Below are 57,671 nucleotides of genomic sequence, written 5' to 3'. Positions count from 1 at the left end.
GCCGCCGTCGCGCACATCCGCCGCTGGTCCTCCGGGCACACCGAGGCCATCGTCACCACCTCGCAGGCCGCCGCCCGCCGCTTCACCCAGCTCGTCGACTCCACGACGGTCACGGTGAACGCGTCCACCCGCTTCACCGACGGCGGACAGTTCGGCTTCGGCGCCGAAATCGGCATCTCCACACAGAAGTTGCACGCGCGGGGGCCGATGGGGCTGCCCGAGCTGACGTCCACGAAGTACATCGTGACGGGTGACGGCCACATCCGCTGACCCGCTCCTCGTTTCCTTCTTCCGCCCCTCGGCCGCTCCTCCGCAGCCTCTGTCGGCCCTTCCCGCTCTGCCCGTTCTCTGCCCAAAACGACCGACCGGGTCTACGCTGAACGGGTGCCGGACGACGTGGAGGGCAAGCCGTTCTCGGATGGCTGGGAGCCCGACGACGACCGCGGGGGCGCGGACGAGGACTTCGCCTCCGTGGTTTTCGACGAGGCCTTCGTCAAAGCCGCCGAAATTCATGAACCGAGCGCGGTGGAGCGGCTGTTGGCGGCCGCCGAAGCGCGCGCCGACGCTGATGCCGCAGCCCGTACCCGGGCGGGCCAGCGCCCCGACGACGACCCTTGGGACCCGTCCGACGGACGCGATCCGTACGCGCCGTACGGTGACGGCGGCCACGACGACGGCGACGCCCGCGACGTTTACGCGAACGGGGTTTTCGTAGGGCCGTACGGACCCTACGGGCGGCACGGCGGCGCCCTGCGCCCGTACCGCAACTCCTCGCGCTGGCACCGCCCCGTCGCCTGGCTCCTCGCCCTGCTGATGGGCATCGGCATGGTCGCGTTCGCCTTCGCCGCCGTGTACCGGGGTGCGTCCGGCAGCCGCGACGGACAGGCTCCCTCGCCCGCGGCCACCGAGGTCGACGTTCCGGCGCCCGGCACGGCCGCTACAACGGGCACAGCCGGAGGCGGTCCGTCCGCCTCGGCGGAATACACGGCCCCGGCCGCCTCTTCCCAACCCCGTACTCCCTGAATGCTCCGGCCGAATCTTCCGGAATGGCCGAATCTCTCACCGAAACCTTCAACGCGGCGGAATCCGGCGGGAGTTCTCCTGAAGTTCTGCTGTTCCGGGGCGTTTACCTTCGCTTCCCGCGACCTACTCTGAAAGGGAGACTCTCTCCCCACCGCAGGGCCCAGTGCTCAGGGAGAAGCGATGGCAGGTCGATCGGACCCGCCCGAGGGCACCCCGCCCGAGGGCTTCCCCAACAGTGGTGACGACGACTACCGGTCCGTCGTATTCGACGAATCGTTTGTCAGAGCTGCCCGGCTCCAGGAATTCTCAGCGTCCGAACGGGCCGGGGACCACGCACCCGCGGTCCGCCCCCTGTCCCCGGCCGCCGCACCCCCGGCAACGGGCAACGGTCGCAAACAGGTGTTCCTGATGATGCTTCTCGTGGTGCTGGCCTTCAGCACAGCGGTCTACATGGGCATACGCACTCCCGTGTCGCCCGTCTTCGAACGTCACCCGGAGGCACTGCGCGCGACCGTCATACCGCTGGTCCCGGTGGGAAGGGTGCCCGGCGGTGAACCCGCGGAGCTCTTCCTGCACAGCCCGGCGGCACAGTTCCGTACCGGCGCGGAAGGCATCCAGCTTCCGGTCGCCCGGAGCACACCGCACTTCTCGGAGAGCCAGGTCCTGGCCGCCCTGACCATTGCCAAGGACTACCTGGTCCAGTCGTCCGTCGACCCGGCCGTCCTGACCGGCGGATCGGTCCGGCCGGTGCGGCTGCTGCTCGACCCGGACCAGCAGGAACAGTTCGACGCGAGTTTCGCCCCGGGCAGGGCGGGCGGAAGCTTCGCCGCGGGCACGGGCACGGGCACGGGTACAGGGGCAGGGGCAGGTATGGCGGGCGGACCGGGACCCGGGGCCGGAAGCGGTTCCGGCACGGGGGCGGCCGCCGGCGGCTGGATGGTCCGCTTCGACCCCGACAAGGTCGACCTGGCCGGGGCGGCCCGGGCGAACGGCACGCTGCGGGCCACCGAGGTCGGCCCCGACATCCTCGACGTGTCCACCGACCACACCTTCGTCTACCCGCTGCGCCCGGCGGCCCGCCCCGGCAGCAACTCCGAACGGGCCGACGCCGCCTCCCTGTTCACCGTGCGCCGCGAACTGCATTTCCGTTACGACGCGGAGGACCTGCGGCGGCACCGGGCGGAACTGCTCGGCTCGTACGCGGTCGGCGGCCCGCAGGTGTGCGGCACCAGCGCGTCACCACAGTTCTGGCAGCCCCTGCTGGCAGGGCGGAAGGCTCCCGCGACAGCCCCTGGCGCAGGGGCGCCCTCCGGGGCGCCTGCGGGCACCGATCCGTATGCCACGGGGGCGCCGACGGGATCGCTCTGCGGCATCCTGGCCCCGGCGTCGGTGCCGACCCCGCAGTCGGGCTGACCAGTGAGGATCCGGCCTCTCGGAGGCGAGAGAGCGGGGGGCCAGGGCTCGGCCCCGGCCCCCCGCTCTCCGTACAGAACAGCCGTCTCAGGACCCGTTGCCGGAGCCGGAGCCGGAATCGGACCCTGACCCGGTGGAACCGGAACCGTTCCCCCCGCCGAACTTCCCCCTCAGCTTTCCGCCCAGGTCGCCCGCACCGCCCGCGATGTCGCCGACAAGCTTCATCAACGGGTCCTTGCTGGTGCGGACCGTGTCCGCGTAGTGCGCCGCGGACTCCTTGAAGGAGTCCGTCACCGAGGTCTCCTTGTCCTCGTCCCGCCGCGGGTAGTGGCCGTCCATGATCCGCTGGTAATCGCGGCTCTCGGACCACTTCTTCAGCTCCGCCGCCCGCACCGTCGTGAAGGGGTGCGAGCGCGGCAGCACGTTCATGATCTTCAGGACGGAGTCGCGCAGGTCACCGCCCGCCTCGTACTCCTCCGCCTGCTTCAGGAACGCGTCCACGTTCATCTCGTGCAGGTGGTTGCCGCCCGCGATCTTCATCAGCCCGCGCATCGACGCCTGGAGATCCTGGCCCACCAGCAGCCCCGCGCGGTCCGCCGACAGCTCCGACTTGCGGAACCACTCGCGCAGCGCCGTGACGATCGCCATGATCGCGATGTTGCCCAGCGGAATCCACGCCACCTTCAGCGCCAGATTCGTCAGGAACAGCAGGATCGTCCGGTACACCGAGTGCCCGGACAGCGCGTGGCCGACCTCGTGCCCGACGACCGCCCGCATCTCCTCCTCGTCGAGGAGCTCCACCAGTCCCGTCGTCACCACGATGATCGGCTCGTCGAGGCCGATGCACATCGCGTTGGGCTTCGGGTCCTGCGTGACGTACATCGCCGGAACCTTCTCCAGGTCCAGGATGTAACAGGCGTCCCGCAGCATGGAGTTGAGGTGGGCGAACTGCTCGTCACTCACCCGCACCGAGTCGGACAGGAACAGGAGCCGCAGGCTCCGCTCCGGCAGCAGCCCGCTCAGTGCCTTGAAGACCGTGTCGAATCCGCTCAGCTTGCGCAGTGCCACGAGGGCGGACCGGTCCGCCGGGTGCTCGTACGCCCGGGAGGAGATTCCCGGGAAGCGCCTGCGCTGCCGTCCGGGCAGGTTCTCCTGCCCGGCCCCCTCCGCGTCGTCCCGACCCTGCTCGTGATTGCCGTCTGTCATGAAAGACCCCTGCTCTCGTACGAGACATGTCCCGTCCCCCGGACGGCCCCAGCCTAAAGGGGGCGTTCCGGGGCCTCCCCAATGCTGACGCCACCCCACCCGGGCCGGTTGCCCGGAGGGCCGATATCGCCTCAACGACTGAGTCGGCGTGAGCGTGCCCGCGACCGCCGCATACGATGATGCCGAAGTCTCCCCTCCGTCTCCCGATAGGTCCGCCGAAGATGAGCCTCCACAGCACCGCGTCCCACCTCGTCACCCTCGCCTCCGGCGAAGCCGGCAAGCACGTCGACGAGCACGCCTCCCTCAGCCCTCTCGTCACGGGCGGCGGCGCTTTCGTCGCGCTCATGCTGCTGCTCTGGATCACCACCCGCTTCAACCGGGACCGCTGAGCCGGACCGGGGGACCGGGCCGGACACACGGGCCAGTAGGGTCTGCACGCATGGGAGAGCAGGTAATGCCTACCGGCCCGGCCGGTACGGACACGGGCACACTGCGCGGTACGGCCGCGACGATCAGCGCCGACGGCACGGGCAAGCGCCGGATCGGTGTCATGGGCGGCACGTTCGACCCGATCCACCACGGGCACCTGGTGGCCGCCAGCGAGGTGGCCGCACTGTTCCACCTCGACGAGGTGGTCTTCGTGCCGACCGGACAGCCGTGGCAGAAGAGCCACAAGCTGGTCACGCCCGCGGAGGACCGCTATCTGATGACGGTCATCGCGACCGCGTCCAACCCGCAGTTCTCGGTCAGCCGTATCGACATCGACCGCGGCGGCCCGACGTACACGATCGACACCCTGCGGGACCTGCGCGCACTCAACGCCGACGCGGACCTGTTCTTCATCACCGGTGCCGACGCTCTCTCCCAGATCCTCACCTGGCGCGACGCCGAAGAACTCTTCGCCCTCGCACACTTCATCGGTGTCACCCGCCCCGGCCACGACCTCACGTCCGACGGACTGCCCGAGGGCGGAGTCTCCCTCGTGGAAGTTCCCGCTCTCGCGATCTCCTCCACGGACTGCCGCGCGCGCGTGCGCGCGGGCGACCCGGTCTGGTACCTGGTGCCCGACGGCGTGGTGCGCTACATCGACAAGCGCGAGTTGTACCGGGACTGACGGCGAGCGGCACGGAGCAGCAGGAACAGCACGGAAATGGGGCACCGGTGAACGACGGCCAGAACCCGTACGACCCTTACGCGCAGGACCCGTACGCCCAGCCGCAGCCGGAAATCATCGGCTACGACGCGTACGGACAGCCGGTGTACCAGCAGGTGGCGCAGCAGCAGACGCAGCAGACGCCGCAGCAGTACGACCCCTACGCACAGCAGCAACAACAGGCGCCCCCGCAGCAGCAGGCGTACGGCTACGACCCCTATGCCCAACAGCCGCAACAGCACACACAGTTCGACCCGTACGCCCAGCAACATCAACAGCAGGCGCCGCAGCCTCAAGAGGCGTACGGCTACGACACCGCCCAGCAACAGCAGCAGTGGATCCCGCAGCAGACCCCCGCTCCGGAACCGCAACAGGCACGGCAGCCGTCCCGGCCGGCACCTGCCGAGCCGCCGCGCGAGGCACCTCAAGAGGCGCCCACCGGAGAGCGTCGGACCGACGCCCCCGAGTACGGCACCGAACAATTCTCCTTCGTCGAGGAACCGGACGAGAACTCCGAAGACGTCATCGACTGGCTGAAGTTCACCGAGAGCCGCACCGAACGCCGCGAGGAGGCCAAGCGCCGGGGCCGTTCCCGTGTCGTAGCCCTCGCCGTGGTCCTCGCGCTCGTCGTCGTGGGAGGTGTGGGCTACCTCTGGTACGCCGACAAGCTGCCCGGCCTGTCCTCCGGCAAGGACGACAAGCCCGTCGCCACAGGCGCCCAGAAGCGTGACGTGATCGCCCTGCACCTGCACAACACCAAGCAGCCCGGCATGACGTCGACCGTGCTGCTCGTCGACAACGCCAGCACCGGGCAGGGCACCACCGTGCTGCTCCCCAACACCCTCACCCTCGCCGACGACAACGGCGTCGCCACCACCCTGGCCAAATCCGTCCACGACGACGGCGGAACCGGTACGCGCGAATCCATCGGCACCGCCCTGGGCACCCGGGTCGGCGGCACCTGGCGCCTCGACACCCCGTACCTGGAGAACCTCGTCGAGCAGGTCGGCAACATCGAGATCGACACCGACACCGCCGTCCCCGACACCAAGAAGGGCGCGGCACCCTTGGTGAACAAGGGCGCCCAGCAGACCCTCAGCGGCCGGATGGCCGTCGCGTACTCCACCTACCGCGCACCGGGCGAGCCCGAGAGCAAGCAGCTGGCCCGCTTCGGGGCAGTGATGCAGGGCGTCCTGAAGAAGATCTCGGACGACCCGCAGACCGCCGCCGTCACCGTCCGCAACCTCGCCCAGATCCTCGACCCGTCACTGCCGGAGAAGTCCCTCGCCGCCTCCCTGGCCAAGCTTGCCGGGCACGCCAAGAAGGGCGCCTACAAGACGGTGCTGCTGCCGGTGGGCGCAGACGGCCGGGTCAGCGGCTCCGACACGGTGGTCAAGACCGTCCTCGGCGGTGTCGCCACCGCACCCGAGCAGGGCGCGGCCGTACGGGTGGGGGTGCGCAACGGCAGTGGAAAGCCGACGGCGACAGAGGCAGCCCGGGTCACCCTGGTCAACGGCGGCTACACGTTCTCCGACGGAGGGAACGCGGCCACCGCGGCGACCTCGAAGGTCACCTACGGCGACGCCGCCCAGAAGCCGAAGGCCGAGGAGGTCGCCAAGACCCTGGGGCTGCCGGCCACCGCCGTGACGAAGGGCACCGCCGCTCCGAACGCGGAGGTCTCCGTCGTGCTGGGCCAGGACTACAAGCTGCCCTCGCGGGGATAGTCCGCCCGCAGCCCGATGCCCCGCCGGAAAACTCCGGCGGGGCATGTCAGCAGTACGTGAGACCCTTGTGGTAATCACCGACCGCCGACGAAAGCCTGCTTGTGACCGCCACTGACCGTTCCATCGAGCTCATCAACGCCGCCGCACAGGCGGCCGCCGACCGGCTCGCGCACGACATCATCGCGTACGACGTCAGCGACGTGCTGTCCATCACGGACGCCTTCCTGCTCGCCTCCGCACCCAACGACCGCCAGGTCAAGTCGATCGTCGACGAGATCGAGGAGAAGCTCAGCAAGGAGCTCGGCGTCAAGCCGGTGCGCCGCGAGGGTGACCGCGAGGCCCGCTGGATCCTCCTCGACTACGTCGACATCGTGGTGCACGTCCAGCACAGCGAGGAGCGCGTCTACTACGCGCTGGAGCGCCTGTGGAAGGACTGCCCCGAGATCGCTCTGCCCGAGGACGCGGTGAAGACCCGCGGCAAGGCCGAGGAGCACGCCAAGCTGAACCCCGCGGGTGAGCTGGACGGAGACCTGGACGGAGACGGGTTCTGAACAGCACGGGGCTGAACAGCACGGGTCCGAACACCACGGGCGGCGGCACGGCGAGCGGGAACCGGGGCCGCCGCATCGTTCTGTGGCGGCACGGCCAGACCTCCTGGAACCTGGAGCGCCGCTTCCAGGGCAGCACGGACATCGCGCTGACCGGGACCGGAGTGTCCCAGGCGCGCCGGGCCGCACGACTGCTCGCCTCGCTGAAGCCGGACGCGATCGTCGCGTCCGACCTCCAGAGGGCCGCGTCCACGGCCGCTGAACTGGCCGCCCTGACCGGGCTTGAGGTCACGCACGACGCCGGCCTGCGCGAGACGTACGCGGGCGCCTGGCAGGGTCTCACGCACGACGAGATCGTCACCCAGTACGGCGAGCAGTACGCGGCGTGGAAGCGCGGCGAGCCGATCCGGCGCGGCGGTGGCGAACTGGAGACGGAGGTTGCCGACCGGGCCGCCCCCGTCGTCCTGGCGCATGCCGACAAACTCGCCGACGGCGGCACCCTCGTCGTCGTCAGCCACGGCGGTACCATCCGCACCACCATCGGCCGCCTCCTCGGCTTGGAGTCGCACCACTGGGAGGGCCTGGGCGGTCTTTCCAACTGCTGCTGGTCCGTCCTCGGCGAGGGCGCCCGAGGCTGGCGGCTCTTGGAGCACAACGCCGGGACGCTTCCGGAACCCGTGCTCGGGGACGACGACTGAACCGTTCCCGGACCGTCCCGGGCCGCCCCAGGGACGGCGGCCGACCCGGATTTCACTTTCCGGCAGGTCGCAGGCTAGAGTTCTTCTTGTTCGCAGCGCAGAGCGGGAAACACCCCGCACAGCACCAAGAACACGCGGGGCTATAGCTCAGTTGGTAGAGCGCCTGCATGGCATGCAGGAGGTCAGGAGTTCAATTCTCCTTAGCTCCACAATCAAGATCCCGTCCCCGGCAGGGGGCGGGATCTTTTGCTGTCCCCCTTGCGGAGCCGTGACAGAATCGAGCGCCGGAGGGGCGGTCGCCGAAGGGGAGGGGACGATGGGCGCACACAGGCGGAAATGTGACTGGTGCGGCAGCGGTACGCCGATCGTCCGCGACATGGAACCAGTCAACTCCGAGTACCAGTACTGGTGCGAGGAGTGCGCGCGGGCGCTGATCATAAAGGGCGACCCGATCGAGACCTACCGCGAGTTGGAGGGCGAGCCCATCTACGGCCGCCTGCTCGACGAACACTGCACCCTCAAACGCTTCTACTCCTTCGCCAGGGCCTGATCCGGCGCCCGAGCCTCCGAAGCCTTTGTCAGGACAAAATGTGTCAGGACAAATGCCAGGCCGACTGCCGGGTAGATCGCCGACAGTGTGAACTCCCCGAAGTTCTGGCGCAGCTCGGGACGCCCCTGCCTGCCGTGCGGCACGGCCCACAGCGCGTACGAGAAGAAGACCGCCCCTGCCGCCCACGCCCCCGCACGTCGCGCGCCCCCGTGCCGTACCGACTCCGCGCCGAGGAACAGGACCAGGGGCACGCACCACACCCAGTGGTGCGACCACGAGATCGGGCTGATCAGCAACGCCGTCACCGCGCAGGTCAGTGCGGCCCGGGCCCGTTCGCCCCGCAGCGCGGCTGCCACCGCCGCACAAAGCCCGAGAGATGCGACGAGCGCGGCGGCGGCGACCCACCACAGGCCGGGTTCACCGGTGTGCAGAAGGCGGGCGAGGAGGCCGCCGAGGGACTGGTTGGCGGTGTCCTCGGTGTTGCCGACCCGAGTGGACTCGAAGATTCTCCGGGTCCAGAAGGAGCGGGAATCCTGGGGCAGGAGGGTTGCCGAGGCGAGGGTGGCGGCAGAAAATGCGGCGACGGCGACGGCTGCCCGCCGCAACCAGGGGTTGTCGCGGTACGTACCGGTGCGCCGGGCCCAGGCCAGGCCGGTGAGCAGCAGGAAGACGACGAACAGTCCCGGTGTCAGTTTCACCGCCGTGGCGAGGCCGATTCCCGCACCCGCCCACCTGTGCCGGTCGTGACGGGTGAGGTCCCACAGCACGGCGACCGCGACGGCGAGGTTGATCTGCCCGTACCGCAGCGTCGTCCAGACGGGCTCGCACCAGACCGCGGCGGCCGCCACCCACAGAGTGGCCGCGGGGCTGTCGCGGCCGATCAGTTTGAGGGAGAGATGCACCAGGGCGACCAGGAGGGCGAGGTTGCCCGCTGTCGCGAGGGTGCGCATCGAGCCGTCGTCCAGCAGGGGCAGCGGGGTGAACAGCAGGGCGGCGAAGGGCGGGTACGTCGTCGGGAGGTTCGCGGCGGTGGCACGCATCTCATAGAGGTCGCCGCCGGCGAGGACCGTCGCCCCCTCCGCCCGGTAGACGGTCAGGTCGATCATCGACACCTGTGCCAGACGCTGGGCGGCCCAGAACGCGGCGAAGGAGAGAAGGCAGACCGCCCCTGCCAGGAGCACGGAACGAGGGGTGCGGTGGCTGCGGGTGGCAAGGGCCCGCCCAGTCCTGATGACAGTCACGTGGGGTGACAGTATCGTCACGGAGGGAGTGGGGTCGGGGCGAGAGGAGACCGCCCAGAGGGGGTGCGGAAAGGGATTTGGTGATGCGGCGATTCTCCGTCTAAAGTTGGCGATGTCGCCGGGGGAAACCACGGGGAACGACACGAAGTGCACAGCACGGGGCTATAGCTCAGTTGGTAGAGCGCCTGCATGGCATGCAGGAGGTCAGGAGTTCAATTCTCCTTAGCTCCACAGAAACAAGAAGCGGACCATCCGATCGGATGGTCCGCTTCTTTGTGTTGCCGTGCTTCCTCAACGGCGGTGCTTCCTCAACTGCGGCGCCGGTCAAGGTCCTTGCCCGCAACCGGCGAGGACGGCACGGCCGGGGGCTGCTCGATGCGCAGGGCGAGGGCAGGGCAGCGGCGTACCGCGCGCTGGGCGCGCGGCCTCAGATGGAGCGGCACGGATGCGTCCGCGAGCGCCGGGTAGCCGTCGTGGCCGAGCCGGATCAGCTCGGGGACGACGTCCGCACACAGGCCGTGACCCTGGCACAGGGTCCAGTCGACGGCGAGCTTCTCGCCGCTGGGGGCGCCGCGTCCGTCGCGGGCGGAGCCGTGCTGGGCGGGGCCGGGGAGGGGCAGCACGCCGGTCGTGGGGCGTCCGCAGCCGCCGCCCAGGACATGGGCGGCCAGGTCGTCCGTAAAGGCGCTCAGGGTGGACAGCAGGAAGCGGACCGAACCGTCGGGGTGCTTGCAGGCACCCCTGCCCTTTGCCGCCTGCGCCACTTCGCGGAGGGCCTCCAGGGCTGCCTGGCCGCCGCCGTTCAGTACGTCGGACAGGCCGCCCGCGGCGGCGGGCAGCCCCAGTTTGCAGGGGCCGCACTGACCGGCGGTCTCGGCGGCCAGCCAGTTCGCGATGCGCAGCGACTCGCCCAGGGGGCAGGTGTCCGGGCCGATCGGGAGCAGTGCGCCCGCGCCGAGCGCACCTCCGAAGGACGCCAGGGACGCGTGGGAGACGGCGGCGTCGTGCGCGGCGTACGCATCGATCCAGCTGCCGTGGTAGCCGCCGGTCAGCACGCCCTGGGGAAGCGGCGGGGCACCGGCCAGCTGGAGGACGTAACCGAGCGGGACGCCGGAGGGCACCTCGACGACGAGTGGGCGGGCGACGGCGCCGGAGAGGGTCAGCAGGACGGTACCGGGCTCGTCCGGGACGCCGGTACGGGCGTAGCGGCGCGGGCCCAGGCGTGCGGCGACGGCGAGTTGGGCGTACGTCTCGGCGTTGGAGAGCAGCGTGGGGGCGCCACCGACACCGGACTCGGCGGCACGTTCGCGGCGGCCGGGGGGCAGGGCGGGGCCACCGTTCGCCGCGCGGATCACGGCGGAGGCCTCGCCGGAGACCATGCGCTCGGGGGTGCGGACGATCCGGGCGCGGATGCCGCGGTTGCGGATGCGCCGGTCGGTCAGGCCGCGTTCGGCGAACGCGTCGGTGAAGGATGCTTCGGTGGAGTCGCGGGTGACGGCGACGAGCAGGGTGCGTGCGCCGAGGGCTTCGGCGGCGAGCAGAGCGCCGTCCAGGACGAGGTGCGGGGCGCGGTTGATCAGCACGGTGTCCTTGCGGCACGCGGGCTCGCCCTCGCTCGCGTTGACGACGACCACAGGAGGGACGCCGCGGTGACCGGCGGCCTTGGCCACCGCTCGTAACTTGCGGGCGAAAGGGAAACCGGCGCCGCCCTTCCCGAGCAGGGAGACCTCTTCGGCGAGGGTGGCCAGGTGTTCGCCCGTGACAGGGGCCAGAGGGCCGTGGACCTTCAGGTGGGTGCCGAGGTCGAGACGGGCGGCGAGGTCGAAGCCGCTGGTGAGGTGGGGGAGGCCGACGGTGACCACATGGGGGACGTCGGGCAGGGGGGCGTTGGGGGCGTTCAACGGCGTTCTCCGGTGGGGGTGTGCGCGTGCCGGGGCGCGGCCGAGCCGGGGCGAGGGGCGGGCAGGGGCTCGTACGACGGGGCATCGACGGGCCGACGCTGTCGCGGTACGGACGGAGCCTCGTCCGACGGGAGCAGGGTGGCATCGACGATGCTCCTCTTGAGGCGGGGCGGGAGCAGGCGCAGGGAAAGTGCCGCCGCCACCGTGGCCAGGCACAGGGCGTACATCGTGACCACCCAGGCAGCGGCCGGTCGGCCGGTGAACAGACCGTGCAGGAGGGCCGAGCACCAGGCGGGGTAGGCGAGCATGTGGAGCGCGCGCCAGCGGCCGGGTATCCGGCCCGGCGTCGCGAAGGCACTGCGCAGGGCGCCCGTCGTGGCAGCCACGATCATCAGGAGCCCGGCCAGCGAGCCGAACCCGACAAGCACGGACGTCCCCGAGAGCCCGCCCGCGAAGGGCAGCAGGGCCGCGAGCAGCGACACGTGCCCGAGGGTGGCCTTGACCGTGATGTGCAGCAGGAGCAGGCCGAGGGAGGCGACCGCGGTGGCCCGGTGCACTCCCTGCGCGACCAGCCGGTGCCGTGGCCTCAGCAGCAGTCGGTCGGTGGCCAGAAGTCCCCAGGCGACGGATGCGGTGAGTGAGACGAGGGTCAGGACACCGGTGGTGAAGTCGAGGGCTGCCCGGAGACCGTCGCCGCCGAGGAGGGCGAGCAGCGGCAGCAGGAGCAGCGCAGCCGCCGGCAGGGCGCGCGGCAGAGGGCGCCGAGGAGCGACGGCCGCTTTGTGGCGCAGGTTCGGGCGAGGAGGCAGAGGGTTCATGGGAAAGACTCCGGGGGTCGGGAAGGTGGTCCCGTCGCGGGAGGCTAGGTGGGGCGGTGCGGGGAGGGCGGCGGTTTCGTGGTTCCGCCGTGCGCGCGGTGTGCGGACGGGTACGGTCCGCCCCGCAGTCCTTCGCCCCGTGTTCCGGCGGAGGCAATGGCTCGATGCGACGCCCGCAACCCCTGCGGTACCCTGACGCCATGCGTGCCGTACGCCTTCTGCTTAGTGAGCCGCGCTGATCAGTCCCGACCGGTGAAGAACCCGGTCGGCATCGGCGCGGCGTCCCCTCCTGTGCGAGGGGATTTTTCATTTCCGCAGGCAGAGATCCGTAGGCAGAGACGAAATCGATGGAGCTTCGAAAATCATGAGCGAGACGAATGCCGCTGCCGCTGCCGAGACGGCAGCCGCGCACCGCTACACGGCTGCCATGGCCGCCGACATCGAGGCACGCTGGCAGGACTTCTGGGACGCCGAGGGCACCTACGAGGCGCCGAACCCCGGCGACGGAGACCTGTCGGGTGACGCGGAGCTGGCCGCGAAGCCCAAGAAGTTCATCATGGACATGTTCCCGTACCCCTCCGGCGCGGGCCTGCACGTCGGCCACCCGCTGGGCTACATCGCCACCGACGTCTACGCCCGCCATCAGCGCATGACGGGCCACAACGTGCTGCACACGCTGGGCTTCGACGCCTTCGGTCTGCCCGCGGAGCAGTACGCCGTGCAGACCGGCACGCACCCGCGGACCTCCACCGAGGCCAACATGGCCAACATGAAGGACCAGCTGCGCCGGCTGGGCCTGGGCCACGACAAGCGCCGCTCGTTCGCGACGATCGACGCCGAGTACTACAAGTGGACGCAGTGGATCTTCGTCCAGATCTTCAACTCCTGGTACGACGCGGACGCGCAGAAGGCCCGTCCGATCGCGGAACTGGTCGCCCAGTTCGAGAGCGGTGAGCGCGTGCTGCCCGACGGCCGTTCCTGGGCCGCCCTGGACGCCGCCGACCGCGCCGACGTACTGAGCGAGTACCGGCTGGCGTACACCTCTGACGCGCCCGTGAACTGGGCGCCGGGGCTGGGCACCGTACTGGCCAACGAGGAAGTGACGGCGGACGGGCGTTCCGAGCGTGGCAACTTCCCCGTCTTCAAGGCCAAGCTGCGCCAGTGGAACATGCGCATCACCGCCTACTCCGACCGCCTGATCGACGACCTGGACGGCCTGGACTGGCCGGAGGCGATCAAGCTGCAGCAGCGCAACTGGATCGGCCGCAGCGAGGGTGCACGCGTGGACTTCGCGGTCGACGGCGTCGACGGCAAGAAGATCACTGTCTTCACCACCCGGCAGGACACCCTGTTCGGCGCGACGTACATGGTGCTGGCTCCCGAGCACGAGCTGGTCGCGGACATCGTTCCGGCCGCCTGGCCCGAGGGCACCCACGACGTGTGGACCGGCGGGCACGCCACTCCGGCCGAGGCCGTCGCCGCGTACCGCAAGCAGGCCGCCGCCAAGTCCGACGTGGAGCGGCAGGCCGACGCCAAGGAGAAGTCCGGCGTCTTCACCGGTGCGTACGCGACCAACCCGGTAAGTGGGGAGCGCGTCCCCGTTTTCATCGCCGACTACGTGCTGATGGGCTACGGAACCGGCGCGATCATGGCCGTTCCCGCGCACGACACCCGTGACTTCGCCTTTGCGCGCGCCTTCGAGCTGCCGATGCGCTGTGTCGTCGAGCCGGCGGACGGCCGCGGCGAGGACCCGGCCGAGTGGGACGACGCGTTTGCCTCGTACGACGGGAAGATCGTCAACTCCGCCGCCGCGGACACCGTCTCGCTGGACGGGCTGAGCGTCGTCGACGCGAAGAGCCGCATCACCGAGTGGCTGGCCGAGAACGGCTGCGGCGAGGGCACGGTCAACTACCGGCTGCGCGACTGGCTGTTCAGCCGCCAGCGCTACTGGGGCGAGCCCTTCCCGATCGTCTACGACGAGGACGGCGTCGCCCACTCGCTGCCCGAGTCGATGCTGCCGCTGGAACTGCCCGAGGTCGAGGACTACTCGCCGCGCACCTTCGACCCCGAGGACGCCGACGCGCAGCCCGAGACGCCGCTGTCGCGCAACCAGGAATGGGTCAACGTCACCCTGGACCTGGGCGACGGCCCCAAGAAGTACCGCCGCGAGACCAACACCATGCCCAACTGGGCCGGTTCCTGCTGGTACGAGCTGCGCTATCTGGACCCGCACAACAGCGAGAAGCTGGTCGACCCGGCCGTCGAGCAGTACTGGATGGGCCCGCGCGAGGGCATGCCGCACGGTGGCGTCGACCTGTACGTCGGCGGCGCGGAGCACGCGGTGCTGCACCTGCTGTACGCCCGGTTCTGGTCGAAGGTGCTCTTCGACCTGGGGCACGTCTCGTCGTCCGAGCCGTTCCACAAGCTGTACAACCAGGGCATGATCCAGGCCTTCGTCTACCGGGACGCACGCGGCATCGCCGTCCCCGCTGCCGAGGTCGAGGAGCGCGACGGCGGCTTCTACTACCAGGGCGAGAAGGTCAGCCGCGTCCTGGGCAAGATGGGCAAGTCCCTGAAGAACGCCGTCACGCCGGACGAAATCTCCGCCGAGTACGGTGCGGACACCCTGCGTCTCTATGAGATGGCGATGGGGCCGCTGGACGTGTCGCGTCCGTGGGACACCCGCGCGGTCGTCGGCCAGTACCGGCTGCTGCAGCGCCTGTGGCGCAACGTCGTCGACGAGACGACGGGCGAGGTCACCGTCGTCGACAGCGAGTCGGACGAGGACACGCTGCGTGCCCTGCACAAGGCGATCGACGGTGTCGGCCAGGACATGGCCGGAATGCGTTTCAACACGGCCATCGCCAAGATCACCGAGCTGAACAACCACCTGACGAAGACGGGCGGCCCGGTGTCGCGGTCGGTTGCCGAGCGGCTGGTACTGCTGGTCGCCCCGCTGGCCCCGCACGTCGCCGAGGAACTGTGGCGCAAGCTGGGGCACACCGAGTCGGTCGTCCACCAGGACTTCCCGGTCGCGGACCCGGCGTACGTCGTGGACGAGACCGTGACCTGCGTCGTTCAGATCAAGGGCAAGGTCAAGGCGCGTCTGGAGATCTCCCCGTCGATCGGTGACGACGAGCTGGAGAAGCTGGCGCTGGCGGACCCCGCCGTCGTCGCGGCGCTGGGCGGTGCGGGCATCCGCAAGGTGATCGTGCGGGCGCCGAAGCTGGTCAATATCGTTCCGGCGTAGTCCCGCACCGCATGATCGGGACGGCTGTACGGACTGGCTGAGGGCTTTCCCCTACGGGCAGGTTGGGGGTTCCGATGGAACCTCTGGCCTGCCCGCTCCGTTTACGGTGGGAGCAGTCAACAGTTCAGTCAGTGGAACATCCCATCAGTCCTACCGCGGAGGGGCGTCATGGAAGCTGTCGTCATCCTGATCATGGCGCTGCTCTTCTTTGCCTTCGTCGGGTTGGGGGTGTACGTCACCGTGAAGGCGGTCGGAGCCGCCAGGCGCGGCGTGGACCGTACGATCACGCAGGCCAGGCGCACCGTCGAGGACACCACACTGCGGGCGAAGAGCTACGGCCAGGTGGGCATGGGCGGCGAGCTGGCACAGCTGCGCCTGTCGCTGCGCACCTCTATGAGGGCCACCCAGGAGGCACTGACCACGGGCGTCGCGTCCGACGCCTCGCTGTCGGAGTCGATCGCGCTGTTCGAGCGGCTCAGCGAGTACGGGCACCAGCTGGACGACGAGCTGCGCCGGCTGGAGCGCGACCCGGACAAGGCGCAGGCCGCCGAGCGCATTCCGGAGCTCCGCGAGCGTACGGAGCAGGTCGTGCAGTCGGCGGACTCGCTGCGCTGGGCGGCCCGGGACCGGGCGCGGAAGTTCGCGGACGACGACCTCGCCTCGCTGAGCGAGCAGATCCGGATGGAGTCCGGGGCGCTGCGCCACTGGGCGGCAGTGGACCCCGACCCCGCCCGGCAGGACGGAAAGGCCGCTGCCGGACCTTCGCAGACCTGGTCGGAGCCGGACAAGGGCACGGCGGGGCAGGGCGAATCCGCGGCCGGGGACGCCGCGGAGGACAAGAAGGCCTCCGGGCCGCAGGCGATCACCGCCCGCGACCACAGCCGGCAGGCCACCTACCCGTGGCAGAAGTCGCCCCGGCCCGAGAGCACCACCTGATCGCTGCGGGCGCTCGCATTCCTCGCGCCCCTCTGTGCCCCGCCTGTGTTCCGCCTGCGCTCCGCGCCCACGTGTCGCTGTGTGCCGGTGGGTCCTTGAGAGGGGCCGGACTGCCGCGGGGCTTCGCCTGCGGGTAACCTCCCGCTCATGTCCCGCCATGTCGCGATCGTCACCGATTCAACGGCCTACCTGCCACACCGGACGATGGAGCGGCACGGCATCACCGCGGTGCCGCTGACCGTCGTCCTCGGCGACCAGGCGCTCGAAGAGGGCACCGAGATCTCCGCACGCTCACTGGCCCAGGCCCTGCAGAAGCGCCGGTCCGTGACGACGTCCCGGCCGAGCCCCGAGATGTTCGCCGCGACGTACCGCGCGGCGGCCGAGGCCGGAGCCACCGGAATCGTCTCGCTGCACCTGCCGGCCGAGCTCTCCGGAACGTACGACGCGGCCGTGCTCGCGGCACGCGAGGCACCCGTGCCGGTACGGGTGGTGGACACCGGGATGATCGCCATGGCGCTCGGTTTCTGTGCCCTCTCCGCCGCCGAGGTCGCCGAGGCCGGTGGCACGGTCGACGAGGCGGTGGCCGCGGCGGAGAAACGCGCCGAGGGCACCTCCGCGTACTTCTACGTCGACACCCTGGACTATCTGCGGCGCGGGGGCAGGATCGGTGCCGCACAGGCGCTGCTGGGCTCGGCGCTCGCGGTCAAACCGCTCCTCGAACTCGCCGACGGGCGGATCGAGATGCTGGAGAAGGTGCGTACGGCGTCCCGGGCGATCGCCCGGCTGGAGGAGCTCGCGGTGGAGCGGGCCGGCGAGCGCCGCGTGGACATCGCGGTGCATCACCTGGCCGCGCCCGACCGTGCCGAGACACTCGCCCAGCGGCTCAGGGAACGGGTGCCGGGACTGGCGGACCTGCACGTCAGCGAGGTCGGGGCGGTGATCGGCGCACACACGGGGCCCGGACTGTTGGGGGCCGTGGTCTCGGCACGCTGAGGGGCCCTCGCCCCCTCCCCGTCACCCGGCAGAGTGGCCGAGTTATCCACAACAGGCGGCTTTTCCACGGGAATTGACCATGATCAGCGGGATATGGGCGATGTGCCTACCGTCAGGTTCATGGCTCTGCGATCACGAAACGAAACGACAGGACCGGGCCGCACGCCCGGTCGTACCTCCTACTCCCTCGCCCGTACGAGGCCGGAGCGCACAAGGCTCTCCCGTACGAGGTTCCACACCGCGCCGGGCGCCCGGCGCGGCAGACGCGGGGCGGCCGCCACCGCTGCGGCAGCCGTGTCCAGGCGCCGTGCGGACGCGCTCTTTGCACTGCCCGGTGCACTGCCCGGCGCTCTGTCACGGGTGCTGACGCCCTCTGCCTCTGTCCCTGCGGCCACTGCTGCTTCCGCCACGGTGGCCTCTGCGCGGTCCGCGCCTGCCCCATCGGTCCCGGTCTTCCGTACCCCGGCCGCATCGGCCCGCATTCCGGTTCCCTCTCCGGCATCTCCCGTACGTACACCTGTGGTTGCTCCGGAAGCCCCCGGGGCTTCCTCTGCCGCCGTGCGGCGGGGCATGGGAGGGCTGCGGCGGGGGTGGGCCGCGGTGCGGGAGCGCATGCCGGTGTGGGTCCAGACGCGGTGCGGGATGGAGCCCAGAACGCTGGGGGCGCTCGCCGCCGTCCTGGCCGTGTCCGCGGGCTTCGCCTTCCAGCACTTCTGGGCCGGGCGCCCCGAGACGGTGCGCGCCCCGGAATCGGTGGGGGCGGCGGGACTTGCGGCACCTCCGCCGACAGCACCCCGGGCACAGTCGTCGCCCGGCCCTGCACCGGCTCCTGCTCCCGCCCCGGGGCCGGTGCAGGCTCCGCAAGCGCCGGGCGGTGCGGTGGTCGTCGTCGACGTGAGCGGCAAGGTACGGCAGCCGGGTGTGCACCGGCTGCCCGCCGGATCGAGGGTCGAAGACGCCCTGAGGGTGGCTGGCGGCGTCATGCGCGGTGTGGACACCGGCGGGCTCAACAGGGCTCGGGTACTGACCGACGGTGAACAGGTGGTGGTGGGTGGGCCCGCACCACCACCGACGAACACGGGCGTCGGTCCGGGGACGAGTCCGGGCGCCGGGCCGGGGGCCGGGCCGCTCAGCCTCAACTCGGCGACCGTGGAACAGCTCGACACCCTGCCGGGAGTCGGACCCGTCCTCGCCCGGCACATCGTCGACTACCGCACACAGCACGGCGGTTTCCGCTCCGTGGAGGAGCTCCGCGAGGTCAACGGGATCGGTGACCGACGCTTCACGGACCTCCAGAACCTCGTGCGCCCATGAACCGCCCCACTGGCCCCGTCCTTCCCGCAGCGGCCGGGCGGGCAGAGGTTCACGCGGCGTCCGGCCACCGGCTTGGGGACTCCCATCCGCGGCAGGAGGGCCCGGCCGACCTCAGGCTGCTGCCTCCGGCACTGGCGGCCTGGGCCGCCGCCGCGCTGACGGTGGGCGGCTCCGTGGCACCGGCGGTCGTACTCCTCGCCATCACCCTGGCAGGAGCCCTGGCGGCGGTTCTCCTGGCGGCGCGGGGGACAGCCGGGCGAAGCGGCGGGCGGACCGGTGGGGACGACGGAAGCCGGACCGGTGGGGACGACGGAAGCCGGAGCGGCGGGGACGACGGAAGCCGGAGCGGCGGGCAGGGCAGAGGGCAGAGCGGAGGCCGGACCGGCGGGCAGGGCAGAGGCCTGAGCAGTGGGCAGGGCGGCGGGCGGTCCCTGCGGCTCACCGCCGTTGCCACCGCGCTCCTCTGCGCTGCCGCGGCGGCTGCCTCGGCCGCACTGCACTCGGCCGATCTGCACCGGGGCCCTGTGCCCGAACTGGCGCGCAGGTACGCCACGGTGGGGGCCGAGCTGACGGTCACCGGCGACCCGCGGCAGACCCGGCCCCGGGTGCGGGGCGCACGGACAGCGCCCCGTTCCGTCGTCCTGGACGCCGAGGTCACCCGGGTCACCGCCGTCGACGGCACGGTCACCGCCGTACGGACACCGGTCCTCGTCCTCGCCCCGGTGCGCGGGCCCACCGCCCAGTGGCTGCGGCTGCTGCCCTCCACCCGGCTGCGGGTGGCCGGGGCCCGGCTGGCGCCGCCGCTGCCGGACGGCGACCGGATCGCCGCGGTGCTGCGCGTTCCGGGCGGCGGACCCCCGGAGGTCGTCGGCCCGCCGACCGCCGTGCAGCGCACGGCCGGTGGGCTCAGGGCCGGGCTGCGGGAAGCCACCGAGGGGCTGCCGCCGGACGCCCGGGCGCTGCTGCCCGGGCTGGTCGTCGGCGACACCTCCCGCATGGAACCGGATCTGCACGACGCCTTCGCGGCAACCGATCTGGTGCATCTGACGGCCGTTTCCGGCAGCAACCTCACCATCGTCCTGGCCCTGCTGATCGGGCCGCCCGCTCTCGCCCTGCGCGCGGAGCGTCGGGGGCTCGCGCCCAGGCTCGGCATCTCGTTGCGCACCACCGCGCTGTTCGGCGGATCACTCACTCTCGCCTTCGTGATCGTGTGCCGTCCGGAGCCCAGCGTGCTGCGGGCTGCCGCGTGCGGCCTGATCACCCTCCTCGCCATCGGCACCGGCCGGCGCAGGTCACTGATCCCGGCGCTGGCCGCTGCCGTCCTGCTCCTGGTGCTGTACGACCCGTGGCTGGCCCGGAGTTACGGATTCCTGCTCTCGGTACTGGCCACCGGGGCGCTGCTCACCGTCGGACCGGTCTGGAGCGCCGGACTGCAACGGCGCGGGGTGCCGCCCAGGCTCGCCGAGGTGCTGGCGGCGGCGTGCTCGGCGCAGGCGGTGTGCGCGCCGGTGGTCGCGGTGATGGCGGCCCGGGTCAGCCTCGTGGCGATCCCCTGCAACCTCTTTGCGGAGCTGGCGATCGCCCCGGCCACCGTGCTCGGCTTCGCCGCCCTCGCGACGGCCCCCGCGGCGATGCCCGCCGCCGAACTGCTCGCCCGGGTCGCGGGCTGGCCCGCCGGGTGGATCGCCGGGGTCGCCAGGGCCGGGGCCGCGCTGCCGGGGGCGGAGATCGGCTGGCCCGGCGGCTGGTGGGGCGGGCTGCTGCTGGCCGCCCTGACCGTCGCCGTGGTGCTCGCCGTGCGACGGGCCCCGCGCCACCCCTGGCTGAGTTCCGGCTGCGTACTGCTTCTGCTGCTCGCGGTGGTGCGCCCGCCGCCGCTCACCGGGGCCCTCACCGGATGGCCGCCGCCGGACTGGAGGTTCGTCCTGTGCGACGTGGGGCAGGGCGACGCGACGGTGCTCGCGGCGGGGGAGGAGGGGACGGCGGTGGTCGTCGACGCGGGACCCGACCCCGTACTGGTCGACCGCTGTCTGCGCGACCTCGGCGTCACCCGCGTGCCGCTGGTCGTGCTCAGTCATTTTCATGCCGATCACGTGGCCGGGCTGCCCGGGGTGCTGCGTGGCCGGGCGGTCGGTGCGGTCCAGACGACGACGCTTCAGGAACCCCGGGACCAGGCAGCGTTCGTCCGCCGGACGGCAGCCGGGGCAGGAGTGCCGGTGATCACCGTCCGGCCGGGAGAGCGGCGCCGGATCGGCTCGCTCGACTGGCAGGTGCTGTGGCCGCCGCCGTCGCCGCACCCGGTGCCCCGAGAGCCGAACGACGCGAGCATCACCCTGCTCGTACGGTACGGAGATCAGGACGGGGGTCAGGGCCAGAGCGGGGACCGGGACCAGGACCGGGATCAGGACAGGGGCCAGGGCCGGGGCGGAAGTCTGACCCTGCTTCTGCCCGGTGATCTCGAACCGTCCGCTCAGCAGGCTCTGCTGAGGACCAGGCCGGAGCTTCCGCCGGTGGACGTCCTCAAGGTCGCCCACCACGGGTCGGCCCGCCAGGACCCCGGGCTGCTCCGCCGGGTCGCACCGCGGCTGGCCCTCGTTCCGGTGGGCCGCGACAATCCGTACGGACATCCCGCCCCCGCGGCCCTGGCGGCGCTCGCGTCCGGAGGTGCGGTGGTGCTGCGTACGGACAGGGACGGGCCGATCGCGGTGACCGGTTCGGGGGCCGGACTGGGGGCGGTGCCGCGGGGGAGCTGACTCCCGCCGGGCCCTACTGCCGGTAAGGGGCTGACGACCAGTGGACACAGGGAAGTGGAATGCTCAATTCAGACCTCTGTGGACAGGCAGGTCCATCTCCGTACCGAGCCCCTCGTTTGCCTCGAACGCCCCATGGGTGATCGAATGCCTTTTCGTCAAAGGGTCGCTGTCCCGACGGTTCGTCGTGTTTCGTCGCGCCCGTTCAGCAACGAATCGCACGGGGTGCGCAGATTATGATCTCCCGCTGGCTCGGCCGACGCTCGACCTCCGGAAGCCACGCCAACCCACTCGCCGGACTCTCCGTCCCGACGTCCGCGGGTGTCCTCAGCTGCCGGGTCCTCGACCCGGTCAACGAGCCCGTCCGGCAGGCCGAATTCGTCGTCACGGACGGCGCCGGACGCAAGATCGTCGGAGGCGAGACCGACCCGTACGGCTCCCTCGTCGCCACCGTGCCGGCCGGGGACTACCGGCTGGCCGTCACCGCCGAGGGCTTCACCCCGTACCGCGGAAGCGCCACCGTCACCGAGAGCGGTCACTCCGGCCTCGGCGACGTGACCCTCCAGATCGCCTCCCCGCCGCAGCTCCCGGAGCCGGGTGACTGGGAGATCGACCTCATGCACTCCCAGATCAGCTTCTCCGCGCGGCACATCGGCCTCGCCCGCATCCGCGGCCGGTTCAACAGCTTCGCGGGCGCGGTCCGCATCGGCGAGCGCATGGAGAACTCCGCCATGCACGTCATCATCGACGCCGCTTCCATCGACACCAACGTCAAGATGCGCGACGACCACCTGCGGGGCAAGGACTTCTTCGACGTCGCGAACTACCCGACGATGGAGTTCTACAGCGACCGTTTCGTGCACCGCGGCGGCAGCCGCTGGGCCGTCTCCGGCGCCCTCACCCTGCACGGCGTGAGTCGCACCGTCACGCTGGACAGCCAGTACCTCGGCATGGGCAGCGGCATCCAGGGCGAGACCCGCGCGGCCGTCCACTCCACCGCCGAACTGCACCGCGAGGACTTCACCCTCACCTGGCAGACGATGCTCGGGCACGGCATCGCGGCGGTCGGCTCGTCCATCGCCGTCGAGCTGGACATCCAGATCATCCCCAAGGCATCCGGTGCCCCGGCCTCCTGAGCAGGTCCTTTAGGAGCCCTGGGCACCTAATCCTGGAGCCTGATCCCGGGCGGCTCTCCCCAAGGGCCTCCAGCAACCCCTCTCAAGGGCCTCCAGTCACCCCGCTAAGGGGCCTCCAGCCACCCCTCGTACTCCGCGGCCAGCGCATCCAGCGCCGCGGAGTCCAGGCGCCCCTCCGGGTCCTCGACCACCACCAGCCACTGGGCGTCCTCGGCGTCGTCCTCGCCCGCCAGGGCGTCCCGTACGAGCTGGGGCTCCTCCACCGTCCCGAACCGGTCGGGCAGCTCCTGGGCCACCTCCTCGGCGGCATCCCGGTCCGGCAGCACCAACACATGTCGTACATCGCTCACGTGCACATTGTCCGGTACCCGTCCGGTGCGGACCCGGCGGGGGCGGGCGCTGTCAGTGGCCCGTGGGATGCTTGACCGCGATGGCCACCAGGAAGAATTCGACCGACGATCCGCTCGCCCCCGTCACCCTCGCCGTGGGGCAGGAGGACCTGCTGCTGGACCGCGCCGTGCGGCAGGTAGTGGCGGCGGCCCGCGCCGCCGACGCGGAAACGGATGTGCGCGACCTCACGCCCGACAAGCTGGAGCCCGGCACGCTCGCCGAGCTGACCAGCCCCTCGCTCTTCTCCGAGCGCAAGGTCGTCGTCGTGCGCAACGCACAGGACCTCTCCGCCGACACGATCAAGGACGTCAAGGCGTACCTCGGCGCCCCCGCCGAAGAGATCACCCTCGTTCTGCTGCACGCGGGCGGCGCCAAGGGCAAGGGCCTCCTCGACGCGGCCCGCAAGGCCGGTGCCCGCGAGGTCGCCTGTCCCAGGACCACCAAGCCCGCCGAGCGGCTTTCGTTCGTACGGTCCGAGTTCCGTGCCCTCGGCCGGTCCGCCACCCCCGAGGCGGGCCAGGCGCTCGTCGACTCCATCGGCAGTGACCTGCGAGAGCTGGCCAGCGCCGTCGCGCAGCTCGTCGCGGACGTCGAGGGCACCATCGACGAGGCGATCGTCGGCCGGTACTACACGGGCCGGGCCGAAGCCTCCAGCTTCACCGTCGCCGACCGTGCGGTCGAGGGCCGGGCGGCAGAGGCACTCGAAGCACTGCGCTGGTCCCTGTCGACCGGCGTCGCCCCCGTTCTGATCACCAGCGCGCTCGCCCAGGCCGTACGTGCCATCGGGAAGCTCGCCTCCGCCCCGCGCGGCGCCCGCCCCGGTGACCTGGCCCGGGACCTCGGCATGCCGCCGTGGAAGATCGACCGGGTGCGCCAGCAGATGCGCGGCTGGTCGGCGGACGGTGTCGCACTCGCCCTGCGTGCGGTCGCCGAGGCCGACGCGGGAGTCAAGGGCGGCGGGGACGACCCGGAGTACGCACTGGAGAAGGCGGTCGTCGCGGTGGCCCGCGCCGCTCGGGCCCGGTCGGCGCACTGAGCCGCCTCGGCACGCGGAGGGGCCTCGGCGCGCTGAACCGCTTCAGCAGTGGAGAGATCTCGACACGCTGAGCCGCCTCGACGCGCTGAGCTGCTTCGACGCGCTGAGCTGCTTCGACGCGCTGAGCGGCCGAAGAGCAAAGGGAAGACCGAACGGAAGGGAAAACGCCGGAACCCCGGCTCTCCGTCCTGGGGAAGGACGGAGAGCCGGGGTTCCGGTTCAAGCTTTGTCCACCGCGCCCGCGTGGCGAACGCGTTCGGTGCGCGGCGGGGGTGCCGGGTCAGGAGCGGTAGAGAGGGTCCGCTGAATCCTGGCGCCGACGATTCACTACAGGTACCTCAGAGCTGAATGCTCAGGCCTGCAGGGTGGCGACCTTGGCAGCCAGCGCCGACTTCTTGTTGGCGGCGGCGTTCTTGTGGATGACACCCTTGCTGGCGGCCTTGTCGAGCGCGCGGGAGGCGTCGCGAACGGCCAGCGTGGCCTTCTCGACGTCACCGGCGACGACGGCCTCGCGGGCCTTGCGCACGGCGGTCTTGACCGAGGACTTGACGGCCTTGTTGCGCAGGCGCGCCTTCTCGTTGGTCTTGTTCCGCTTGATCTGGGACTTGATGTTCGCCACGAAAGAGCCTTTACAGGTTCGGTTGGATCTCAATGTGTGCGCCCCGCCACCCGCAAGGGTCACGAGACACAGCTGCCCAGGCTACCAGCCGCTCCCCGACCGGCCCAAACCGGCCGCAGGCCCCCGGTCGTGGGACCATGGGAAGACTTCACAACTTCCGGACCGAGACGAGAACGACGCACGCGCGCGCCCGACGCACCTCCGCGGCGCCCACCGTGTACGTCTTCTCAAGAATCAGGACCCTGCGTGCCCGCGACTCCTCTCCACGTGCCCGAGCCGAGCCGTACCGACCCGGCACTGCTCCGCAACTTCTGCATCATCGCGCACATCGACCACGGCAAGTCGACGCTTGCCGACCGGATGCTCCAGCTGACCGGAGTGGTCGACCAGCGGCAGATGCGTGCCCAGTACCTCGACCGCATGGACATCGAGCGCGAGCGCGGCATCACGATCAAGTCCCAGGCGGTACGGCTGCCCTGGGCGCCCAGCGAGGGCGAGGACAAGGGCAGGACCCACATCCTCAACATGATCGACACCCCGGGCCACGTGGACTTCACCTACGAGGTCTCCCGCTCGCTGGCCGCCTGCGAGGGCACGGTCCTGCTGGTCGACGCGGCACAGGGCATCGAGGCGCAGACCCTCGCCAACCTCTACCTGGCGATGGAGAACGACCTCACGATCGTTCCCGTCCTCAACAAGATCGACCTGCCGGCCGCCCAGCCGGAGAAGTTCTCCGAGGAGCTGGCCAACCTCATCGGCTGCCAGCCCGAGGACGTACTGAAGGTCTCCGCCAAGACCGGCGTCGGCGTGGACGCGCTGCTCGACCGCGTCGTGCGCGACGTGCCGGCCCCGGTCGGCGTCAAGGACGCCCCCGCCCGCGCGATGATCTTCGACTCGGTCTACGACTCCTACCGCGGCGTCGTGACGTACGTACGAGTGGTCGACGGCCAGCTCAACAAGCGCGAGCGCATCAAGATGATGTCGACCGGCGCCACCCACGAACTTCTGGAGATCGGCGTCTCCTCGCCGGAGATGACTCCCTCCGACGGTCTGGGCGTCGGCGAGGTCGGCTACATCATCACCGGTGTGAAGGACGTCCGGCAGTCCAAGGTCGGTGACACCATCACCTCCCTGAACAAGGGCGCGACCGAGGCGCTGGGCGGCTACAAGGACCCGAAGCCGATGGTCTTCTCCGGGCTGTACCCGGTGGACGGCTCCGAGTACCCGGACCTCCGCGAGGCCCTCGACAAGCTCCAGCTCAACGACGCCGCGCTGGTGTACGAGCCGGAGACCTCGGCGGCGCTGGGCTTCGGCTTCCGCGTCGGCTTCCTCGGCCTGCTGCACCTCGACGTGATCCGCGAGCGCCTGGAGCGCGAGTTCGGCCTCGACCTCATCGCGACCGCGCCCAACGTGGTCTACCGCGTGGGCATGGAGGACGGCTCCGAGCACATCGTGACCAACCCGAGCGAATTCCCCGAGGGCAAGATCTCGGACGTCTTCGAGCCGGTCGTACGGGCCACGATCCTCGCCCCCAGCGAGTTCATCGGCGCGATCATGGAGCTCTGCCAGACCCGCCGCGGCACGCTGCTCGGTATGGACTACCTGTCCGAGGACCGGGTCGAGATCCGCTACACGCTGCCGCTGGCGGAGATCGTCTTCGACTTCTTCGACCAGCTGAAGTCCAAGACGCGCGGTTACGCCTCCCTGGACTACGAGCCCACCGGCGAGCAGTCCGCGGCCCTGGTCAAGGTCGACATCCTGCTGCACGGCGACAGGGTCGACGCCTTCTCCGCCGTCACGCACAAGGACGCGGCGTACGCGTACGGGGTGCGCCTCGTCGCCAAGCTGCGCGAGCTCATCCCGCGGCAGGCCTTCGAGATCCCGATCCAGGCCGCCATCGGCTCCCGGGTCATCTCCCGCGAGACGATCCGCGCCATCCGCAAGGACGTCCTCGCCAAGTGCTACGGCGGCGACATCTCCCGCAAGCGCAAGCTCCTGGAAAAGCAGAAGGAGGGCAAGAAGCGGATGAAGATGGTCGGCAGCGTCGAGGTTCCGCAGGAAGCCTTCATCGCGGTCCTCTCCAGCGACGAGTCCGGCGGTAAGACCAAGAAGTAGCCGGGCGCTCCTGAACCACCAGTCACCGGCAGCCGAGTACGGGCCCGTCGCACCGAGGTGCGGCGGGCCCGTTCCGTTGTCCGGACTCCGTGCGGCGCGTTGCGGGACTCCGTACGTCCCGCCGTCCGGACTCCGTGGGCCCCGGTCCGGAGCCCGTGCGCAGTGCCCGGGACCACCTGGCGGCCACGGTCAGGTCCGTTATGAAATGGAGGGCCCTGGGACCCTTACGGACCAGGCCCGGGCGCTCTACTCTGATCACTGATCGTTTGTTACTCGCCAGTTAAATACCAGCCAGTCGCGCAGCAATGCCGCGGGCCCGGAGGACGTCGTGAGCGACACACAGACCTTGATCGAGAACCGGCCGCCGTCCGTGGCGACCCTCTTCATTGAGCGCGTGGCTGCCACGCCGGACGGGGAGGCCTACCGGTATCCGGTGCCGCCGTCCAGTGGACAGGGACCCGACGAATGGCGCTCGCTGAGCTGGGCGCAGGCGGCCAAGCGGGTGTACGCGATCGGCGCAGGCCTCGTCGAACTCGGCGTGCGGCCCGAGGAGCGGGTCGCGCTCGCCTCGGCCACCCGGGTCGAGTGGATCCTCGCCGACCTCGGCGTGATGTGCGCCGGAGCGGCCACCACCACGATCTACCCCTCGACCAACGCCGGGGAGTCGGCGTACATCCTCTCCGACTCCGAGAGCCGCGTCCTGATCGCCGAGGACGCCGAGCAGCTCGCCAAGGCCCGTGAGAAGCGCGCCGAACTGCCGCACCTCGCCCACGTCGTGGTCGTCAACGCCGAGGACGCCGTGCCCGCCGAAGGCGACCCCGAGGGCTGGGTGCTCTCGCTCGCCGACCTGGAGGCGCGCGGAGCCGCGTACCTGGAGAAGAACCCGGACGCGGTCAAGGAGCGCGTCGCGGCGATCACCTCCGACCAGCTCGCCACGCTCATCTACACCTCCGGCACCACGGGCCGTCCCAAGGGCGTACGGCTGCCGCACGACTGCTGGTCGTACATGGCGAAGGCGACCGTCGCGACCGGACTGATCACCAAGGACGACCTCCAGTACCTGTGGCTGCCGCTGGCGCACGTCTTCGGCAAGGTGCTCACCTCCGGACAGATCGAGGTCGGGCACGTCACCGCCGTCGACGGCCGCATCGACAAGATCATCGAGCATCTGCCGGTCGTGCAGCCGACGTACATGGCCGCCGTACCGCGCATCTTCGAGAAGGTTTACAACGGCGTCGCCGCAAAGGCGCGGGCCGGTGGCGGAGCCAAGTACAAGATCTTCCAGTGGGCGGCCGGCGTCGGCCGTGAGTACGCGAAGGTGACGCAGGACAACTTCCGGCGCACCGGGCAGGCGACGGCACCGTTCGGGCTGAGCGCCAAGCACAAGGTCGCGGACGCGCTGGTCTTCTCGAAGATCCGCGAGGCGTTCGGCGGGCGGCTGCGGGCGTGCGTGTCGGGTTCGGCAGCGCTCGCCCCCGACATCGGCTACTTCTTCGCCGGAGCCGGGATCCACATCCTGGAGGGGTACGGGCTGACCGAGTCCAGCGCCGCCAGCTTCGTCAACCCCGGTGAGGCGTACCGCACCGGCACCGTCGGCAAGCCGCTCCCCGGCACCGAGGTCCGCATCGCCGAGGACGGCGAGATCCTGCTGCGCGGCCCCGGCATCATGGAGGGCTACCACGGGCTGCCGGAGAAGACCGCCGAGGTCCTGGAGTCCGACGGCTGGTTCCACACCGGCGACATCGGCGAACTGTCGGCGGACGGCTACCTCAAGATCACCGACCGTAAGAAGGACATCATCAAGACGTCCGGCGGCAAGTACATCTCGCCTGCCGAGACCGAGGGCCAGTTCAAGGCGGTCTGTCCGTACGTCTCGAACATCCTGGTGCACGGCGCCGACCGGAACTTCTGCACGGCGCTGATCTCCCTCGACGAGCCGACGATCCTCGGCTGGGCGAAGGAGCAGGGCCTCCGGGCGACGACGTATGCGGAAGTGGTCGCCGCGCCGGAGACCCAGACCCTCATAGAGGGTTACGTCAAGGAGCTCAACGAGGGACTCCAGCGCTGGCAGACCATCAAGAAGTTCCGGCTGCTGCCCCGCGACCTGGACGTCGAGAACGGTGAGCTCACGCCCAGCCTGAAGCTGAAGCGGCCGGTCGTCGAGCGGGAGTACAAGCACCTGATCGACGAGATGTACTCGGGGAGCCGGGAGGCCTGACCCCCTGGCGGCCCCTGCTCGGTGCGTCGCGGTCAGCCGTCCTGGCCGCGGCGCATTTCCGTCAGGGTCTCCTTCATCCGGACCACCTGGCCCCGCAGTTGCGACGCGTCGCCCGGGCAGTCCTCCATGACGCGCTCCTCGATCTGCGCCAACTGCTCGGCGAGCAGCCCGAACTGCTGCCGCTCCTGTTCCAGCATCCGCTCCAGCTGGCGGTTCTTGCGGTGCAGTTCGAGGAATACGTTCACCTTGGCGCGCAGCACCCACGGGTCGAACGGCTTGGTCAGGAAGTCGGCGGCCCCGGTGGCGTACCCCCGGAAGGCATAGCCGGAGTCGCCCTCGGTGCCGGTGAGGAAGATGATCGGTACGTCCTTCGTCTGGTCGAGGCGCTTGATGTTGGACGCCGTCTCGAAGCCGTCCATGCCGGGCATCCGGACGTCGAGAAGCACCAGGGCGAACTTCTGCCGCAGCAGCGCCTTCATCGCCTCCTCGCCCGAACGGGCCCGTACCAACGGTTCGTTCAGTGCGCCCAGAACTGCCTCCAGCGCGATGAGGTTGTCCTCCATGTCGTCCACGAGCAGGATGCTGGCGCGGTCGCTCTGCGGTACCTCAGTGGTCATCGTCTACTGCCTCACAGCGTCGGTGGTGGGCCGGCGGGCTCCCCGTACGGGTCGTCGGCCTGCCCCGGGAGCGCGGGGGCAGCCGGTGCCCCCGGGCAGTCCGGGACTGTGAAACCTGCCGACGCGCATCCCGGCTGTCCCGGTTCCGCCAATTGCCCCTCGGGGTCCAGGAGGGAGCAGACGACGGAGAGCAGCCGGTCGACGTCGACCGGTTTGGGTACGTACTCGTTGGCGCCCTGGGCGATGGACTTCTCCCGGTCGCCGGGCATCGCCTTCGCAGTGAGGGCGACGATCGGCAGGTCGGTCCACCTGGGCGTGTTGCGGATGGCTTCGATGGTCTCGTACCCATCCATCTCAGGCATCATGATGTCCATCAGGACGAGTTCGACATCGGAGTTGCGTTCCAGCATCTCGATGCCCTCCCGCCCGTTCTCGGCGTACAGCACGGGCATGCCCACCCGGCCCAGTACGTGGGTGAGGGCGAAGACGTTGCGGATGTCGTCGTCGACGATCAGGACGCGGCGGCCGGGCAGTACGACACCGGCGCGGCCGGACTTCCACTCCTCCAGCTTGGTGGTGGTGGGCCAGCCGTCGTCCTGCTCCGGCAGCGTCACGTGGTTGGCGGACAGGCGCTCCGGCTGGCTCGGCAGGAGCGCGCGGACGGGCGGTTGGGGGTCCGGCTGCTCCGTGTCGATGTGCCCCGGGTAGCGCACCGGAACGTACAGAGTGAAGGTCGAGCCGCGGCCCGGCTCGCTCTCCGCGATGATCCGGCCGCCCAGCAGTCCTGCGATCTCGCGGCTGATGGACAGACCGAGACCGGTGCCGCCGTACTTGCGGTTGGTGGTGCCGTCGGCCTGCTGGAACGCCTCGAAGATGACCGGGAGCTTCTCGGCGGCGATGCCGATTCCGGTGTCCGAGACGGCGAAGGCGATCACGTCGTGCGCGCTCTTGAGGAGGTGGTTCTCCGCGTCCGCGACGAGGTTGACGTGGAGTTCGACGCGGCCCGACGAGGTGAACTTGATCGCGTTGGACAGCAGGTTGCGCAGGATCTGCTGGAGGCGCTGCTCGTCGGAGAACATGTCGCGCGGTACGTCCTCGCCGACCGCCACCTCGAACGAGAGGCCCCGGTCCAGGGTGACCGGGCGGAACGTGGCGTGGACGTAGTCGAGGACCTTGATGAGCGGGAGCTTCTTGGGGCGTACGTCCATCCGGCCGGCCTCGATCTTGGACAGGTCGAGGATGTCGTTGATCAGCTGGAGCAGGTCGGAGCCCGAACGGTGGATGGTCGTCGCGAACTGCACCTCCTGGTCGGAGAGATGACCGTCCGGGTTGTCGGAGAGGAGGCGGGCCAGGATGAGGAGGGAGTTGAGCGGGGTGCGCAGCTCGTGCGACATGTTCGCCAGGAACTCGGACTTGTACTGCGACGACGTGGCGAGCAGGGCCGCCTTCTCTTCGAGTTCGGCGTTGGAGCGCTGGAGTTCGGCCTGCTGGCGCTGGAGTTCGTTGGACCGGTCCTGGAGCTGGACGGCGAGCCGCTGGGACTCGCTGAGCAGGGACTCCGTACGGGAGTTGGCGATGATGGTGTTGATGGCGACGCCGATGGTGTTCACGAACTGGTCGAAGAACGCCAGATGGACGTCGGAGAACCGGGAGAACGACGCCAGCTCGATGACGCCGAGCAACTTGTCCTCGAAGAGGATGGGGATGATGACGACGCTCGCGGGTGCCGCTTCGCCGAGACCGGAACTGATTTTGATGTAGTCCGGCGGCGCCTCCTCGACGAGGATGCGCTTCTTCTCCAGGGCGGCCTGTCGTACGAGGCCGTGTCCCGGCATGCCGTGGGTGTCGACGGTGGCGCCCTGCGCGGACCCGTACCCGGCGATGAAGGCGAGTCCGCGCTGCGGCATCGTCGCGTTGGTGGTGTGCGACGGGGTGCCGTTGGTTTCGGGGTCGGCCAGGAAGAACGCGCCGAACTGTGCGTTCACCAGGGGCGTCAGCTCGCGCAGGATGAGGTCGGCGACCTCCATCAGGTCGCGGTGGCCCTGCATCAGACCGGCGAGACGGGCCAGGTTGGACTCCAGCCAGTCCTTGGCGCGGGTCGTCTCGCGGAGGTTGGACACCATCAGGTTGATGTTGTCCTTCAGTTCGGAGACCTCGCCCCGGGTCTCCACCGTGATCGAGCGGGACATGTCGCCCTGGGCGACGGCGGACGCGACTTCCGCGATGGCGCGGACCTGGGTGGTGAGGTTCAGGGCGAGTTCGTTGACGTTGGTGGTGAGGCGCTTCCAGGTGCCGTACACGCCCTCGACGCGGGCCTGGCCGCCGAGCTGGCCCTCGGAGCCGACCTCGCGGGCGACGCGGGTGACCTCGGAGGAGAACGACGACAGTGTGTCCACCATGGTGTTGATGGTGGTCTTCAGCTCCAGGATTTCACCGCGTGCGTCGACGTCGATCTTCTTGGACAGGTCGCCGTTGGCGACGGCGGTGGCGACCTGGGCGATGTTGCGGACCTGCGAGGTGAGGTTGTCCGCCATGTAGTTGACGTTGTCGGTGAGGTCCTTCCAGACACCGCTGACGCCGAGGACCTGGGCGCGGCCGCCGAGCCGGCCGTCGGTGCCGACCTCACGGGCCACCCGGGTGACCTCGTCGGCGAAGGCGCGCAGCTGCTCCACCATCGTGTTGACGGTGTCCTTGAGCTCCAGGATCTCGCCGCGTGCGTCGACGGTGATCTTCTTGGAGAGGTCGCCGTTGGCGACGGCGGTGGTGACCTGGGCGATGTTGCGTACCTGGGACGTCAGGTTGGAGGCCATGAAGTTGACGTTGTCGGTGAGGTCCTTCCAGACTCCGGAGACGCCCCGCACCTGCGCCTGGCCGCCGAGGTTTCCCTCGGTGCCGACTTCGCGGGCGACGCGGGTGACTTCGTCGGCGAAGGCGGAGAGCTGGTCGACCATGGTGTTGATCGTCGACTTGAGTTCGAGGATCTCGCCCTTCGCCTCGACGGTGATCTTCTTGCCGAGGTCGCCCTGGGCCACGGCGGTCGAGACGAGTGCGATGTTGCGGACCTGTGAGGTGAGGTTGTCCGCCATGTAGTTGACGTTGTCGGTGAGGTCTTTCCAGACGCCGGAGACGCCGCGGACCTGGGCGCGGCCGCCGAGGTTTCCCTCGGTGCCGACTTCGCGGGCGACGCGGGTGACTTCGTCGGCGAAGGCGGAGAGCTGGTCGACCATGGTGTTGATCGTCGACTTGAGTTCGAGGATCTCGCCCTGGGCGTCGACGGTGATCTTCTGCGACAGGTCGCCGTTGGCGACGGCGGTGGTGACCTGGGCGATGTTGCGTACCTGGGACGTCAGGTTGGAGGCCATGAAGTTGACGTTGTCGGTGAGGTCCTTCCAGACGCCGCTGACGCCGCGCACCTGGGCGCGGCCGCCCAGCTGGCCGACCGTGCCGACTTCGCGGGCGACGCGGGTGACTTCGTCGGCGAAGGCGGAGAGCTGGTCGACCATGGTGTTGACGGTCAGCTTCAGTTCGAGGAGTTCGCCGGTCGCCTCGACCGTGACCGTACGGGTCAGGTCGCCGCGGGCCACCGCGGTCGTCACCGCCGCGATGTCGCGCACCTGGGCCGTCAGCCGGGACGCCATCGTGTTGACGGCCTCCGTCACGTCCCGCCAACTGCCGGACAGTCCCTGCACCTTGGCCCGGCCGCCGAGGCGTCCCTCGGTGCCGACCTCGCGCGCCACCCGGGTCACTTCCCCCGTGAAGAGGGAGAGCTGGTCGACCATCTTGTTGACCGCCCGGCCCAGCCGGCGCAGGTCGCCGTGCAGCTGCCGGTTTCCGTCGTGCAGGTCGACCCGCTGGGTGAGGTCGCCGCCGGCCACCGCGTCCAGCACGCGCGTGGCGTTGGCGGCGGGCACCACGAGGGCGTCGAGGAGGGCGTTCGTACTGTTGATGTTGGAGGCCCAGCCGCCCTGGCCCGGGCTCACCGCGAGGCGTTCGTCGAGTCTGCCGTGCCGTACGACCTCCCGGCGCACGCGGGCGAGTTCGGCGCCGTAGTGCTCCTTGCGGTGGGCGATCTGGTTGAAGACGGCGGACAGTTCGGCCGGGGTGCCCTCCTGTGTCTCCAGGAGGCGGACCCGGAAGTCCCCGTCCCGCAGTGACGTCATCGCGGCGAGGAGGGGGCGCAGCTCGGAGGTGTGCACCCAGCCCTCGCCGGGATGTGTTCCCGGGTCGTCCCCGGGGCCGGGACCGGTGCGGGACCCGATGCGGGATCCGGTGCGTGAAATGGCGCGGTCTTCGTTCATTGAGGCCCACTTCAGTGACTCGGTGCTTATGGGCAGGCTCAGTCTGTCACCCTGTGGTTGTCGTAAGCGGCGCAATGCGAGAACCGATCAGGAGCCGCACTGTGGCATCCATTCCGACGCAGCGGGCCGACGGTGCCCGTGCGAGAAGTCCGTGGGCCGGGAGGTACGAGATCCATTCCGAGGCCCGCACCAGCCTGCCCGGGAATCCGCTCGCGCCGTCCGCCGCGCGGAAGTTCCTGCGGGCCGCCGTCGCGGACTGGTCCGGTACGCCCCTGCTGCCCGACGACAAGGGCTTCGCCGGCCGGCTCGCCGACGACGCGGCCCTGGTCGTCAACGAACTCGTCACCAACGCCGTGGTGCACGCGGGCACCACCGTCGAACTCCTCTGCCGCATCGAACCGGCGGGCACCACCCGGGAGGCCGCCGCCCTCGTCATCGAAGTGTCCGACCACCACCCCTCCCGGGTCGTACGCAACGAACCGCAGCGCCGCGGGCGGAGCGACGCCCCCGAGTACGGGCGCGGCCTCCACCTCGTCGCCGGACTCGCCGAAAGCTGGGGCGTCACCTACCGCACCGGCCTCAAGACCGTCTGGGCGGCGCTCCCGCTGGACGGCTGGCAGCCCGCCGCGGCCAACGCCCCCGCGCTCACGCCCACCGCCCTCGCCTCCCACCAGGCGCTCCAGCGCGGGCTGCGGGTGGCCGAGATCCTCGCCCCGCTGCCGCGCAGGCAGGTGCGCGACGAGGACCCGGACTGGATCAACCGGGGTGCGCTGTCGTTCCTCGCCGAGGCCTCCGACCTGCTGGCCGGACAGTTCGACCAGGACATGGTGGTGGCGCTCGCCGCGCAGCTGCTGGTGCCCCGGCTCGCCGACTGGTGCGCCGTGTGGCTCGACCCCGAGGGCGGCGGCCCGGGTGCGGAACCGAGGCTCGCCCGGGTCTGGCACGCGCGCGAGGCGTGCATGGAGGAACTGCGCACCCTGCTGGAGAAGGAGCCGCCCCGGCTGCCCGAGTCCGCCCGGGGCGGCCCCGTGCCGCTGCCCTGGCCGGGCACCGGTGCGGCGTTCGGCGGGGCCGGTGCGGTGCTCGCCTGTCAGATGGTGGTGGGCGGGCGCCGGGTCGGCATCCTGATGCTCGGGAGGGCCGGAATCCTGCGCATCCCCGACGAGGTGACCGGGCTCATCGAGGACTTCGTCCGCAGGGTGGCGCTGGCCGTCGGCGCCGCCCGCAGGTACACCCAGCAGGCCACCATCTCCAGCGTCCTGCAGCGGGCCCTGCTGCCCAGCCAGGTCGCCGAGATCCCCGGCCTGACCAGCGCCCTCGTCTACCAGCCGCGGGGCGAGGGGGTGGCCGGCGGCGACTTCTACGACGTCTTCCACGCGGCCGACGGCCGCTGGTGCTTCGCCCTCGGCGACGTCCAGGGCAACGGGCCGGAGGCCGCCGTCGTCACCGGGCTCGTGCGGCCGTGGCTGCGGCTGCTCGCACGCGAGGGCTACCAGGTGTCGGAGGTCCTCGACCGGCTCAACCGGCTGCTGCTCGACGACGCGACCGAGTCCGCGGACGCGGCGGCGCGGCTGGTGGCCGCAGCGGGCGGCCAGGAGCTCCCGGACGGACCGCAGGCACGGTTCCTGTCGATGCTGTACGGGGAGCTGGAGCCGCTCCCGGAGTCCGACGGCGGCGGTGTGCGCTGCACGGTCTCCAGCGCCGGGCACCCGCTGCCGCTGGTGCTGCGGCCCGACGGGGAGGTGCGTGCGGCGGCGCAGCCGGGGGTGCTGCTCGGGGTGCTGGACGACGCGGCGTACGAGAGCGAGACGTTCGTGCTGGCACCGGGGGAGGTGCTGCTGGGCGTGACGGACGGGGTGACGGAGCGGCGCTGCGGGCGGGTGATGTTCGACGACGGCGAAGGGCTGGCGGTGGAGCTGGCGGGGTGTGCGGGGCTGTCGGCGCAGGGGGTGGCGGAGCGGATCACCAGGGCGGTGCACGGGTTCGCGGCGGACCCGCCGGACGACGATCTGGCGCTGCTGGTGCTGCGGGCGGAGTAGAGCGGGGCGGTATCGGCTTTCCGGAGGGCGGACAATGGGGGCATGCCTTCTGTACTGCCTGATGGTGAGCCCATGCCCGAGGACGGGGCGCTGCCTCTTGATGCGTTGCGGGGGGCGGGGGAGCGGCCCCTCGGGTTCTATCTGCACGTGCCGTACTGCGCGACCCGGTGCGGGTACTGCGACTTCAACACGTATACGGCGACCGAGCTGCGCGGGTCGGGCGGAGCGCTCGCCTCGCGCGACAACTACGCGGCGACGCTGGTGGAGGAAGTGCGCCTCGCGCGCAAGGTGCTGGGCGACGACCCGAGGCCCGTGCGGACCGTCTTCGTGGGGGGCGGGACGCCCACCCTGCTGCCCGCCGCCGATCTCGTACGGATGCTGGGGGCGGTCCGGGACGAGTTCGGTCTCGCGGACGACTGCGAGGTCACGACGGAGGCCAATCCCGAGTCGGTGAATCCGGCGTACCTGGCGGAGCTGCGCGAGGGTGGCTTCAACCGGGTGTCGTTCGGCATGCAGAGCGCCAGGCAGCACGTGCTGAAGATCCTGGACCGTACGCACACCCCGGGGCGCCCGGAGGCGTGCGTCGCTGAGGCGCGGGCGGCCGGGTTCGACCATGTGAACCTGGACCTGATCTACGGCACCCCGGGGGAGTCCGACGCCGACTGGCAGGCGTCCCTCGACGCGGCGATCGGGGCGGGCCCCGACCATGTGAGCGCGTACGCGCTGATCGTCGAGGAGGGCACCCAGCTGGCCCGGCGGATCCGGCGCGGCGAGGTCCCGATGACGGACGACGACGTGCACGCGGACCGCTACCTGATGACGGAGACGGCGCTCTCGAAGGCCGGTTTCTCCTGGTACGAGGTGTCCAACTGGGCGACGTCCGAGGCCGGCCGGTGCCTGCACAACGAGCTGTACTGGCGCGGCGCCGACTGGTGGGGCGCAGGTCCCGGCGCGCACAGCCACGTCGGCGGTGTGCGCTGGTGGAACGTCAAGCACCCCGGGGCCTACGCGCAGGCGCTGGGCGAGGGGCGGTCCCCCGGGGCCGGGCGTGAGGTGCTGCTCGACGAGGACCGCCGGGTCGAGCGGATCCTGCTGGAACTGCGGCTCGTCGAGGGCTGTGAGCTGTCGCTGCTGAAGCCCACGGGACTGGCCGCCGCGGAGAAGGCGGTAAGGGACGGCCTCCTGGAGGACGGTCCTTACACGGAGGGCCGCGCGGTGCTCACCCTGCGCGGCCGGCTGCTGGCGGACGCGGTGGTACGGGACCTGGTGGACTGAGCACCGGGCGGGGCGCCGCCGTGCCGCGGCGCCCGGCGCCGGTCGGCCCCGCGGCAGGGCGGGCCGGGGCACGCGTCGGTCAGCCCTGCGGCACGTCGCCGACCGTCACGTGGTCGATGAGCCGCTCCACCGCACCGAGCAGGGACGGTTGAAGGTCCTTGTACGAGCGGACCCGCGCCAGGATGTGCTGCCAGGCGGCGCCCGTGTTGTCCGGCCAGCCCAGTTCCCGGCACACGCCCGTCTTCCAGTCCTGGCCGCGCGGGATCCGCGGCCAGCCGGGAATGCCGACGGAGGACGGCTTCACGGCCTCCCACACGTCGATGTACGGGTGTCCGACGATCAGGACGTTGGCGTCCGTCACCCCGGCGGCGATGCGGGACTCCTTCGAACCGGGCACCAGGTGGTCGACCAGGACACCGAGTTTCGCGTCCGGTCCCGGGGCGAACCCGGCGACGATCGCCGGCAGGTCGTCGATGCCCTCCAGGTATTCGACGACGACGCCCTCGATGCGCAGGTCGTCGCCCCAGACGCGCTCCACCAGTTCCGCGTCGTGCCGCCCCTCCACATAGATGCGGCCCGCCCGCGCCACGCGCGCCCGCGCGTTCGTGACGGCGACCGAACCGGAAGCGGTCCGGGCGGGGCGCACAGGACCGGCCCCCGAGGACGGCCGTACCAGCGTCACCGGCGCGCCCTCGAAGAGGAAGCCGGCCACAGTCATCGGGAACACCCGGTGCTTGCCGAAGCGGTCCTCCAGGGTGACCGTCGGGCCCTCCGCCGTCTTCTCGGTACGGATCACCGCACCGCAGAAGCCGGTCGACACCTCCTCCACCACCAGGTCGTGATCGGCGGGGAGTTCGGGGGCGGGCGTCGACTTCTTCCAGGGCGGGGTGAAGTCGGGGCTGTAGCTGCGCATGCGGCTGACGCTACGACACGTGCACGAGGGGCAGCTAGGAGGCCCTGAAACGGCGTGCCAGCGCGTCGCGTTGGGCCCGTACGAACGCCGCGTCCACCGCGGCACCGTGCCCCGGCACGTACACGGCGTCCTCGCCGCCCAGAGAGAGGAGCCGGTCCAGTGCCTCGGGCCACCGCCCACCGACCGCGTCAGTGCCCGCCTGCGGCTCCCCCGACTCCTCCACCAGGTCCCCGCAGAAGACGACCTCGGGGCCGCCCTCCAGGCCCGGCACGAGGGCCACCAGGTCGTGGCCGCTGTGCGCGGGGCCCAGGTTGGCGAACAGGACGCTGCGCCCGCCGCCCAGGTCGAGGGTCCGCTCGTCGGAGACCAGGTGGTGCGGGGCGGCCAGCAGCTCCGCGGCCTCGACGGCGGCGTCCGGCGCCACTCCGTGACGTACCGCGTCGGTGGAGATCGACTCCCGTTGCGAGACGAGCAGCGTGTCCATGCCGACCGCCGCGAACACCTCGACGCCCGCGAAGACGCCCGACCCCAGCACATGGTCGAAGTGGGGATGGCTGAGCGCGAGATGCGTCACTCTGCGGCCGAGCAACGACTCGGCCTGCAGCCGGATCCCGGCGCCCTCGCGAAGCGACGACCCCGTGTCGTACAGAAGCGCTCCCTGCCCGCCCGCCACCAGGCCGATCGTCGCGTCCCAGCCCGGCAGCCGGCGCCTGCCGACACCCGGAGCGAGACGTTCCCAGCCGGCCTCTTCCCATCGCATCTCCATACCGTGACGCTAGCGTGAGCCGCCGCCCTTGCCCGGGCAGCACCCCGCCGCCGTACACTGGCCCGACAATCGCTGGCACTCGCAGACGGGGAGTGCCAGGCAGAGTGCCGGGGTATCAGCCCCGCACGCCCGATCTGCACCAGGGAACATCACGGCTTGGAGGTGTGCGCGATGCTCAGTGAACGCAGACTTGAAGTGCTGCGCGCCATCGTCCAGGACTATGTCGGCACGGAGGAGCCCGTCGGCTCCAAGGCCCTCACCGAGCGGCATCAGCTCGGTGTTTCCCCGGCCACCGTGCGCAACGACATGGCGGCCCTGGAGGACGAGGGGTTCATCGCCCAGCCGCACACCAGTGCCGGGCGGATCCCCACGGACAAGGGCTACCGGCTGTTCGTCGACCGGCTGGCCGGGGTCAAGCCCCTGTCCACGCCGGAGCGGCGGGCGATCCAGAGCTTCCTGGACGCCTCCCTCGACCTCGACGACGTCGTCGCCCGTACGGTGCGGCTGCTCGCGCAGCTGACCCGGCAGGTGGCCGTCGTCCAGTACCCGTCGCTGACGCGGTCGACGGTGCGCCACGTGGAGCTTCTGTCGCTGGCGCCCGCCCGGCTGATGCTGGTGCTGATCACCGACACCGGCCGGGTCGAGCAGCGGATGATCGACTGCCCGGCGCCGTTCGGCGAGATGTCCCTCGCGGACCTGCGGGCCCGGCTCAACAGCCGGGTCGTGGGCCGCAGGTTCGCCGATGTGCCGCAACTGGTGCAGGAACTTCCCGAGTCGTTCGAACCGGAGGACAGGGGAACCGTTTCGACGGTTCTCGCGACTCTTCTGGAAACACTTGTGGAAGAGACCGAGGAACGGCTGATGATCGGCGGAACCGCCAATCTCACCCGCTTCGGCCACGACTTCCCGCTCACCATCCGCCCCGTACTGGAGGCGCTGGAGGAGCAGGTCGTCCTGCTGAAGCTGCTCGGCGAGGCCACGGAGTCAGGCATGACCGTACGTATCGGTCATGAGAATGCTCACGAGGGACTCAGTTCTACGTCCGTGGTCGCAGTCGGCTACGGTTCGGGCGACGAGGCAGTCGCCAAGCTAGGCGTGGTCGGACCGACCCGCATGGACTACCCCGGAACGATGGGAGCGGTACGCGCAGTGGCACGTTACGTCGGACAGATCCTGGCGGAGTCGTAAGTGGCCACGGACTACTACGCCGTACTCGGCGTGCGCCGCGACGCTTCCCAGGACGAAATCAAGAAGGCGTTCAGGCGTCTTGCGCGTGAGCTTCACCCGGATGTGAATCCGGACCCGAAGACTCAGGAGCGCTTCAAGGAGATCAACGCCGCCTACGAGGTGTTGTCGGACCCGCAGAAGAAGCAGGTCTACGACCTCGGCGGCGACCCGCTGTCGGCCTCCGGCGGAGGCGGCGCGGGCGGCTTCGGCCAGGGTGGCTTCGGAAACTTCTCCGACATCATGGACGCCTTCTTCGGTACGGCGTCCCAGCGCGGCCCGCGTTCGCGCACCCGCCGCGGCCAGGACGCCATGATCCGGCTGGAGATCGACCTCAACGAGGCGGCCTTCGGCACCACCAAGGAAATCCAGGTCGACACGGCTGTCGTCTGTACGACCTGCAGCGGCGAGGGCGCGGCCCCCGGCACCGCCGCGCAGACCTGTGACATGTGTCGCGGTCGCGGTGAGGTCTCGCAGGTCACCCGGTCGTTCCTCGGCCAGGTCATGACCTCGCGGCCCTGCCCGCAGTGCCAGGGCTTCGGCACGGTCGTGCCGACGCCGTGCCCGGAGTGCGCCGGCGACGGCCGCGTCCGGTCGCGTCGCACGCTCACGGTGAAGATCCCGGCAGGTGTCGACAACGGCACCCGCATCCAGCTCGCGGGCGAGGGCGAGGTCGGCCCCGGCGGCGGCCCCGCCGGCGACCTCTATGTGGAGATCCACGAGCTGGCGCACCCCACCTTCCAGCGGCGCGGCGACGACCTGCACTGCACGGTGACCATCCCGATGACGGCGGGCGCGCTCGGCACCAAGGTGCCGCTGGAGACGCTCGACGGGGTCGAGGAGATCGACATCAGGCCCGGTACGCAGTCGGGCCAGTCGGTGCCGCTGCACGGGCGCGGCGTGACACACCTGCGCGGTGGCGGTCGCGGCGACCTGATCGTGCACGTCGAGGTGCTGACGCCGTCGAAGCTGGACCCGCAGCAGGAGGACCTGCTGCGCCAGCTGGCGAAGCTGCGCGGCGAGGAGCGGCCCACGGGGCAGTTCCAGCCGGGGCAGCAAGGGCTCTTCTCGCGGTTGAAGGACGCTTTCAACGGGCGCTGAGCAGCGGGTGCCGGGGCTGCTGGGGGTCCGGGGGTCGTCCCCCGGGGCGCACAGTCAGCCGGGGCAGCAGGGGCTCTTCTCACGGTTGAAGGACGCTTTCAACGGGCGGTAGTTCTCGTCCCTGCGGTGGGCATCCGCTGTCGTCCGTGCGAAACGGGGTCGGACCATCGGGTCCGGCCCCGTTCTCGTTCGATTCGGCGGGTCGGCCCGGGCGTGAAACGATGCGGGCATGTCTGTTGAGTCCAGGGTGATGCCCACGCTGGGAGAGCTGTGCCGGCGAGGGATCGTGCAGGCGCCCATGGCCGGCGGGGCCTCCTGCCCCGAGTTGGCCGGTGTCGTGTCCGACGCCGGCGGGCTCGGCTTCCTCGCGGCCGGTTACAAGACCGCCGACGGGATGTACGAGGAGATCAAGCAGCTGCGCGCGCTGACCTCGAAGCCGTTCGGGGTCAATCTGTTCATGCCGCAGCCCGCCGCCGACCCGGCGGCCCTGGATCTGTACCGGCAGCAACTCGCGAGCGAGAGCGCCTGGTACGAGACGCCGATCGCCGAGCGCGACGACCACGGCACCGACGACGGGTACGAGGCCAAGCTGGCGCTCCTCGTCGACGACCCCGTGCCGGTGGTGTCCTTCACCTTCGGCTGCCCCTCAAGGGACGAACTCGACGCCCTCGCAAATGTCAGGACATTTACGATCGTCACCGTCACCACTCCGGAAGAGGCGCAGGCCGCCGAGTGGGCGGGTGCGGACGCCGTGTGCGTGCAGGGCATCGAGGCGGGCGGGCACCAGGGCACGCACCGCGACGACCCGCAGACCGACGGCAGCAGCGGGCTGGGGCTGCTGTCCCTGGTGACGCAGGTCCGCGAGACCGTACAGCTGCCGGTGATCGCCGCCGGAGGGCTGATGCGCGGCGCGCAGATCGCCGCCGTACGGGCCGCGGGCGCGGACGCGGCGCAGCTGGGGACGGCGTTCCTGGCGTGCCCGGAGTCCGGTGCGCACGCGATGCACAAGAAGGCCCTGCGGAACCCCCTGTTCGTACGGACGGAACTCACCCGGGCGTTCTCCGGGCGCCCCGCGCGGGGCCTGGTCAACCGGTTCATGCGCGAGCACGGCCCGTACGCCCCGTCCGGATATCCCGAGGTGCACTACATGACCGCCGGGCTGCGCAAGGCCGCCGCGCGGCTGGGCGACGCCCAGGGCATGGCGCTGTGGGCGGGGCAGGGGCACCGGCTGGCGCGGGACCTGCCCGCCGGGCGGCTCGTACAGGTGCTCGCGGCCGAGGCGGACTCGGCGTGGACGGAGATGGCTTTGAGGAGGTCGACGTCATGACGGCGCCGGTGTTCGTGGTGGAGAGCGTGCCGCAGGGCGGGGAGTACGTCCTGGAGGGCCCCGAGGGGCGCCACGCGGTGTCCGTACGGCGCCTGCAGCCGGGCGAGGACGTCGTCCTGACCGACGGGGCGGGAAACGGCGCCGAGGGCGTCGTCGTCGCGGCGGAGGGCAAGGACCGGCTCGTCGTGAAGGTCACCGGGACGGTCGTCGAGGACGAGCCGCGGCCGCGCATCACCGTCGTGCAGGCCCTCCCCAAGGGGGACCGGGGCGAGCTGGCGGTCGAGACGATGACGGAGACCGGCGTCGACGCCGTCGTGCCGTGGCAGGCCGCGCGTTGCATCACGCAGTGGAGGGGCGAGCGGGGTGCCAAGTCCCTCGCCAAGTGGCGGGCCACCGCGAGGGAGGCCGGGAAGCAGTCGCGGAGGCTCCGCTTCCCCGAGGTCGCGGACGCGATGAGCACCAAGCAGGTGGGGGCACTTCTGGCCACCGCCGACTTCGCCGCCGTGCTGCACGAGGACCGGGACGCCGACAGCGGTGCGCTGGCGGTGGCGGAGCTCCCTCAAGAGGGCAGCATCGTGCTGGTCGTCGGGCCCGAAGGGGGAGTGTCCCCGGAGGAGCTCGCGGTCTTCGCGGCGGCGGGGGCGAAACCGTACCGGCTGGGGCGCAGCGTGCTGCGGACGTCCACGGCGGGCACGGCGGCGACGGCGCTGCTGCTGGGGCGCACCGGCCGGTGGTCCTGAACAAGTCCGCGCGGGAACAGCCCCGCGGGAACAGTCCCGCAGGAACAGCCCCGCGGGGGAGCCCCTGTCCTCCACCTCAAAGAGGAGTGCGCCATGGAACTCGCTCAAGTCCGGCTGCTGGTCTCGGACTTCCGTGCCTGCTACCGCTTCTACGGCGACGTGCTGGGGCTGAAACCCCAGTCCGGGTTCGCCGACGGGCCGTACGAGAAGTTCTCGCCGACGACCGGGTCCGCCGGGGTCGCCCTCCAGGACCGGGCCATGATGGCCGAGCTGCTGGGGGAGCTCGCCGCGGATCCCACGGGGCACCGGTCGTTCGTGGTGCTGCGGGTCGACGACCTCGACCGGTACTGCGAGGAGATCACCGGGCGCGGAGCGGCCCTGGTGAGCGGGCCCGCACCGATGACGGAACGCATGCGTGTCGCCCACCTCAAGGACCCCGAGGGGAACCTGGTGGAACTCCAGGAGTGGCTGCTGCTCGGCGGCTGAAACGCCCCTGTCCCTCCCCGGTGCGCGGTGGCAGGCTGCCCCCCATGGGGGCAATGAGGCGGATACGGCACCGGCGCACCCTCGCGGCGATCGGCGTCGCAGGTGCGGCGGTCGCGGGCGTCGTGGCGTGCGAGCCGGGCACCGCCGGCGGCCTGAGCTCCTTCGCGGTCGCGCTGACCACCGACCAGACCGGCACGAGTGCGCTGCAGCGTGCCGGGGTCGCCGTCAACTGGATGACCTGCACGGCCACCGTCGGGGAGAACGGCAGGGTCACCGCCGGTCCCGGCAGGGGCGATGCCGACAGGGTCACCGCCGGTCCCGACTCCCGCCCCTCCCGCGTCACTTCCGCCCCACCGGTCCGCAACGTCGCCACTGTCGCGTGCGAGGGCCAGGACCGGGACGGACGCGAGATCCGTATCGCGGGCAAGGTCACCGACGAGCGCGACGGACGGTGCGTACGGGGCGACCTGACCGCGAAGGTGTCGGGACGGACCGTGTTCCGGGTGAGTGTGCTGGGCAACTGCAACGCCCCCACCACGGGGCCGACTTCGGAGCCTCCCACGGGGCCCGGTCCGACCACGGGGCCCACGCACCGGCCCACCTGGAAACCGACCCGGCCGACCGGGAACCCGGACCCGACGCCGCCCGTTGGACGTACCACCATCACCGTCGCCCCGCCGGAACCCGATCCCACGCCCGACCCGAGGCCCACCGTCACCGTCACGGTCACCGCGCCGCCCGACCCCGCCCCCGACCCGCCCCCCGATCCGACACCCACCTGCGGCTGTCCTTCCGACAAGTGAGGTGAGGGGTTCACCGCGGTGACCGCGGGGCAGGGATGTGCGCGTGCGACGTCCGAGCCCGGCAGTCCGGCTGCCGCGACGAGGTGTTCGTGCGAGGTGTTCGTGCGAGGTGTTCGTGCGAGGTGTTCGTGCGAGGTGTTCGTGCGAGGTGTTCGTGGGGGACCGCCGTCTCCGCCGCGCATACCTACGTAGTTCCCATCAGGGGAATTAGGTGTACGGATCTCCGGCCCTCGGGGGCGCGCGACGGGCCGGTGCCCGACACAGTGGGCGCATGCCTCCCGCATACGGCCTCCCCGTCCCCCGCATCCCCCACGAGCCGGCCCTCGGTGAGCTCCTCGACGTCCTCGTCGACACCAGGCTGGTGACCCTCACCGGGCCCGCCGGAGTCGGCAAGTCGCATCTCGCCGCCCGACTCGCGGAGTCCGTCACGGATCTCCCCGTCCACCGTGCGGACCTCTCCGACTGCGCCGACGCCGCACTCGTCCCGCAGACCGTCGCCGCGGCCCTGCACGCGGGGACCGCCCCCGGCAGCGGGACGGACCCGATGGAGGCGGTGCTGCGGCTCCTCGCGGGGCGGCGCGGGCTGCTCGTACTGGACACCTGTGAGCGCGTCCGGGTGGGCTGCGCGTACCTGGTGGGCAGGTTGCACGACTCGTGCCCCGGTCTGCAGATCCTGATGACGAGCCGCAGCCCGATCGGCGTGCCCGGCGAGTACCGGGTGCCGCTGCGCCCGCTGTCGCGCGAGCAGACCGTCGAACTCCTCCGCGAGAAGGCGGCGATGCAGGGGGTGGACCTGCCCGTGTTCTGGACCCGGCTGCTCGCCGAGCGCCTCGACGGCGACCCGCTGAGCGTGCTGCTCGCGGCGCGCACCCTGGGCAAGTCCGTCACCCCGCAGCAGCTCTACAGCAGCCTGTGCGAACCGGGGGCACGGTTCGGGGTGTTGATACACGGCCCGAAGGATCCCGCCCGGCACCGCACCCTCTTGAGGGCGATCGCCTGGAGCCACGACCTGTGCGGGCGGGCCGAACGGCTGTTGTGGGCAAGGCTGTCGGCGTTCACCGGGAACTTCACCGCCGAGCAGGTCAAGACGGTGTTCGCGGGCGACGGCGAACTGGCCGCGCTGATCGAAGCGTCGGTGGTGCTGCCCGAGGACGACGGCACGTTCCGGCTGCCGCTGGCGCACCGGGAGTACGGGCAGCTGCTGCTGGAAGGGCTGGGGAGGCCGTAGGGGGCCGTGGAGCGGCGCCGCGAGGCCGTTTCCCGACCCGCGTGAGCACAGGGGCGCACCGTCTTCATAGGGTGGCCGCATGTCCGAAGAGCCACCCCTGATACGCAGCCTGCGCGCGGCCGTTGCTGCTGCCCCCGACGACGTACCCCTGCGGTTGCACCTCGCCGGGCTGCTGCTCGACACGGGACAGGGCGACGCGGCCGTCGCGGAGGCGGCCGTCGCGCTGACGCACGCGCCCGGCGACCCGCAGGCGCGGGCACTGATGGTGCGGGCGATGGGAGGCACCCCGACACCGGCGTCGGCACCGGCCCTGGCACCAGCACCCGCACCCGCACCAGCACCCGCCCCGGCCCCGGCAGGGTTCGACTGGCAGGCCGCCGAGCAGGAGGTCCGGGACGCGGTGCCGCCGCGCTTCGCCGAGACCGGCGACACCTCGGCGGCGGCCCCGGCAGCGGACGGTACGCCCCCGGGGGTCGAGCGTCCGCTCGGCTCCGACGGCGAAGGCGACCCCGGCGACGCCCCCGCGTACGACATCGAGGCGCCCGGCCGCATCCGCCTCGCGGACGTGGGAGGCATGCAGGACGTCAAGGACCGCCTGGAGGCGGCGTTCCTGGCCCCCCTGCGCAACCCGGAGCTGCGCAGGCTGTTCGGCAAGAGCCTGCGCGGCGGGCTGCTGCTGTACGGGCCGCCCGGCTGCGGCAAGACGTTCATCGCCCGTGCGATCGCGGGAGAGATGGGCGCGTCCTTCATGTCGGTGTCGCTCAGCGACGTCCTCGACATGTACATCGGGCAGTCCGAGAAGAACGTCCACGAGGTGTTCAGGGCCGCCCGCGCCAAGGCCCCCTGCGTGGTCTTCCTCGACGAACTGGACGCCCTGGGCGCCAAGCGCAGCCGCTCGCACCACAGCGGGCTGCGCAACGCCGTCAACCAGCTCCTCGTCGAACTCGACGGCGCCGACGGCGACAACGAGGGCGTCTTCGTCCTCGCCGCCACCAACGTCCCCTGGGACGTGGACCTCGCGCTGCGCCGCCCCGGCCGCCTGGACCGCACCCTGCTGGTGCTGCCGCCCGACGAGGCGGCCCGCGAGGCGATCCTCCGCTACCACCTGCGGGAGCGCCCCATCGAATCCGTCGACCTGGGCAGGCTCGTCAAGGTCACGGACGGCTTCTCCGGCGCCGACCTCGCGCACGTCTGCGACACCGCGTCCGAGACGGCGCTCATGGACTCCGCGCGCACCGGCACCGTACGCATGATCAACACGAAGGACCTGCTGGGCGCCGCGAAGCAGCTCAAGCCGTCCACCGAGGCCTGGTTCGCCGCCGCGCGCAACGTGGCGCTGTTCGCCAACGACGGCGGCACGTACGACGACCTGCTCGCCCATCTCAAGAGGAAGCGGAAACTGTGAGCGGCACGACGGGGAGCCTTCAGGACGCGGTCGAGAAGGCGGACCTCCTCCTGGAGGTGGGCAGGACCGAAGAGGCCCGCGAGCTGATCGCCCGCAGGCTCGCCGAGGAGCCGTCCGACGCGAAGGCCTGGACGCGGATGCACCGCTGCAGTCTGAGGGCCGAGGAGTACGAGGAGGCCGAGCGGGCGCTCGACCAGGCCCTCGCACACGCCCCCGACTACGCGTACGCGCACATCCTGCGCTCCTACTTCTTCCACGGCGCCCCCAACTGGCACAAGGCGCTGGCCGCCGGACGGGAGGCCGTCCGCTGCGCACCGGACTCCTGGAGCGCGCACGTCGCCCTCGCCAAGGCGATGATGCACCCCTTCGACCAGTGGCCCGCGGCGCTGGAGGTGGCGTTCGAGGCGGTGCGGCTGGCACCCGAGGAACCGGAAGCGCACCACGCGGTGTACTTCTACGCCGAACTCCTCAAGAGGCAGGACCTCGTGGAGAGTTCGGCCAGGGCCGCGCTCGCCCTCGACCCGGAGTGCAAGTGGGCGCACAAGGTCCTCGCCGAGGCGAGGGCGGCGGACCCCTCGGCGAAGCTGTCGGAGGTCGCCGACTCGTACGCCACGGCGCTCTCCGTCCTCCCGCAGGACAAGGAGATGCACAGGGCCCTCGACGGCGCCGTGTACCGGATGCTGCGCGGCACCCGCTGGCTCGCCCTGCTGTGCGTGGCGATCGCCGGAGTGTCCGGGCGGCTCTTCCCCGGCGAGGGCGACGCCGTCGACCTGCCCGCACCGCTGGGCACCCGGCTGTACGCGCTCGCCGTGATGGGCGCGGTGTGGGCGTTCGGGGCGTGGCGGCGCTACCGCAGGATGCGCACCGGGGTGCGGCTCAGCATGGGCGCGTTTGTCAGGACAAACTTCTGGGGGAAGGTCGCCGTCGGGCAGGCCGCCTGGTGCACCCTGTGCGCGGTCGTCGTGGTCGCCGTGCCGTGGACGGAACGACTGGTGCCGCAGATCCTGTTCTGGCTGGCGCTCGTGCCGACCCTGCTGACGATCTGGTTCGAGCGGGCGGGCATGCGCCGCTGACGGGGCGCGCACGCGCCTCGAACGGGCCGTGACCGGCCCCGGGTTCCGGCAGCGCCGTACGGATAGCATGCGCCGTAACCGATCACCGCATCATGAGGAGGGCACGCCATGGCAGGCGAACCGCAGGCGGACTGCCTGTTCTGCAAGATCGTCGCGGGGGAGGTCCCGGCCACCGTCGTCCGCGAGACCGAGACGACCGTCGCCTTCCGCGACATCAACCCGCAGGCACCCACCCACGTCCTGGTCATCCCCAAGGTGCACCACCCGGACGCCGCCTCGCTGGCCGCGGCCGAGCCGCAGATCGCCGCCGACGTGCTGCGCGAGGCCGGACAGGTCGCCCTCGACGAGAAGGTCGAGGAGAACGGCTACCGCATCGTGTTCAACACGGGCGCCGGAGCGGGCCAGACCGTCTTCCACGCGCACGCCCACGTCCTCGCCGGACGCGGCCTCAACTGGCCCCCCGGATAAGGACGATTCGAAAGAGGGCCCGGCCCAGGGCCCGACGGAGAGTTTCGGAAGAGAGCACCGTGTCCGCACGCGAACTGGTCGTCCTCGGCACCGCCAGCCAGGTACCCACCCGCCGCCGCAACCACAACGGCTACCTCCTGCGCTGGGACGCCGAGGGCATCCTCTTCGACCCCGGCGAGGGCACCCAGCGCCAGATGCTGCGCGCCGGGGTCGCCGCGCACGACATCAACCGGATCTGCGTCACGCACTTCCACGGCGACCACTCCCTGGGCCTCGCCGGTGTCGTCCAGCGCATCAACCTCGACCAGGTCCCGCACCCCGTCACCGCGCACTACCCGGCGAGCGGGCAGCACTTCTTCGAGCGGCTGCGGTACTCCACCGCCTACCGCGAGACGGTCGACATCGCGCAGGTCCCGGCGTCCGCCGACGGCGTCCTGGCCGCCACTCCGGCGTACACCCTGCACACCCACAAGCTGTCGCACCCGGTGGAGAGTTACGGCTACCGCCTGGTCGAGCCCGACAGCCGCCGCATGCTGCCCGAGAAGCTCGCCGCGCACGGCATCCAGGGCCCGGACGTCGGCCGTCTCCAGCGGGAGGGGACGCTGCACGGCGTCGACCTCGAAGAGGTGAGCGAGGAACGCCGCGGACAGCGCTTCGCCTTCGTCATGGACACCCGCCTGTGCGACGGCGTGCACGCGCTCGCCGAGGGCTGCGACATGCTCGTCATCGAGTCCACGTTCCTCGACGAGGACGTCCGCCTCGCCACCGACCACGGCCACCTCACCGCAGGACAGGCCGCCCGGGCGGCGCAGGAGGCGGGCGTACGGCACCTGGTCCTGACGCACTTCTCGCAGCGCTACAGCGACCCCGAGGAGTTCGAGCGCCAGGCCCGCGCGGCCGGCTTCGAGGGCGAACTGACCGTCGCCGCCGACCTGATGCGGGTGCCGGTGCCCAAGCGGGTGTGAGACCCGCGAGGGCCCGCCGGGCCGGCAACTGCCGCCGTCCGCGCGGAACTTGCCCGTCCGGGCGAACCGCTGTTCTACCGTGCTCGTCATGATGTCGATGAGACGTGGGAGCGCGCTGCTGTGCTCGGTGTCGGCCGCCCTGGTGCTGCTGTTGGCGCAGTCCGCCGGAGCACAGGCACCGGCGCCTGCGGCGGCACCGGCGCCTGTGCCTGCAGCTGCACCGGCGCCTGCACCGGTGCGGGCGGCTCAGGCCCCGGCACCGGCGGCACCGGCAGGGGCACAGGCGGCACCGGCAGGGGCCGCCGCGACCCCCGACCGGCCCTCCTACGACGTACGCCTGCGCAGCGACGCCGACGGTTCGCAGTGGACGGGCCGCCAGACGGTCTCCTTCCGCAACGCCTCCCGCACCCCGCTGCGCTCCGTCGACGTACGCCTGTGGGGCAACGGCCACCCCGACGCCGGATGCGGCACTCCGGGCAAGGCATCGCCGGTCCGGGTGGGCCGGGTCGTGGGCGGAACCCCGCAGCCGCTCGCCGTCAACTGCACCGCCCTGCGCATCGACCTGCCGAGGCCGCTGCCCCACCAGGCCCGTACGAGCGTCTCTTTCGACGTCTCGATCGCCGTGCCCGACCGCGTCCACCGCTTCGGGCGCGACGGTGCGCACCGCTACCTCGGGAACGCGCTGCCGCTGCTGTCCGTGCGGGACGCGAGGGGCCGTCACCTCGACCCCGACGTCGGCTTCGGCGAGAGCTTCTACACCCTCGCCGGGGACTTCCGGGTCGTCCTCGACCACCCGAGCGCCCTGGGGGTCCCCGCGACGGGCACCACCGTCCGGCGCGCGGGCGCTCCCGGCCGGACCGTCACCACGAGCACGGCACACGGGGTGCGGGACTTCGCGTGGGCGGCGGGACCTTTCCGTACGAAATCGGTGACCACGCCCGGCGGGATCCGGCTGAACGCCTTCTGGACCGCCACGACCGAGGGGGTCGAGGGCGCCCTGAAGGACGCAGCCGGCTCGGTCGACGAGTTCGGCGAGCGCTTCGGCCGCTACCCGTACGGCGAGCTCGACCTAGTCATGAGCGACCGCCTCGACGACTTCGGCAGCATGGAGTTCCCCGGCCTCGTACTGCTGTGGACCGAGCCGGAGGGGTCCGGGGCCGTGCACGAGATCGCCCACCAGTGGTGGTACGGCATCGTCGGCAACGACCAGTACGCCGCGCCCTGGCTCGACGAGTCCTTCGCGCAGTACGCGGCCCAGCTCTACTGGCGCCAGCCCACGACCACCTGCTGGGCCGACGACGACTGGCCCAGCGACACCGCAGCCCTGACCCGCTCCATGGGCTACTTCGCGGACGGCCGCAGGTCCGAGTTCTCGTGGGTCGCCTACTCGCGCGGCGCCTGCGCCCTGCACGACCTGGAGCGCACCCTGGGCAGCCCCGCCATGGCCACCATGCTGCGCGGTTACGTGCGCGACCACTGGCTGGGCGTCTCCACCACCGCCGCCTTCAAGCGGGCCGCGCAGGCGGCGACGGAGAAGGACCTCACGCCCTTCTGGACCGAGCACCGGATCCACTGAACCCGGCCGGGCACCGGATCCACTGAACCGGCGGGCATCGGATCCACTGAACCGGCGGGCACCGGATCCACTCCGCAGCCACACGTCACACCCCGTTCACAGAGCGCCGTCCGGCCCCGTCGATCGTGCACACTGGCCGCAAAACGGCAGCACACGCACCGCACGACGGGGAGCGAACAGTGAGCACGCACCAGCACTTCGGCGACCGCTACGCCGACCACCACGGCCACGACCCGGTCCGCAGGGTCGACCCCCTCGACGGCCTGCGTGCCCCCGACGGCCCCGCGTGCGACGTGTTCCTCACCGGCACGGTGTTCCTGGACATCATCTTCACCGGCCTCGACAGAGCCCCCGTCAGAGGCACCGAGACCTGGGCCCGCGGCATGGGCTCCAGCCCCGGCGGCGTCGCCAACATGGCCACCGCCCTCGCCCGCCTCGGACTGCGCACCTCCCTCGCCGCGGCCTTCGGCGACGACCACTACGGCGAGTACTGCTGGGACGCCCTCGCCGACGGCGAGGGCATCGACCTCGGCATGTCCCGTACGGTCGCCGGCTGGCACTCCCCGGTGACCGTCTCCATGGCGTACGAGGGCGAGCGCACCATGGTGTCGCACGGCCACGAGGCGCCCCCGCCGGGCGGTTCCGCACCCTTCCCGTCCTGCCCGCCTCGCGCGCGCGCCGCCATCGCGTCCCTCGCCCCGGGCCGCCGCGAGGAGTGGACCGCGTCCGCCGCCCGCTGCGGCGCCAAAATCTTCGCCGACGTCGGCTGGGACGACACCGGCCGCTGGGACCTGGCCGGGCTCGCCGACCTGGAGCACTGCGAGGCCTTCCTCCCGAACGCCGAGGAGGCCATGCGCTACACCCGCACCGACTGCCCCCGCAGAGCCGCCCGCAAGCTCGCCGAGAAGGTGCCGCTCGCGGTCGTCACCCTGGGTGCGGAGGGCGCGTACGCGGTGGACGGCTCGACCGGCGAGACCGCGGAGGTGCCCGCCATCGCCGTCGAGGCGCTGGACCCGACCGGCGCCGGGGACGTCTTCGTTGCCGGGTTCGTCACCGGCACCCTCGCGGACTGGCCGCTCGCCGACCGGCTCGCCTTCGCGGGACTGACCGCGGCCCTCTCCGTGCAGGAGTTCGGCGGCTCGCTGTCCGCGCCCGGCTGGTCGGAGATCGGCGCGTGGTGGCAGCAGGTGCAGGGGCACGACGCCCAGGACCGGGAGGCGCTGCGCCGGTACGCGTTCCTGGAGGACCTCCTCCCGGCGGACGCACGGCCGTGGCCGCTGCGCAGGGCCGTACCGACGATCGGTTTCCGTGCGTGACGCACGAAGGCACAGTGCCGAAGACATGCCTTCGAAGGCACGACTTCGAAGGATCAACCCCGGAGGTAAAACCCCGGGGGTAAAACCCCTCGGTGTTGTCAGCGGCGAGTCGTACGCTTGGGATTCCAGAGGTTGTCGAGCAGCGAGAACCCTGCAACGGGAGGTATGTGCAGGCCACAGTGCCGGCCCATGACTCAGACACCCACACAGCAGCCGCAGGCCCGTGCCGAGTTCAAGATCCCTGCCACTCACCCCATGGTGATGGTGCTCGGATCAGGCGACGCCCTGCTGCGCGTGATCGAAGAGGCCTTCCCGGCGGCCGACATCCACGTCCGGGGCAATGAGATCAGCGCTACGGGGGAACCGGCGGAAGTCGCCCTGATCCAGCGGCTGTTCGACCAGATGATGCTGGTGCTCCGCACCGGACAGCCGATGACGGAGGACGCAGTGGAACGCTCGATCGCCATGCTCAGGGCGAACGGCAACGGCGCGGGCGGCGGAGCGGTGGCCGAGACCCCCGCCGAGGTGCTCACCCAGAACATCCTCTCCAACCGCGGCCGCACCATCCGCCCCAAGACGCTCAACCAGAAGCGGTACGTCGACGCCATCGACAAGAACACCGTCGTCTTCGGCATCGGCCCCGCGGGCACGGGCAAGACCTACCTCGCCATGGCGAAGGCGGTCCAGGCGCTCCAGTCCAAGCAGGTCGACCGGATCATCCTGACCCGCCCCGCCGTCGAGGCAGGCGAGCGCCTGGGCTTCCTGCCCGGCACGCTCTTCGACAAGATCGACCCGTATCTGCGCCCGCTCTACGACGCGCTGCACGACATGATGGACCCCGAGACCATCCCCCGCCTGATGGCGGCCGGGACGATCGAGGTGGCCCCCCTGGCGTACATGCGCGGCCGCACGCTGAACTCCGCGTTCGTCGTCCTCGACGAGGCGCAGAACACCAGCACCGAGCAGATGAAGATGTTCCTCACCCGCCTCGGCTTCGACTCAAAGATCGTCATCACCGGCGACGTCACCCAGGTCGACCTGCCGAACGGCACGAAGAGCGGTCTGCGCCAGGTCCAGGACATCCTCAAGGACGTCCCGGACATCCACTTCTCGCGGCTCACGTCGGAGGATGTCGTACGGCACAAGCTCGTCGGCCGTATCGTCGACGCGTACGAGCAGTACGACAGCCGCACCGAGGCCCAGAAGGGACAGGGCGGCCGAACCGGGAAGTAGAGCAGAAGCGCACCATGTCGATCGACGTCAACAACGAGTCCGGAACCGAGGTCGACGAGCGGGCGATCCTCGACATCGCCCGCTACGCCCTCACGCGGATGCGCATCCACCCGCTCTCCGAGCTCTCGGTGATCGTCGTGGACGCCGACGCCATGGAGCAGCTGCACATCCAGTGGATGGACCTCCCCGGCCCGACCGATGTCATGTCCTTCCCGATGGACGAGCTGCGTCCGCCGACGAAGGACGACGAGGAGCCCCCGCAGGGGCTCCTCGGTGACATCGTGCTCTGCCCGGAGGTCGCCGAGCAGCAGGGCAAGGACGCCGACACCGAGCACACCATGGACGAGGAGCTCCAGCTCCTCACCGTGCACGGCGTGCTGCACCTCCTCGGGTACGACCACGAGGAGCCCGACGAGAAGGCAGAGATGTTCGGCCTGCAGGCGGCCATCGTCGACGGCTGGCGGGCGGAGAAGGGCCTCACAGGACCCTCCCCGGCGCCGACCGTCTCATGAGTCCGCAACTGATCGTCGGTGCCGTCGCCCTGGTCGTCGTGGCCTGGCTGGCCGCGTGCGCGGAGGCCGGCCTGGCCCGCGTCACGAGCTTCCGGGCCGCGGAGGCGGTACGGGCGGGCAGGCGCGGCAGCGCGAAGCTCGCGCAGGTGGCCGCCGATCCGACGCGGTACCTGAACGTCGCTCTGCTGGCGCGCGTCGCCTGCGAGATGGCGGCCGGCGTCCTGGTGACGTACGGCTTCCTCGAAGTCTTCGACGAGACCTGGCAGGCGCTGCTCGTCGCCATCGCGGTGATGGTGCTCGTCTCGTACGTCGCGGTGGGGGTTTCGCCGCGCACGATCGGGCGGCAGCACCCGTTGAGCACGGCCACGGCCTCGGCGTACGTGCTGCTGCCGCTGGCCCGGATCATGGGGCCGATTCCGCAGTTGCTCATCCTGATCGGCAACGCACTGACGCCCGGAAAGGGTTTCCGCAAGGGCCCCTTCGCGAGCGAGGCGGAACTGCGCGCCATGGTCGACCTCGCGGAGCAGGAGTCGCTCATCGAGGACGACGAGCGGCGCATGGTCCACTCGGTCTTCGAGCTGGGCGACACCCTGGTGCGGGAAGTGATGGTGCCGAGGACGGACCTGGTCTCCATCGAGCGCTTCAAGACGGTCCGGCAGGCGCTGACGCTGGCGCTGCGGTCCGGGTTCTCGCGGATCCCCGTGACCGGGGAGAACGAGGACGACGTGGTGGGCGTCGTCTATCTGAAGGACCTGGTGCGCAAGACGCACGTGAACCGGGACTCGGAGTCGGATCTCGTCTCCACCGCGATGCGGCCGGCGGTCTTCGTGCCCGACACGAAGAACGCCGGTGATCTGCTGCGCGAGATGCAGCAGGAGCGCAACCACGTGGCGGTGGTGATCGACGAGTACGGCGGCACGGCCGGGATCGTGACGATCGAGGACATCCTCGAAGAGATCGTCGGGGAGATCACCGACGAGTACGACCGCGAGGTCGCCCAGGTCGAGGAGCTCGGGGACGGGCGCTTCCGGGTGACGGCGAGGCTGGACATCGACGACCTCGGGGAGCTGTACGGGCTCGACGAGTTCGACGACGAGGACGTGGAAACGGTGGGCGGGCTGCTGGCGAAGGCCCTCGGCCGGGTGCCGATCGCCGGGGCGTCGGCGATGGTCGACCTGCCGGACGGGCGGCGGCTGCGGCTGACGGCGGAGTCGCCGGCGGGGCGGCGGAACAAGATCGTGACGGTGCTCGCCGAGCCGGTGGTGTCGGAGGGTGTGGAGTAGGGGGCGGGTCTTCTGCGCGCGGGCCGGTGGGGGCTGATGTTCGGGGCTGCGCCCCGTGCCCGGCTGCGCCGCGCGTCCTCAAGCGCCGGACGGGCTGAGAATCTCAGCCTGTCCGGCGCTTGAGGGTCCGGGCATACTGGCCCTCATGACCCCCGCCCAGCTCCGTGCCTTCTGCCTCGAATTCAATGAAGCCGTCGAGGAGTTTCCCTTTACGCCGGAGACTTCCGTCTTCAAGGTGCTGGGCAAGGTGTTCGCGCTCAGCGCCCTCGATTCCTCACCGCTCACCGTGAATCTGAAGTGCGACCCGGAGAACGCGCTCCGGCTGCGGGCCCAGTACCCCGCGATCGTGCCCGGGTGGCACATGAACAAGCGGCACTGGAACACCGTCACCCTCGACGGAACGGTCCCCGACCGGCTCCTGCGCGAGCTGGTCGAGGACTCGTACGACCTGGTGGTGGCCGGGATGCCGAGGGCGGTCCGGCTCAGGCTCGACCGCCCCTGACCGCGCGTCCGCGCAGCCCGTACGCGGCCAGCAGGGCGGTGAGCACGGCCAGTCCGCCGGCGAGGCCGAGGACCAGGCGCACGCCGGTGAAGAGGTCGCCCTGAGTGGTGGCTAGGACACCGAGCAGCGGGATGCCGATCGTCATGGCCACCTGCTGGGTGGTGGTGACCAGGCCGGTCGCCAGGCCCTGTTCCGAGTCGGGGACCCCGGAGGTCACCGTCAGGCCGTACGAGACGATCGCGCCCAGGTGCGCCATGCTCGCCAGGGAGACGAGGACCGTCACGAGCAGGGCCCCGGACTCCTCGCCGACGGTCACCAGCGCCGCCATCAGCAGGCCCTGGAGGAGCAGGGACACCACCAGGGTGCGGCGGGCGCCGACACGGCCGACGACCTTCGGGGTGAGGGTGCCCGCGACGACCGACAGCACGCCCTGCACACCGAAGACCAGGCCGGTCTGCGAGGCCGACAGGTGCAGGATCTCCTGGAGGTACAGGGTCAGGACGAAGACGACGGTGGTCATCGTCGCGAAGGTGATCAGACCGCCCAGGTTCCCCCAGGCGACCGACGGGCGGCGCAGCATGGGGAGCGAGACGAGCGGGGCCTTCGCCTTCGCCTCTATGAGGACGAAGGCGGTGAGGAGCGCGAGACCCGCGACGAGGGTGACGATCACGTCCGTGCCGCCGAAGCCGCGCTCGGCGGCCGTGGACAGGGCGTAGATCAGGGAGAGCAGACCACCGGTGACGGTGATCGCACCGGGGATGTCCAGGCGCGGGCGCTCCGGGTTGCGGGACTCGGTCAGGATGCCGGGGGCGAGCGGCAGCACGATCAGGGTGAACAGCGCGAGCAGCCCCATGGTGGAGCGCCAGCCGAGGGCGTCGGTGAGGACGCCGCCGAGGACCATGCCGACGGTGAAGCCCAGCGAGAGCAGCGTGCCGCTGATGCCCAGCGCACGGTCGCGCTGCGGGCCCTCGGGGAAGGTGGTGGTGAGGAGCGACATTCCGGTGGGGACGATCGCGGCGGCGCCGATGCCCTGGAGGGCACGCCCGGCCAGGAAGGACGTCGGGTCCCAGGCGAAGGTGGCGAGCAGGGACGCCGTGCCGAACAGGGCGAGCCCGGCCAGGAACAGCTTGCGGCGGCCGAACAGGTCGCCCATGCGGCCGAAGAGCAGCAGGAAACCGCCGGACGGGAGCGCGAAGGCGGTGACCGCCCACTGGAGTGCGGACTGGCTCATGCCGAGGTCGGCGCCGAGGGCGGGCAGCGCCACGTTCAGTACGGAGAAGTCGAGCGCCACCATGAACTGCGCGGCGGCCAGCACGAACAGGACGAGGGCGGCGCGGCCGGTCAGCCGGGCGGGAGCGGTGGGGTGCGCCTGGGGAGGGGCGGGAGCGGGGGGTGTGTCGAGTGCCATGTGCCACAGCTTCCGTTTCCCGGAATGCCCGTGGGGAGCGGGAACTTATCCTGTTGGCGCCACCACCAGGCAGCCGGAATC

49 protein-coding genes and 2 tRNA genes (1 of these 51 only partly in view) are annotated in these 57,671 nt (G+C 71.0%); 39 read left to right on the top strand and 12 right to left on the bottom strand.

Annotation, left to right across the window (positions count from 1 at the left end):
- From ACH4SP_RS20365 to ACH4SP_RS20355, 3 genes are all read left to right on the top strand, one after another.
- On the top strand, positions 1–270 hold the final stretch of the coding sequence (locus tag ACH4SP_RS20365; RefSeq protein WP_398416814.1) for a glutamate-5-semialdehyde dehydrogenase. It extends 1,026 nt beyond the left edge of the window; only the last 270 of its 1,296 coding nucleotides appear in the window; its start codon lies off the left edge, out of view; its stop codon occupies positions 268–270.
- Positions 271–384: 114 nt separating this feature from the next.
- Positions 385–1,023 (top strand): hypothetical protein, encoded by a 639-nt coding sequence (locus ACH4SP_RS20360; RefSeq protein WP_398416813.1) that lies wholly within the window; start codon positions 385–387, stop codon positions 1,021–1,023.
- A gap of 180 nt (positions 1,024–1,203) precedes the next feature.
- Positions 1,204–2,436, top strand: coding sequence for a hypothetical protein (locus ACH4SP_RS20355; RefSeq protein WP_398416810.1), 1,233 nt, complete (start codon positions 1,204–1,206; stop codon positions 2,434–2,436).
- 87 nt (positions 2,437–2,523) lie between these two features.
- On the opposite strand, the gene ACH4SP_RS20350 is transcribed toward ACH4SP_RS20355, so the two are convergent.
- A complete protein-coding gene (locus ACH4SP_RS20350; protein WP_398416809.1) occupies positions 2,524–3,642 on the bottom strand; it encodes a M48 family metallopeptidase in 1,119 nt (372 codons plus the stop codon).
- A 221-nt stretch (positions 3,643–3,863) separates the two neighbouring features.
- Here ACH4SP_RS20350 and ACH4SP_RS20345 point away from each other — a divergent pair, with 221 nt between their 5' ends.
- The 7 genes from ACH4SP_RS20345 to ACH4SP_RS20315 all read left to right on the top strand — a co-directional run bounded on the left by ACH4SP_RS20345 (position 3,864) and on the right by ACH4SP_RS20315 (position 8,315).
- Positions 3,864–4,031 carry a hypothetical protein gene (locus ACH4SP_RS20345; RefSeq protein WP_398416808.1) on the top strand — a complete coding sequence of 56 codons (168 nt, stop codon included), beginning with the start codon at positions 3,864–3,866 and terminating at the stop codon, positions 4,029–4,031.
- 50 nt (positions 4,032–4,081) lie between these two features.
- The gene (gene nadD / locus ACH4SP_RS20340) at positions 4,082–4,756 is read left to right on the top strand and encodes a nicotinate-nucleotide adenylyltransferase (protein ID WP_398416806.1); all 675 of its coding nucleotides are present in this window, start codon (positions 4,082–4,084) and stop codon (positions 4,754–4,756) included.
- Between the two features lie 47 nt (positions 4,757–4,803).
- Positions 4,804–6,519 (top strand): LCP family protein, encoded by a 1,716-nt coding sequence (locus ACH4SP_RS20335; RefSeq protein WP_398416805.1) that lies wholly within the window; start codon positions 4,804–4,806, stop codon positions 6,517–6,519.
- 101 nt (positions 6,520–6,620) lie between these two features.
- Positions 6,621–7,070, top strand: coding sequence for a ribosome silencing factor (gene rsfS / locus ACH4SP_RS20330; protein ID WP_398416803.1), 450 nt, complete (start codon positions 6,621–6,623; stop codon positions 7,068–7,070).
- Positions 7,071–7,081: 11 nt separating this feature from the next.
- The gene (locus ACH4SP_RS20325) at positions 7,082–7,765 is read left to right on the top strand and encodes a histidine phosphatase family protein (protein ID WP_398417204.1); all 684 of its coding nucleotides are present in this window, start codon (positions 7,082–7,084) and stop codon (positions 7,763–7,765) included.
- A gap of 136 nt (positions 7,766–7,901) precedes the next feature.
- Positions 7,902–7,974, top strand: a tRNA-Ala gene (locus ACH4SP_RS20320).
- 167 nt (positions 7,975–8,141) lie between these two features.
- Entirely contained in the window at positions 8,142–8,315 is a 174-nt protein-coding gene (locus ACH4SP_RS20315; RefSeq protein WP_345223059.1) for a hypothetical protein, read from the top strand.
- Here the strand turns inward: ACH4SP_RS20315 and ACH4SP_RS20310 are convergent.
- Positions 8,294–9,556, bottom strand: coding sequence for a glycosyltransferase 87 family protein (locus tag ACH4SP_RS20310; RefSeq protein WP_398416800.1), 1,263 nt, complete (start codon positions 9,554–9,556; stop codon positions 8,294–8,296). The two genes, ACH4SP_RS20315 and ACH4SP_RS20310, sit on opposite strands and share 22 nt — an antisense overlap.
- Before the next feature lie 158 nt (positions 9,557–9,714).
- Here ACH4SP_RS20310 and ACH4SP_RS20305 point away from each other — a divergent pair.
- A tRNA-Ala gene (locus ACH4SP_RS20305) sits at positions 9,715–9,787 on the top strand.
- 77 nt (positions 9,788–9,864) lie between these two features.
- Here the strand turns inward: ACH4SP_RS20305 and ACH4SP_RS20300 are convergent.
- The gene (locus tag ACH4SP_RS20300) at positions 9,865–11,457 is read right to left on the bottom strand and encodes an NADH-ubiquinone oxidoreductase-F iron-sulfur binding region domain-containing protein (protein ID WP_398416799.1); all 1,593 of its coding nucleotides are present in this window, start codon (positions 11,455–11,457) and stop codon (positions 9,865–9,867) included.
- The gene (locus ACH4SP_RS20295; protein ID WP_398416797.1) at positions 11,454–12,275 is read right to left on the bottom strand and encodes a hypothetical protein; all 822 of its coding nucleotides are present in this window, start codon (positions 12,273–12,275) and stop codon (positions 11,454–11,456) included. The genes ACH4SP_RS20300 and ACH4SP_RS20295 overlap by 4 nt, the downstream gene beginning before the upstream one ends.
- Positions 12,276–12,639: 364 nt before the next feature.
- Here ACH4SP_RS20295 and leuS point away from each other — a divergent pair, with 364 nt between their 5' ends.
- The 3 genes from leuS to ACH4SP_RS20280 all read left to right on the top strand — a co-directional run bounded on the left by leuS (position 12,640) and on the right by ACH4SP_RS20280 (position 17,454).
- Positions 12,640–15,525, top strand: a complete 2,886-nt coding sequence (leuS, locus tag ACH4SP_RS20290) for a leucine--tRNA ligase (RefSeq protein ID WP_398416795.1) — start codon at positions 12,640–12,642, stop codon at positions 15,523–15,525.
- Between the two features lie 168 nt (positions 15,526–15,693).
- Entirely contained in the window at positions 15,694–16,461 is a 768-nt protein-coding gene (locus tag ACH4SP_RS20285) for a hypothetical protein (RefSeq protein ID WP_398416793.1), read from the top strand.
- Positions 16,462–16,608: 147 nt separating this feature from the next.
- On the top strand, positions 16,609–17,454 hold the full coding sequence (locus ACH4SP_RS20280; RefSeq protein ID WP_398416792.1) for a DegV family protein: 846 nt from the start codon (positions 16,609–16,611) through the stop codon (positions 17,452–17,454).
- 179 nt (positions 17,455–17,633) lie between these two features.
- Here the strand turns inward: ACH4SP_RS20280 and ACH4SP_RS20275 are convergent, their stop codons facing one another.
- The gene (locus tag ACH4SP_RS20275; RefSeq protein WP_398416790.1) at positions 17,634–17,936 is read right to left on the bottom strand and encodes a hypothetical protein; all 303 of its coding nucleotides are present in this window, start codon (positions 17,934–17,936) and stop codon (positions 17,634–17,636) included.
- A gap of 160 nt (positions 17,937–18,096) precedes the next feature.
- On the opposite strand from ACH4SP_RS20275, the gene ACH4SP_RS20270 reads away from it, so the two are divergent.
- The 3 genes from ACH4SP_RS20270 to ACH4SP_RS20260 all read left to right on the top strand — a co-directional run bounded on the left by ACH4SP_RS20270 (position 18,097) and on the right by ACH4SP_RS20260 (position 22,654).
- A complete protein-coding gene (locus ACH4SP_RS20270; RefSeq protein ID WP_398416787.1) occupies positions 18,097–18,768 on the top strand; it encodes a helix-hairpin-helix domain-containing protein in 672 nt (223 codons plus the stop codon).
- Complete coding sequence (locus tag ACH4SP_RS20265) at positions 18,765–21,521, top strand: ComEC/Rec2 family competence protein (RefSeq protein ID WP_398416784.1); 2,757 nt, start codon at positions 18,765–18,767, stop codon at positions 21,519–21,521. Before ACH4SP_RS20270 ends, ACH4SP_RS20265 begins: the two co-directional genes overlap by 4 nt.
- A gap of 233 nt (positions 21,522–21,754) precedes the next feature.
- A complete protein-coding gene (locus ACH4SP_RS20260; protein ID WP_398416783.1) occupies positions 21,755–22,654 on the top strand; it encodes a YceI family protein in 900 nt (299 codons plus the stop codon).
- A gap of 104 nt (positions 22,655–22,758) precedes the next feature.
- On the opposite strand, the gene ACH4SP_RS20255 is transcribed toward ACH4SP_RS20260, so the two are convergent.
- A complete protein-coding gene (locus ACH4SP_RS20255) occupies positions 22,759–23,004 on the bottom strand; it encodes a hypothetical protein (protein ID WP_398416781.1) in 246 nt (81 codons plus the stop codon).
- A gap of 80 nt (positions 23,005–23,084) precedes the next feature.
- Between ACH4SP_RS20255 and holA the strand changes: the two genes are divergently transcribed.
- The gene (gene holA, locus ACH4SP_RS20250) at positions 23,085–24,080 is read left to right on the top strand and encodes a DNA polymerase III subunit delta (RefSeq protein WP_398416779.1); all 996 of its coding nucleotides are present in this window, start codon (positions 23,085–23,087) and stop codon (positions 24,078–24,080) included.
- Between the two features lie 352 nt (positions 24,081–24,432).
- Here holA and rpsT read toward each other — a convergent pair whose 3' ends face one another.
- Positions 24,433–24,699, bottom strand: a complete 267-nt coding sequence (rpsT, locus tag ACH4SP_RS20245; protein WP_185026347.1) for a 30S ribosomal protein S20 — start codon at positions 24,697–24,699, stop codon at positions 24,433–24,435.
- A gap of 246 nt (positions 24,700–24,945) precedes the next feature.
- Here rpsT and lepA point away from each other — a divergent pair, with 246 nt between their 5' ends.
- Positions 24,946–26,814: a translation elongation factor 4 gene (gene lepA / locus ACH4SP_RS20240; protein WP_398416776.1), complete on the top strand. Its 1,869-nt coding sequence runs from the start codon at positions 24,946–24,948 to the stop codon at positions 26,812–26,814.
- Positions 26,815–27,142: 328 nt separating this feature from the next.
- On the top strand, positions 27,143–29,032 hold the full coding sequence (locus ACH4SP_RS20235; RefSeq protein ID WP_398416774.1) for an AMP-dependent synthetase/ligase: 1,890 nt from the start codon (positions 27,143–27,145) through the stop codon (positions 29,030–29,032).
- Positions 29,033–29,064: 32 nt separating this feature from the next.
- On the opposite strand, the gene ACH4SP_RS20230 is transcribed toward ACH4SP_RS20235, so the two are convergent.
- Complete coding sequence (locus ACH4SP_RS20230; RefSeq protein ID WP_398416772.1) at positions 29,065–29,649, bottom strand: two-component system response regulator; 585 nt, start codon at positions 29,647–29,649, stop codon at positions 29,065–29,067.
- 11 nt (positions 29,650–29,660) lie between these two features.
- Positions 29,661–33,809, bottom strand: coding sequence for a HAMP domain-containing protein (locus ACH4SP_RS20225; RefSeq protein ID WP_398417203.1), 4,149 nt, complete (start codon positions 33,807–33,809; stop codon positions 29,661–29,663).
- 239 nt (positions 33,810–34,048) lie between these two features.
- Here ACH4SP_RS20225 and ACH4SP_RS20220 point away from each other — a divergent pair, with 239 nt between their 5' ends.
- Positions 34,049–35,986, top strand: a complete 1,938-nt coding sequence (locus ACH4SP_RS20220; RefSeq protein ID WP_398416770.1) for a SpoIIE family protein phosphatase — start codon at positions 34,049–34,051, stop codon at positions 35,984–35,986.
- 42 nt (positions 35,987–36,028) lie between these two features.
- Complete coding sequence (hemW, locus tag ACH4SP_RS20215) at positions 36,029–37,261, top strand: radical SAM family heme chaperone HemW (RefSeq protein ID WP_398416768.1); 1,233 nt, start codon at positions 36,029–36,031, stop codon at positions 37,259–37,261.
- 79 nt (positions 37,262–37,340) lie between these two features.
- On the opposite strand, the gene ACH4SP_RS20210 is transcribed toward hemW, so the two are convergent.
- Together ACH4SP_RS20210 and ACH4SP_RS20205 are read right to left on the bottom strand one after the other, a co-directional pair.
- Entirely contained in the window at positions 37,341–38,174 is an 834-nt protein-coding gene (locus ACH4SP_RS20210; protein ID WP_398416766.1) for a DUF3097 domain-containing protein, read from the bottom strand.
- A gap of 34 nt (positions 38,175–38,208) precedes the next feature.
- Positions 38,209–38,940 (bottom strand): MBL fold metallo-hydrolase, encoded by a 732-nt coding sequence (locus tag ACH4SP_RS20205; RefSeq protein ID WP_398416764.1) that lies wholly within the window; start codon positions 38,938–38,940, stop codon positions 38,209–38,211.
- A 171-nt stretch (positions 38,941–39,111) separates the two neighbouring features.
- Between ACH4SP_RS20205 and hrcA the strand changes: the two genes are divergently transcribed.
- The 17 genes from hrcA (at position 39,112) to ACH4SP_RS20120 (ending at position 56,182) form a co-directional block, all read left to right on the top strand.
- Positions 39,112–40,128, top strand: a complete 1,017-nt coding sequence (gene hrcA / locus ACH4SP_RS20200; RefSeq protein ID WP_398416763.1) for a heat-inducible transcriptional repressor HrcA — start codon at positions 39,112–39,114, stop codon at positions 40,126–40,128.
- Positions 40,129–41,265: a molecular chaperone DnaJ gene (gene dnaJ / locus ACH4SP_RS20195; protein ID WP_398416761.1), complete on the top strand. Its 1,137-nt coding sequence runs from the start codon at positions 40,129–40,131 to the stop codon at positions 41,263–41,265.
- A 229-nt stretch (positions 41,266–41,494) separates the two neighbouring features.
- Positions 41,495–42,592: a nitronate monooxygenase gene (locus ACH4SP_RS20190; RefSeq protein ID WP_398416760.1), complete on the top strand. Its 1,098-nt coding sequence runs from the start codon at positions 41,495–41,497 to the stop codon at positions 42,590–42,592.
- A complete protein-coding gene (locus ACH4SP_RS20185; RefSeq protein ID WP_398416758.1) occupies positions 42,589–43,332 on the top strand; it encodes a 16S rRNA (uracil(1498)-N(3))-methyltransferase in 744 nt (247 codons plus the stop codon). Before ACH4SP_RS20190 ends, ACH4SP_RS20185 begins: the two co-directional genes overlap by 4 nt.
- A 93-nt stretch (positions 43,333–43,425) precedes the next feature.
- Positions 43,426–43,818 (top strand): VOC family protein, encoded by a 393-nt coding sequence (locus ACH4SP_RS20180; protein WP_398416756.1) that lies wholly within the window; start codon positions 43,426–43,428, stop codon positions 43,816–43,818.
- 44 nt (positions 43,819–43,862) lie between these two features.
- Positions 43,863–44,621 (top strand): hypothetical protein, encoded by a 759-nt coding sequence (locus ACH4SP_RS20175; protein ID WP_398416754.1) that lies wholly within the window; start codon positions 43,863–43,865, stop codon positions 44,619–44,621.
- A gap of 271 nt (positions 44,622–44,892) precedes the next feature.
- Complete coding sequence (locus ACH4SP_RS20170; protein WP_398416752.1) at positions 44,893–45,849, top strand: ATP-binding protein; 957 nt, start codon at positions 44,893–44,895, stop codon at positions 45,847–45,849.
- A gap of 79 nt (positions 45,850–45,928) precedes the next feature.
- Positions 45,929–47,254: an ATP-binding protein gene (locus ACH4SP_RS20165; RefSeq protein ID WP_398416750.1), complete on the top strand. Its 1,326-nt coding sequence runs from the start codon at positions 45,929–45,931 to the stop codon at positions 47,252–47,254.
- Entirely contained in the window at positions 47,251–48,327 is a 1,077-nt protein-coding gene (locus ACH4SP_RS20160) for a tetratricopeptide repeat protein (RefSeq protein WP_398416748.1), read from the top strand. The genes ACH4SP_RS20165 and ACH4SP_RS20160 overlap by 4 nt, the downstream gene beginning before the upstream one ends.
- Positions 48,328–48,435: 108 nt before the next feature.
- A complete protein-coding gene (locus tag ACH4SP_RS20155; RefSeq protein WP_398416746.1) occupies positions 48,436–48,795 on the top strand; it encodes a histidine triad nucleotide-binding protein in 360 nt (119 codons plus the stop codon).
- 59 nt (positions 48,796–48,854) lie between these two features.
- Positions 48,855–49,760, top strand: coding sequence for a ribonuclease Z (locus ACH4SP_RS20150; protein ID WP_398416744.1), 906 nt, complete (start codon positions 48,855–48,857; stop codon positions 49,758–49,760).
- An 88-nt stretch (positions 49,761–49,848) separates the two neighbouring features.
- Complete coding sequence (locus tag ACH4SP_RS20145) at positions 49,849–51,336, top strand: M1 family metallopeptidase (RefSeq protein ID WP_398416742.1); 1,488 nt, start codon at positions 49,849–49,851, stop codon at positions 51,334–51,336.
- Positions 51,337–51,599: 263 nt separating this feature from the next.
- Positions 51,600–52,652, top strand: coding sequence for a carbohydrate kinase family protein (locus ACH4SP_RS20140; RefSeq protein WP_398417202.1), 1,053 nt, complete (start codon positions 51,600–51,602; stop codon positions 52,650–52,652).
- A gap of 189 nt (positions 52,653–52,841) precedes the next feature.
- Positions 52,842–53,885 (top strand): PhoH family protein, encoded by a 1,044-nt coding sequence (locus ACH4SP_RS20135; protein WP_398416741.1) that lies wholly within the window; start codon positions 52,842–52,844, stop codon positions 53,883–53,885.
- 14 nt (positions 53,886–53,899) lie between these two features.
- Positions 53,900–54,397: an rRNA maturation RNase YbeY gene (gene ybeY / locus ACH4SP_RS20130; RefSeq protein ID WP_398416738.1), complete on the top strand. Its 498-nt coding sequence runs from the start codon at positions 53,900–53,902 to the stop codon at positions 54,395–54,397.
- Complete coding sequence (locus ACH4SP_RS20125) at positions 54,394–55,680, top strand: hemolysin family protein (protein ID WP_398416736.1); 1,287 nt, start codon at positions 54,394–54,396, stop codon at positions 55,678–55,680. Before ybeY ends, ACH4SP_RS20125 begins: the two co-directional genes overlap by 4 nt.
- 145 nt (positions 55,681–55,825) lie before the next feature.
- Positions 55,826–56,182, top strand: coding sequence for an MmcQ/YjbR family DNA-binding protein (locus tag ACH4SP_RS20120; RefSeq protein ID WP_398416734.1), 357 nt, complete (start codon positions 55,826–55,828; stop codon positions 56,180–56,182).
- On the opposite strand, the gene ACH4SP_RS20115 is transcribed toward ACH4SP_RS20120, so the two are convergent.
- On the bottom strand, positions 56,163–57,590 hold the full coding sequence (locus ACH4SP_RS20115) for an MFS transporter (RefSeq protein WP_398416732.1): 1,428 nt from the start codon (positions 57,588–57,590) through the stop codon (positions 56,163–56,165). The genes ACH4SP_RS20120 and ACH4SP_RS20115 overlap by 20 nt on opposite strands.
- Positions 57,591–57,671: the final 81 nt, after the last annotated feature.

The sequence above is a fragment of the Streptomyces sp. NPDC021093 genome (assembly GCF_044333135.1).
In the GTDB taxonomy this organism is placed as follows: domain Bacteria; phylum Actinomycetota; class Actinomycetes; order Streptomycetales; family Streptomycetaceae; genus Streptomyces.
Note: the sequence above shows the minus strand (reverse complement) of the source record. Positions and strands in the feature narration are given on the sequence as shown.

Excerpts from the sequence above, each read along its gene's own strand:
- ACH4SP_RS20355 (WP_398416810.1), top strand. The coding sequence starts at position 1,204 with ATGGCAGGTCGATCGGACCCGCCCGAGGGCACCCCGCCCGAGGGCTTC.
- ACH4SP_RS20350 (WP_398416809.1), bottom strand. The coding sequence starts at position 3,642 with ATGACAGACGGCAATCACGAGCAGGGTCGGGACGACGCGGAGGGGGCC.
- ACH4SP_RS20345 (WP_398416808.1), top strand. The coding sequence starts at position 3,864 with ATGAGCCTCCACAGCACCGCGTCCCACCTCGTCACCCTCGCCTCCGGC.
- nadD (WP_398416806.1), top strand. The coding sequence starts at position 4,082 with ATGGGAGAGCAGGTAATGCCTACCGGCCCGGCCGGTACGGACACGGGC.
- ACH4SP_RS20315 (WP_345223059.1), top strand. The coding sequence starts at position 8,142 with ATGGAACCAGTCAACTCCGAGTACCAGTACTGGTGCGAGGAGTGCGCG.
- ACH4SP_RS20295 (WP_398416797.1), bottom strand. The coding sequence starts at position 12,275 with ATGAACCCTCTGCCTCCTCGCCCGAACCTGCGCCACAAAGCGGCCGTC.
- leuS (WP_398416795.1), top strand. The coding sequence starts at position 12,640 with ATGAGCGAGACGAATGCCGCTGCCGCTGCCGAGACGGCAGCCGCGCAC.
- ACH4SP_RS20285 (WP_398416793.1), top strand. The coding sequence starts at position 15,694 with ATGGAAGCTGTCGTCATCCTGATCATGGCGCTGCTCTTCTTTGCCTTC.
- ACH4SP_RS20280 (WP_398416792.1), top strand. The coding sequence starts at position 16,609 with ATGTCCCGCCATGTCGCGATCGTCACCGATTCAACGGCCTACCTGCCA.
- ACH4SP_RS20275 (WP_398416790.1), bottom strand. The coding sequence starts at position 17,936 with ATGCGGGCCGATGCGGCCGGGGTACGGAAGACCGGGACCGATGGGGCA.
- ACH4SP_RS20270 (WP_398416787.1), top strand. The coding sequence starts at position 18,097 with ATGGAGCCCAGAACGCTGGGGGCGCTCGCCGCCGTCCTGGCCGTGTCC.
- ACH4SP_RS20265 (WP_398416784.1), top strand. The coding sequence starts at position 18,765 with ATGAACCGCCCCACTGGCCCCGTCCTTCCCGCAGCGGCCGGGCGGGCA.
- ACH4SP_RS20260 (WP_398416783.1), top strand. The coding sequence starts at position 21,755 with ATGATCTCCCGCTGGCTCGGCCGACGCTCGACCTCCGGAAGCCACGCC.
- holA (WP_398416779.1), top strand. The coding sequence starts at position 23,085 with ATGGCCACCAGGAAGAATTCGACCGACGATCCGCTCGCCCCCGTCACC.
- ACH4SP_RS20230 (WP_398416772.1), bottom strand. The coding sequence starts at position 29,649 with ATGACCACTGAGGTACCGCAGAGCGACCGCGCCAGCATCCTGCTCGTG.
- ACH4SP_RS20225 (WP_398417203.1), bottom strand. The coding sequence starts at position 33,809 with ATGACGTCACTGCGGGACGGGGACTTCCGGGTCCGCCTCCTGGAGACA.
- hemW (WP_398416768.1), top strand. The coding sequence starts at position 36,029 with ATGCCTTCTGTACTGCCTGATGGTGAGCCCATGCCCGAGGACGGGGCG.
- ACH4SP_RS20210 (WP_398416766.1), bottom strand. The coding sequence starts at position 38,174 with ATGCGCAGCTACAGCCCCGACTTCACCCCGCCCTGGAAGAAGTCGACG.
- ACH4SP_RS20205 (WP_398416764.1), bottom strand. The coding sequence starts at position 38,940 with ATGGAGATGCGATGGGAAGAGGCCGGCTGGGAACGTCTCGCTCCGGGT.
- hrcA (WP_398416763.1), top strand. The coding sequence starts at position 39,112 with ATGCTCAGTGAACGCAGACTTGAAGTGCTGCGCGCCATCGTCCAGGAC.
- ACH4SP_RS20190 (WP_398416760.1), top strand. The coding sequence starts at position 41,495 with ATGTCTGTTGAGTCCAGGGTGATGCCCACGCTGGGAGAGCTGTGCCGG.
- ACH4SP_RS20185 (WP_398416758.1), top strand. The coding sequence starts at position 42,589 with ATGACGGCGCCGGTGTTCGTGGTGGAGAGCGTGCCGCAGGGCGGGGAG.
- ACH4SP_RS20180 (WP_398416756.1), top strand. The coding sequence starts at position 43,426 with ATGGAACTCGCTCAAGTCCGGCTGCTGGTCTCGGACTTCCGTGCCTGC.
- ACH4SP_RS20175 (WP_398416754.1), top strand. The coding sequence starts at position 43,863 with ATGGGGGCAATGAGGCGGATACGGCACCGGCGCACCCTCGCGGCGATC.
- ACH4SP_RS20170 (WP_398416752.1), top strand. The coding sequence starts at position 44,893 with ATGCCTCCCGCATACGGCCTCCCCGTCCCCCGCATCCCCCACGAGCCG.
- ACH4SP_RS20165 (WP_398416750.1), top strand. The coding sequence starts at position 45,929 with ATGTCCGAAGAGCCACCCCTGATACGCAGCCTGCGCGCGGCCGTTGCT.
- ACH4SP_RS20155 (WP_398416746.1), top strand. The coding sequence starts at position 48,436 with ATGGCAGGCGAACCGCAGGCGGACTGCCTGTTCTGCAAGATCGTCGCG.
- ACH4SP_RS20145 (WP_398416742.1), top strand. The coding sequence starts at position 49,849 with ATGATGTCGATGAGACGTGGGAGCGCGCTGCTGTGCTCGGTGTCGGCC.
- ACH4SP_RS20135 (WP_398416741.1), top strand. The coding sequence starts at position 52,842 with ATGACTCAGACACCCACACAGCAGCCGCAGGCCCGTGCCGAGTTCAAG.
- ybeY (WP_398416738.1), top strand. The coding sequence starts at position 53,900 with ATGTCGATCGACGTCAACAACGAGTCCGGAACCGAGGTCGACGAGCGG.
- ACH4SP_RS20125 (WP_398416736.1), top strand. The coding sequence starts at position 54,394 with ATGAGTCCGCAACTGATCGTCGGTGCCGTCGCCCTGGTCGTCGTGGCC.
- ACH4SP_RS20120 (WP_398416734.1), top strand. The coding sequence starts at position 55,826 with ATGACCCCCGCCCAGCTCCGTGCCTTCTGCCTCGAATTCAATGAAGCC.
- ACH4SP_RS20115 (WP_398416732.1), bottom strand. The coding sequence starts at position 57,590 with ATGGCACTCGACACACCCCCCGCTCCCGCCCCTCCCCAGGCGCACCCC.